Below are 57671 nucleotides of genomic sequence, written 5' to 3'. Positions count from 1 at the left end.
ATTTATTTGCTCTCAGTACACTAGTTGGGAACGGCTTATTTGTGTCAACTAACTCTTTCCAGACATGAATAATATTGCCCTTAACTAATTCTGTATTTAACGAGTGTGAGAAGTAGCTATTGAAAAAATAGCTTTGCCAAGCTTCTATAAATTTCTCCAGTGAAATACTTTCGGTAATATCACGCTTGACAGTTCCCATGCATACAACACCTGATGAATCAATGTTGAAAAAAGGTGCATAATACAGCTTGGTAGTAAGCTTTGGGCGGCTATTTTGCTTTAAAGCAAATAAGGTTAACTGCGTTTTACTTGCCTTCCAAAGAAGTGCTGGAATATTTGCCTTTCCATTAGGTATAGTCAGGCCGTCTACGAAAAATAAAGGTTGCTCCTGGGTAGGAGTATACCAGATTGCAAATCCTTCACGCTGGTTTATATGCAGCACATTCTCCGGGTACAATCCTTCTGCTTGTAGAAAGGCATCTTTCTGTTTTTTTTCGGCAGAATTTGCCAAGGATTTAGCGAGTTTGCTGGCTTCTTTTTGTGATAATGGATGCGCATTAATCGGTTTTCCATCTGGTCCAATATCGCAAGATTCAACGTAATAATCATTTTCGCTGTCGGCATGCTGATAAACAAGTAATGCCTGAACTGGAAGGTATGTTTGCCTAAACAGTTTGGTTACGTTATTCATTTTCGTTCAGTTCGTAGAGATATTGAATAAAATCCTCCAACAATCCGAGTAGCTTTTGCTCAAAATCAAGGGAGTGAGTAACTGATTCCTGGGGCTGGTCAAACAGTTGGACGCTTTTCAACTGCTCAAACTGACCTTCGCTAAAATCAGCATCGAGGGATTGAGAAATCTGCTCATACGTTTCATCGTCATCCGTCCAGAAAAAGGATAAGGATGCACTGTAATGAAAACAAGTGAAGCCAATCTCATCTGGGTTTAAGGCCAGGCCATCTGTTTCCATTATTGATTTCCTAGGGTACTGCTCATATAAAGCCAGAAACTTTGTAGCTATCCGAATCAGCACGCTATCGCTGCCTTTTCGAGAAGTAAAGTTCTTTACACGATTGGCAAAATCCAGTAACGCAAAAGCATGATTAAATCGCTTGTGGCAATATGTAGCTGCATAATCAACCTGTTCAGCTAGTTGAGTAATATACTTATTAAAGGAGTCATCCTCATCTTCATCACCGAAGTCTACAAAATCCCTAAGCATTTCATACTGGTATGCTAGATAGCCATCACCGTTTTTCTTTGTGAAATAAGGAATCTCAACAATGTGGCATAAATAAGCCAGAACGGATTCAATGAGAGCAATTTGGGATCTATGCTTTTTACTGCGTACTAACTTCCAGTAGGGTTTTATAGGGATATAGTAAAGTGTATTACTCCCTAGATCGGTAGTCTGTACTGTTGCTAGTGTAGCTGGATGGTTATCGTCCTGAATAATAACCAGCGTTAGGTCTGGATTTATCTGGCTAAGGTGCCATTGTGCCAAGTCGAACGAAAAGGCGATGTTCAACGGATAAGGTGCTTTGCTTATGATATTATCAATAGGCCATTTGTAAAGTGATGCCAGGTGGGATAAAGACGTAAAAAAGCTTTCTTCCCTAGATTGCTGATCTGCAAACTCCTTTTGATCTGATACACAAATTGGCTGAAACTGATAATTTAAAAAGGCATCATTAGTTGATCGATTGGAACGCTGCGTAATTTCTGTTTCTGCACATCGGCGGCGTCGGCTAACTTGTTGAATTTCCTTACACATCGGCCTATTTCTTTATGAAGGTTTACAACACTATATTCTCTTGTTTCGACTACGCGGGCGCTCTGTCCGCTAGTGAGGAGCGCCCGCTGTTCATTTTGGTTTGTCATCCTTTCGTACCCATGACGCTTTCGAACTTGTATTCTACTTTGTCGCCCTTAATTTCTGGACCGGACACTTTAGCAGTGGTTAGCTCCGGGTAAGTATTGGCGTAGAAATTAAGTACGGCATCGGGGCTCATCTCTGGGCCGGGGTCGGCTAGATGCACGATTTGACCTTTAACTTTAATCTGAAATTCGCGGGGGAGTTCGGTTGTTAGTAGCATGTCTATTCTTCGTCTTCTAGTTCAGGATCATCGTTTATGTCTAAGTCGGCAAAAAGCGGTGCACTCGCAGGAGCAGGACTAGTTTGCTTTTTCGTTTTAGGCTCAGATTCTGGAGCTTTTTGCTCTGGAGCCTTCGCATCTTTGTTGCCTTTATTGTCCTTTGCCATCTTCGATTGCTTTTCCGCATCGGCAGTCTGTTTCAGGTGGTTTTCCATGCTGACCATTAAGCCAGATGTTTTCTGAATTGGTGCTGAAATCCTTTCGATGAATCCGGCATCCATTTCGGCGGGTGAGCCCTTCAGGATGAGAGGGGGTATGCTGTGCCGGGCATTGTCCCCGCATTTCTCATTAGCGAGTAAAACGCTAACCAAGAGCGAGTTTTGGGCGGTTGTGGTGACTACAATCTTTAGATCGCCTTGCAATCCGAGATCGTGGATTTCTTGAAAGAAATTCATTTGAAATTGATTAGGGTGAAAATTATACCCCTCGTCCGGACGGTATATAAAACACACGACATTGCAGGTTCCTACACCTGTGGTTAAGTTGAAAAAAGATATAGTCGCCCGAACGGGGGTAATGCTGGATTCAGAGTGATTACTCTGGATTGTTGGTATTTAGTAGGAGCGGGGCGCTGCCTTCTGTTAATGGCTTGGAAAGGTCGGAAAGGGCAAGTTGTACCAGGTTCGCCTCCGGGTGTTGTCTGAGATACTGAGCCAGTTGCAAGCCTGCCTCTAAACCAAACATTGGCACGATATCCACAACCGGATAGGTACGAGTATCGCCCGGCGTGTTGGATTTCACTTTCTTTACGGTCAATGCAAACGGCAAATAGCTGATACGATCAAATGTCTTGATACATTCATCAAACTTGTCACGCAGGTTCGGAATGCTGGTTTTAACGCCTTTAGTTGTGAATTGCCAGTAGCCAAGAATTGCCACTTTCTTGATGATAAAACGAATCGTCAGCTTGTGGATCCACTGAATATTATTCGCCTTGTGTGGAGGTAAATCTTTTTTGAGATAAGCTTCAATCGCATCCATCAAATCCGCACGTTCGTGGATCGTTTTCTGGACATACCTATCTCTGTTCCAGACTGAGAATGTTTCCCCGTCACCGGACGCATAAAGCTTGCCCTGATGGTCACGGATCTCCAAAAATTCAGAGCAAACTTCATTATAATCGTCTGAGTGAAACAGTATCGGCAGTTCAGTTGGCTTTTCGCCGTAAACGTCTGTTACCTTGCTTGAAAACCGGGAGTTAATCACAAAATAATCAGTTGAGCGAAAGCCATCTTTACCATTTGATAGCGGGTATTTTTCACCTATTGCAATGCGTCCAGCTTCACCCAGTGGCCGTTTCGCTTCCTGTGCCGGTGCGCTCTGGCGGCCGGCAATCGCATCGTGTTTAATTCGCATGTGGATTAGTGTTTTTCGATTGTGTCAATACATTGTTTGACCTGTTCCAGCATATGGGAGTCCTTCACGCGCTCATATTGAGCTTTGAGGAAGTTTAAAAAGTCCAGTACGTCTTTTACGTTACCGATTATGTACCCAGACTCTTTACACTTTTTGCATTTAAAACTCGGAGAGATTCCCTCCGAAGCTGACCCTCCACCTATCCATTTAGGATTCTCGTACCAGCCTCGGCCTTCACATTTTGGGCATTTCATAAATAGAATCCAGTTAGAAATTCAAGGCAACTGCATCCGAAACGTCCAGCAATTGATGACGTTCTGCGATTGGTTGTCCGGGCCGAACAGTACCCGTGAAGCGGTGAATGGTCTTGCCTTTCAGTTCATTGCCATACTCAGCCTGATAAATCGCCAAATAATGATCAATGAGGGCAGGAGTATAGATTGTTTTCGTTTGGTTAGCGAGTTCGTAGGTCGGCTTATCTCGGAAATCCTTTGGTGACCAGGACCAGTTTTCGTCGATTTCCAGATGCGGGAAATTCTCTTCGAAAATGATCTTATTGATTGCAAGCTGCATCTGGGCTGACTTCTGAATACTCCCGCTTTTGAAATCAACGCTTACCAGTATACGTCTACCCTTTACGGTGGCATAAGCAACCAAATCCAGTGTGCCGGCAATCCCTAATTCCTCACTCGCCAACATGCCTTCAATCAGTACGGGCTCAATTACAAAGTCTTCGCAGAACTTGGCGTAACTGGCAACGGCCTTGTTAAGCTTTTTAGTCCAATCACCCAGGCGGCTTTTGGTGCAGGCATAGCCAAGATCAACCAAATATTTCTTTACTATCAAGGTCGTCTTATCGAAATCGTAGCCGGTCAGATGGTAGTCGGCAAAGCAGATGTGCATGAGTGTACCGTAGTCGGCTGCCTCATCGCGTATCTGGTCGGCTTTATCGCCCATTTTCTTAAACCATTCTATCAGGTGGGGGCCGGTCGGTGTGACCTTCTTGATAAAGCTGGTTGTCGAAATAAAGAACGTGGCGACGTTATTTTCGAGATAGTAGTAAAACCGTTCGCCAAGCTGATCAAGCCGTCTGATCAAACGTGGCTGCGTTAATAGTACGTTTTCGTCAGCGAATACGTAAAGCAGGTTATCAATTAATTCCTGCGTAGCTACAGGAGCTTCATTTATAGTCATTGTTGCGAACCTGTTTGGTGTGAACGAACGTCCAGAATATTATCCATCCAGTTAGGAGAGCCATAAGGTAGCCAGCGTCTATGAAGTGTAGATTTTTGGCCAGGCCGTAAATGCATTTGGCTAGAATGACGGTGCCGGTTGTGCCGGTCACGTCGGCGGGAATGTGACGGATGATCGTTTTCATTCGCTAAAGAGCCAGAAACCAGCGAAAATTAGTATCCAGAGAACAGCTACAAAAAAGTACATTACCCAGTCCGCGCCTTTATCGGTCGGTAGATCGTCTTTTAATTCGTCGTAAAAAGATAAATCGTCGAGTTTCTTAGTTTGATTTTCCATGAGGTTGGGAATTTGCGGGTTCGAAAAAGGGACCCGTAGGCCCCTGAGTTTTCTTAGAAGTATCTTCCTGCAATGATCTGGTGTGCCAGTATGCCGGTTTGCAGTGTGTCCTGCGGATGTTTCTCTCTGGCTTCAACTAGGAGGTTTTGAATCATTACCCGGAACTCGTCTTCGCAACCACGCACTGCAACTCGAATTTTATCTCGTATCTGATCGATAACAGCGCGATTCGATGAAGTTAGCAAAACAGTTGCTTCGCTGTAACCCGACTCAGACGTTAAGGCCATCACGCAATAGGTATGCGTGATTTCAATAATCGTAGCCGAATCTGCTTTGCCTGAGTCTATCAGGTCAGCTTCGATCTGAGCAATTTGCAGGAGCGCGTTCATGCGCTGGAACTGGCTGGTTGATTTCGTCGTTTTCATCCTAGTTAAATTTGTTTTGAGTATTGCAGAATGCTGCTGTCAGTTGATAGTAGCATTTTTTATTTGATGCTCAAAGTTAATATTAATATTAACAATGATGCAAGAAAAATGTTAATAATTTTTTTTCGACGAACACAGAATTATTAACCGGCGCTGTATTTCTGACTGGCTAACTGCTCTCTGATCAAGATACGCTTGACAGGACGCTAGGCGAAAGAGAGGCTTGCTTCCATTCTTTGAATACTCAATGACATTATTTTTCATTAGCTCCCAGAGCTTCGTTGAGCTGCAACAGAGAAATTCCATTGCCTGTGGTCTGGATAGCCATTCTGGTTGATTGCAGGATTGCCAGGCCTGCATTTGACTTTCTAATTGTTCCAGGCGCTTAACTAAGCCTTCGTATACGTGCCAAGGCACGGCTTGCATTGGTGTTCCGGTACCGCTCACAGCTTTTCTCGTTCAGGTAAAAATTCGCGTCTCCACTGCTCTAATTCTACAAGTTCCTGCTCCAAGTCAGCAATTTTTTGTTTGCCTAATAAAATCATGGCATCAATGATTCGGTGCTTGGTTGAAGGTTTCTCATTTGATGCACGATTGGCAAATTTGCTAACCGTCTGGTAGGAGGCTCCTGCATGTTTGGCTATTATACCGTACTCTAAAGATTTAGCCAGAAGCAAAAAATTTTTGACGGTTTTTTTCATAAATATCTATACGTTTGCTAAGTTGTTAACATTGTTAATGATAATATTTGCGAATATTAACAATCGAAATGATTTGCGCAAGAAAAGTAAGGTAATTATTAATCAAACCTGCACGCCATGATTACAACCACGTTTAATATTAGTACTCCAGAAATGACCATTAATGAAAAGATTGTAGGACTCCGAGAGAAGTCTGGCCTGAACAAATACAAGTTCAGCCAGCTAGTCAAGGTTGCTGCCTCCACCATGGGTCGCATTGAAGAGGGAAAGCCAGTTTCAGACGACACACTCGAAAAAATTGCCAACAGTTTCGACGGTGTGACATTGGAATGGCTCCGGGATGAATCGCGCAACGATATTCCTGAGATCCGCTTTAGTGACGAACTATTGGAGCGTTCGGGTGATCCGAAAAACGAGGGTGCCTGCCTACGCAGGTTCCTGCTTCGCCACGACATTACCCAGGTGTCACTGGCTGAGGAAATGGGAGTTTCACGCACGCAGGTGCATTATTACAAGAAAACCGAACGATTCCGGCGCGATGTGCGTGATTCGATTCTGGCTGCCATCAAAAAAATCTACCGTCCTGACGTGTCGGAAGAGGAAATCTTTGGTAGTAGGAGTACACCTGAACAGCGCGTTACCGGTGCTGATCTACGTGCCTTGCCGACGGTGACGGCCGCGCTGCGTAAATCAATCACAACTGCCATGCTGCACGATATCCGCGTAAACTTTTCGCCTGTGTTCCGTCCTGAATCAGCTACCTACGTGCTAAAGGATATGTTCACCGACGAGGAATTTGAGCGGGGCTATGCGATTGAAATTACCCACCAGGATCATATGGAGCCGCTTCTTCCGGCTGGTCATAAGGTACTGGGTGTTTTGCTTGATTCTTCGGAATACAATGACGTGACCGATGGCATCATTGCGGTTAAAATCGCCGGTGCTGAGGGAGTGCTGGTGAAAAAGATCGTTCATAACAATCTCCGTACGTCCGGCATTCTTGAACTCTCTTCTTATGACACATCCCGGGGCGGCTCTATGCAGCTACGCCGTCAGGACATCGAAATGCTTTTTAAGATCCGCCGCTCACTGGGTGGAGAATTGTAATTGAATTGATCATCTGCTTACCGTACCCCTTTAATGTCTAACGTTACGCTTAAAATCATACTGAACTCAAAACCCCGCGAAGACGGAGAATTTCTTGTTATGCTACGAATAACCTATTGTCGAAAACATGCCTATGCCGGAACGGACGTTTACGTTCGGGAAAAGCTGTTTAACGATAAGGGGAGTGCTGACAAGTTCAACTGGATTCGTACGGGCCATCCTCAGTCTGGTTTACTCAATTCGCTCATTCGTGCGCGGTTTGAGAAGGCGCAGCGCGTTATTCGGGAGATTCGGGAATCCGAAGCTTATTTTTCCGTCAAGGACATAAAAAACCGGCTCGAAAATAACGCAGGTGATAGTTTCATTCAATTCATTCAAAAGCGGATCGGGGAGTATGTTGCTAATAAGAAGCTAGGAACTGCCGACTGCCACCAGATAGCACTCAACAAACTTTTGGTTTTCATTGCTCCAAAAGACGATCTGTTATTTGGGGAGGTCACTACCGAATTGGTGGACGGCTACAAAGCGTTTATGTTTAACGACGGTTTAAAGGCTTCTACGGTGCGTGAGTACCTTTTGAAGTTGCGGACCAATCTGATTAAATACATTAGCGCCAAGAAGCTGCCAGAGAACAAAAACCCTATGTTGGGTTATGAGCTACCTAAGGAGGCCACGGTGCAGGTTGAACGCCTGACTACCTACGAACTGGAACGCATCATGGAGGTTCAATTGCCGCGCAACCAGGAAGAGCATTTCCGGAACGCTTACATAGCGGAATATTTTCTGCACGGTATGCGGTCGGGTGACCTTATCCAAATGCGCGTTAATCAGCTCCAGCGGGATCATGTAATGCTTGAAGGAAAAGTTAGTGTTCAGTACCGGATTGTTTACGCGATGGACAAAACTGACAAACCGAAAAGCGTTCTGGTGCCAGCTCAGATTCAGCCGATGCTTTTGGCGTATGCCGACGGCAAGAATCCCGATGATTTTTTATTTCCATTTTTGCGAACTCAGGATGCCAGCTTGTCAGAGGTTGAATTGCGCAAGCGCCTAAAGGGGATTGTCTCCTACGGCTCTAAAGTAATTCGCCGGGTAGCTAAAAAGGCAGGTGTAGAAAAATACCTGAAGCTGCACACGTCCCGGCACTCGTTCGCTAACCATCTTTATGAGGTCACTGGCGACATCCGATTAGTACAAATGTCCCTGGGACACTCGACTGTTTCGACAACGGAACGGTATATGTCTCGTTTCTCTCAATCCGTCGTTGATCGTGCGAACACAATTTATGGGAGAATCCGGGTTGCAGATGGCCCTGCTGAAACAATACTGAAACATTTTTCTGAAAAAGACGAAAAAAATCCTTTCGTCGATAACTCGGAGAAGGTCAGTATAGTTGCGGTCTGAAACCCCCGCTTTCGTCACCTTTCGGAATCTGAGTTTAGAAGAAAAATGAAGATTTTATAAAAAAAATAGTTGACAAAGTGGAAAAGATTCACCTATCTTTGTGCACTCAAATCGCTCAACGGCGCTGAGAGAACGGGAGAGATGGGTGAGTGGCTGAAACCAGCAGTTTGCTAAACTGCCGTACTCGCAAGGGTACCGAGGGTTCGAATCCCTCTCTCTCCGCGAAGTCTAAAGAACACTAAGCGTTATTTAGAACTTCGGTAATACACACTCGGGGTGTAGCGCAGTCCGGTTAGCGTACCTGGTTTGGGACCAGGTGGTCGCAGGTTCGAATCCTGCCACCCCGACACTAAAAACCGTCTAAATCGAAAGATTTGGACGGTTTTTCTGTTTTACCCCTATTAGTACCGCAAGCTTTTCGTTTATCTAAACATAAAATAGCGAGGAGCCGCTAAAATTGCTTTCTACAAACGCGCTTATTGTTTCCACTCTGCTTACAAAGTGTTTAAACACTAGCAGTAAATTGAGCCTTACTCAGTAGATAAAGAAGATGTGGGCGAGAAAAGAGGCTTAGGGATTAGTTAATGGCACCCAATATAGATAATCAATAAGTTGGTAGTTGAAGGCTGTTTCTAGCCTTTGCTTAATAATATAATAAACCGAATTGACTGAGGCAGATTTGGAAAAGGGCGGTAATTAGTCTAATTTTGGCACTCTTCTACATAGCTCTGAGAAAATTTTGACTCTCTGTTGCTCTGGATGAATAAATTAAGAGATAAGCAAGTTTAGCTTATACTTCTAAAAATTTCCAGGTCCCGTAGCTCAGTTGGATAGAGCATCTGCCTTCTAAGCAGACGGTCTTTGGTTCGAATCCAAACGGGATCACCTTAAAAATCAATAGCTTGCAACGCCCGTTGTGAGCTATTTTTGTTTTCCGCCAGCGTAAAGTGAAAGGAGCAGCTACTATCCCGCTGACCGCTCTAAAGGTTAATGCTGAAGCTGGCAGCAAAGCGTCTGGTAGCAACAAGCTAACGACTTCTTCCATTATGCTTTACGCTCGAGTTTGTATAAATTCGGCCACTAGCTGAATTTCAAGTCCAACCAGGGCACTTTCGCAGCCGAATCGCTTAGTTATCGACATTAGTTCTGTATGCCTTTTAACTATACACGCTATTACTTATTGCTGTTTTTTTTTAGTCTATTGCAGTCGTTTGCCAATGGACAAAGCCCTTCTTTTCGGCAATTAGAGCAAAAAGTATATCAACTCAACAACGAGTTTAAGTATACAGAATCGCAAGCTTTATTACTCCCAATCTTGCAAAGTGACGCGTTTAGGCCGGATGAAAAATACCAGGCGGCACTCCTGCTTTCACATACCTACAAGCGTGTGTTCGATTATGAATCTACTCTGAAATTCTTGGGCATCGCCCGGCAGTATGCAGAAGCAACCCCAAAAAAAGAGTCTTACATAGCTACCATTCAATCCGAAGCGGCCTTTGCTTTTTTCGATACCCACGACTACAAAAAGGCTGATAGTCTGATGGATAGGCTAGAAAAAAACAACTTTAGATACATAAGCCTGGAAAATAAATCGAAGCTGGTTATGCAGCAGGGCTATTTATTGTTTCTTAATAAAAAGTATGCGGAGGCGGAAGCTACCTACGACAAAGCCATTCAGTGGATGCGGGCATCAACACCTTGCCATCTGCCAATGATTTATGTCAAGAAGATGCAACTTTATGATGCGATGCAGCGATTCGATTTACTGGATAAAGCGTTGACGCAATCAACCCATTACACAGATTCGTGCCGCATAATCAAGTACCATCTGTACGCATATGAAGAGCTGCTGCACATCTACGAGGGACGTAATAACCTGCCTGGCATTGCGCTGGTCCAGAAAAAACTGGATAGCCTTAATAAAGAATATGCGCGCGAAACCAAAATTTCCTCTCTGCACAATCAAAAGGAAGCTATTCTGATCGCCGAAAAAAATCAAAAGCTACAGCAGGAGCAGACCAATAAAAAGTATCTCACCCTCGCGCTGATTAGCCTGTTGGTTGTTGTTGCTGCGTTGCTGGGCTGGCTCTATAGCTTTCGTCGTCGACAGCACCGGATTGAAAAAGAATCCTTGCGGATTTCTTCGGAGTTAGAAGTTCAACGCTCCCAGCAGAAGCCTCTGCTTTCCGCCAAAATTGATTGGGAAAAGGAACCCTGGAATAAGCTTTCAGAGCGGCAGCAGGAAGTATTGGAGTGCCTCGCACTAGGGATGTCTAATAAAATGATTGCTGAGAAATTATTTATTTCCGAAAATACAGTGAAATACCATATCAAAAATATCTACCTACTCTTGGATATAAAAGACCGTAGAGAATTCCTTCTTATGCTCAAAAAATAGCGGACTACCCATCCGGGTAGTCTATTAAGACCTAAAAACTACTCATTCAGGTAGTAAATACGCCTTTCCAACTAGCTAGATTTGCTCTTCGGGATACGCTCTCCGTATGCTACGTTCTACTTGCTTTTCACTTAGTAAATCTACTTAATTTTGTTGCCTTCTAGCCAATCAGTTGACCTGATTGGCTTAGTTGCATCTATCATGGAAGAAAGTAGGCTTATCTCTATAGACCCCTCAATAAACCATGAAAAAAATTGAACTTTCCTATCTGATTGGCGAAGGAAATTATACTTGGTTGCATTACCCAGATGGGCAGAGATACTTAACCTCCAAGACTATAAAGCATTACGAATCCCTTTACCTTCACTTTATTCGGATTCATAAAAAGGTATTGATAAATCCGGCTTACATAAAAGAAATTAGTCTCTTGCCGGGTAGCCAGGCAAAAGCAGTTGTGCTTAAAAACGGACAAAAATTGTCAATTAGTCGTCGTCGCTGGGCCACCATCAGGCCACAGTTACAAAAAGCGGTCTAAGGTGTTTTTAACTGATAAAGTCATATGGTATAAACTAGACTTGTTTTCCCGGACAAGGTCATATAAGAAAACCCACCAGCAGAACCAGCGGGTTTTGCTCCTTATTTTGTAAAGTGAAAGCTTGAGGGCTTTGGCAATAATACATTTTTAAAACGATTAATTCCTAATTAAAAGGCCGCAAGTGCGCCAATGGTCCATTGGTAATTTGGTAAGTTATTGAAAAGTCACGGGCAAAGACATCAAGAATCCTGTGTATAAATCTTGGTTTATCAGCCTTGTAAGGTGGCTATACTGTACTAATTGTCAGACAAGAATAGCGCAAAAAAAAGATCTTCGTATTAATTCCAGGAGGGGGGAAATGAGCCAGTGGGGCAAGGTCAAGCTAGGTGAAGAGTTTCCTATTCATTGGTTCTAATTGGTATGTCCGTTTCGGCAGAATTACTTTACTCCTAACGTTTGGTCAATCAGTTGACGTAGCTCGGCCAGACTGGTTGGTTTGTTATAAATTCGCCAGATTCCTTGCTCTTCCATGCTCTCGGCTGAAAGTGCCTGCACCTGACCCGTGAGCAAGACCACCGGAATTGACGCCAACTGGGGTTGCTTTTTCAACTCTTGGAAGGTTTCCAGACCCGTTTGAAGCGGCATCCAATAATCCAGAAAAATGAGTGTAGGTAATGAATCCGTTGTTTGCAGAGCCGCTAGAAGAGCATCTCCGCTGGGAAAAGAAGTAAACGCTACGCCAGGAAAATGCTCCTGAATAACCGCTTGAAACAGGTAACTATCATCTACATCGTCGTCGGCAAGATAGATTCGATGCTTTTCGAAATTAGGACTGTCCATAACCAATATACGTTAACCATACCAAGTGAAAAGCCAGTATTCAAAAATTGAAGACAGTTTTATCTGCAAAATAACAAAAAATAAAAGGTGTCCTGACTAAATATTTAGTCGGGGCACCTTTTATCGCTTAAACGGGACTTATTCCCTAAAAAGTAAGAAATTTCTTAAGGGCTCCGGTTCTTACTCTTCGATCAAAACATCGTCCTGGGCGTTATTTGCAAAGGCGTTCGTGCTCGTTGCCTCTTCATTTAGTTTGCCGCCGAAACCGACTAGAATACCATAACCGCCGCTCCCGGCAATGCGTGTTCTTTTGACAGTAATGCTGGCTTGGTTGCCGTAAAGAGCCAGATTCGCTTTTTTGCCCGCAATAATCGAATTACTACCTCCGTTGCTAATTTCGGCGTTCTCAAGCTGGTTCTTTGCGCTGGGCGAGTGGCACAAAATACCCGTCCAGTAGGCAGTTGTACCACCAATGCCCGTGAAACGGATCTTTTGGTCGGCAGTTCCCACGGCGTTTAGATAGGCTGATTCGTTGATGATGATCACTACATCGCGGGACGACTCAATTGTAACGCCTGGACTCAGTTTCCAGCCAGTCCGCACGGCGATATCGTTCAAGAGGCGGTAGGGAGTTTTATCAGCAAAACCACCCCAGACAATTTCGTCTTTCTGACCCGTTTCGCCAATGTAAGAGCCATTGATTTCTACGACATTGCGTCCGTTACCACTTGTAAAGACCGATGCGGCGTCTAACTTGGCAACATTTTCCGTAGAAAGAAGAATGCCAGCGTCGGTATTGCCACTGAACGTATTGGCCGAAAACTCCCGCAGAACGGCTTCGTCACTCGCAAACAGACCATAACCATCATGCTGGCCGAAAAGGGAGTTTTTAATGGCCATCTGGCTGCCTTTAAACATAACCATGCCTGCTTTTTTATTGTCCAGCATAATACGGCTACCAGCGTGCAAGACTTCAACATGCTCCATCAGATTGACATTACTTTCCGAATTGAGCATAATTCCCGCCCAGTAACCTTTGCTTTGATTAACACCCACAAAGCGGATCTTTTGGTCGGCAGTTCCTTTCGCAATCAAAAAGCCACGATCGGTGATTGTAAAGGTCACGTCCCGTTCAAAAGCAATCACCACGCCCGGATTGATGGTCAGTTCATGCGAAACGGCGATGCTTTTGGGAACAATATAATCCGGCAGATTTGGGTTTACGATGCGGTCTTCCAGCACGGTTTTGACCGTAATGTCTTTGTTAAGCGTAAGCGGTTGCGCCGCCGAAGCGGTAACCAAGACTTTATCGGTGTTTGCCTTTTCGCCATTAGAAACCGTTAAAGTCAACTCGTATTCGCCAACTTCATCGGGTACGAAGGTCAGGCGGACGGTGTTAGGTACTGTTAGAGCAACGCTACTTTTTGCGGGCTTCTGGGTAATTGCCCACTGGTAAGTCAGGGGTTTTCTCTGACCGTCTTTAGAGGCACCACCGTCGAGGGTGACGGTTTGCCCCACCTGAACGGGTTGGTCAGGCCCAGCGTTAGCCACGAGTGCATCAATCGGATTGATTTCAGGGTTATCTTTTTTACAGCTGGTAACCAGGGTTAGCAATGCCAAAAAGAAAAATACGAATCTTCCCGGATTCACTAAATACCAGGAAAACGAAACTACTGGGTTTCTTGAGGTGCGCATCGATTTGTTGTTTAACGGGTAAATGAAAATAGAATAGGTAGTTGAATGTATAATTTGAGTTAACGACGCAGCCAGAACTGGCCACTGATCGGCACTAACTGGCTCATCTGGTGCAGGCAATTACTAGACAAAAGGAAGCCCGTAAATCTGCCTTTGGCTAGTTTACTGGTTTCCTGCGCTTCAATGTGCACCGCTCCCTGGGCTTGTAAACTGAGATCATGATGCGCGGGGCAGGAGGAATAAACGGCCTGATCGCGGCCATAGGTGATCAGGCTAATTCCCGGAAATAAAGAGGCTTTGTTACCGAACGGAAATATTCCTTGCCGGTTGCCGGAAACAGCGATCGACAAAAAATGATCACTCTTTGCTCCCAGGTTGATGTACCACAACTGATTGGCGCCCTGTCTGGTAAAAGTGCTGGTTTCCGCACTTTTGTACCGGTATGTTTTTTGGGCAAATGTGATGCTGATATACGTTTTATCGGACAGCGAGACAGCAGCATCAGTTTGACTTTCGAGACCCAGGCCAAAAATGAGAAATTGACTAAACATAAGCATAAACGTTATGATGCAAAGTTGGGTCAAAAAGGCTGGGAGTGCCTACGCATAACGGATTAGAACATACCTCAAACGGATTATGAATTTTACAGAACAGGCGCTTAGCAGAGGCGGCCTGATTGGGTATCGACCCTATTATTTAAGCGTAGATTGAGGCTTATCTGTTCTAATTCGACCAGAAAACCGCAATCTACGCTTAAGAAAAACGACCAGTAAAGGCTACCGAATCAGCTTGCCCGACGGTGTTGGTAGTGGGAAGGGGAAAAGCCGGTGTATTTTTTGAAGGCAATCGAAAAATGTTGGGAATGTTCATACCCCAGCCGATCGGATACTTCATCAATGGAAAGCGAGTGGTGACGAAGCAACTGACCGGCATAGTCCATGCGTAGTTTTCGCAGGTAGTTGAAGACGGTTGTGCCAAACAACTGTTTAAATCCTTTCTTCACTTTAAATTCGTTGAGTCCGCAATGGCGGCTTAGCAGGTGCAGTGAGTGCTCGGCGAGAAAATTGGTTTCCAGGTAAGCCTTGAGGTGATAAAGTTTCTCGGCTTCGTTGGCCGACATGGTTTCGGAAGCAGCGTATGGAGTCCGGAACTGGTCGATTTGCAACGCCACCAGCTCCAGCACCCGCGACTGAATCAAGAGACTACGCATGGGTCCGACAGCCCGGCAATTTTGAATATCTTCGATCAGATGACGCATCTGAGGTGTAATGGCCTGCGTACCCTTCACCCCCGAAAAAGGCCGTCCTTGCTCCAGGTTATTAAGTATTGCTTCACTCCAGGGATCGTTATGCCCGATGGAGGACATGAAAAAATTTTTATCCAGCCCAATCAAAAGCATCGACAGGTTCTGCCCGCCCTGGATTCGGTTCTGGTGGCCTGCTTCGGGCGTGTGAATGAGGTTGTGCGTCTGGCTTCGCATGGGCAATTCATGCGAAAGTCCCTTGAACCGGGAATCCAATTCACCGTCCAGCACGAAATTAACACTGATGGCATCGACGGGCGTAGGGTCGAATAAAACAAAATCCTTTTCCGTCTGCCAGCGCATGTCCATCACTTGTAGGTGTGGGAATAGGGTATTTTTCATCTGCACCTGCCCCATTTCAGGATGCCGAAAACAGGCTTCCGCATTAGTTTCAAAAGCGGGCATTACCTGCAAAGAAGGGTCGAAAATGTCACTGGCTTGTAGAACAGGTGCGGTCATCAGCGTATAGGTTAGGCATAGCTCCCCGTGCGGGATACATCAAAAATAACCTGCCGCCGCTCCGATAACGACAGATGTTTGCTGAATTGGTGTATTCGTAACGCTGACTGTTTAATTAGCTGGATGGACTGAGAAATGCTTTTAGGAGATACGATGGATTAGGCGAGCTTTGGGCTTTAGCTTGGTTCAACTTTCAAAGAGGCAGGCGAATGACCAGTTGAGTGCCTTCGCCTTCGGTTGTCTCAACTTCCAGTTGCCCCCCGTGTCCTTTGGTAACAATATCGTAGCTAAGCGACAAGCCTAAACCGGTTCCCTGACCCGTGGGTTTGGTTGTAAAAAAAGGTTGGAATATTTTCTGTTTCGCACCTTCGGGAATGCCCGTGCCATTGTCGGTCACGCGGATCTCAATAAACTGCGCCATTTTTCGGGTAGTGACCGTGACAGTGGGCGTATAGGTAGGATCGGCTTGTCGCTGCTTTTCAAGCACGGCGTAAAATGCATTGTTGTAGAGGTTCAGCAATACCCGGCCTAAATCCTGAGGAACTACTTTCACTGGCTCTAATTCAGAAGCGAAGTCGGTAACTAGCTTGACATTCACATCGGATGACTTAGCCCGCATGCCGTGGTGGGCCAGTTTAAGGTATTCATTCACCAGGGCGTTGAGGTCGGTAAGCTGTTTTTCGCCGCCACTGCTGCGGGAATGTTCCAGCATGTTCTTCACAATACTGTCGGCTCGCTGGCCGTGGTGATTGATCTTTTGCAAGTTCTGCTGGATATCGTCGGCCAATAGTAGGGCCTCGTCAAGCGAGCCGTTGCGCAACTCTTCCTGCATTTCCTCAAAAAGCTCGCGGGTTACGTCCGAAAAGTTATTGACAAAATTTAAGGGATTCTGAATCTCGTGCGCAATACCAGCCGTCAACTCACCCAGAGAAGCTAATTTCTCTTTTTGAACAAGTTGATTCTGAGTAACTTTTAAGCTTTCCAGGGAGCTTTGTAACTGGGCTGTCCGTTCTTTAACCTGTTGCTCCAGGCGTTCATTCTGACTGGCAATGATGCGGTTGCGTTCGATTTCGCGTTCTTTTTCTAACTGCTCTTTTTCGATGGCTTGCTGGGTTACCCGCTTGCGAACCAGGTTGTAGCGGTTGATCAGAGCGCCGGAAAAGAAAAGAATCAGCCAGGCAAAACAGAAGCTTTCGATGTAGCCAAAACCATCCCATAGCGATCTAAACACGGCATGTTCAAAATAGATATTCGTCAGGCGGTCGATTAGGGTAATGGTCCAAAAAACAAAAAGGGGCAGGGTGGCCAGCAAAACAAACCGGGCATCTTCCGAGCCGCGCTTCAGCATTTTCAGGGTTAGGACGATGCATAACGCGTAGACGATTCGAATCAGGAATTCGATGAGTATGACGGATTCATAAATTGGAAAAGTGGGAAAAAGGAAGGCAAAAAACTGGAAGAGATTAACAAGGGTAGTGAGAGCCAAAAAAGCTATAATGCTGTTGTTTAAGCCCTTCAAATTTGGGGCGGGCCGAATGAAATTTCGAATCGACTGAATAAAGAAAATGAAAAAGATGATAAAGAAAAAATTGGCTAGTAAGCGGAATATATAAGGTTGCTCGTCAAAAAAAGCGAGTTGGATAAGAGACGCGTTACGGTCTAAGGTGAAGAAAATCAGGCAAATGCTAAAATATAAATAAACCCGGTCTCTAATAGAAATAAAGATAAAAAGATTGTAGCAGATCGCCAGAAAGAGAATACCGATCATAATCCCGCCGAAGAAATACTCTTTCCATCCATTATCTATCTGAATCTGTTTATAAACAGACTGAATACGATGCGCTTCAGGTTGTAGTTTAGGCAGTAGAAAGCTCAGGGGCTGTTGCCAAAATAGGTTTTCAGAACGTTGGTAGATCGTGGTTTCCTGCCCCGGCAGCAGGGTTACCAACAGTCGATTCCGTTCTTTATTTCCTTTTCGGTCTGGAAGTTGGCTGCCGGGAATAAGTTCGCCGGTGCGCTGGTGCTGCCATTGCTGATGCGCGTCCAGCCAATAGATGTCCAGGTAACTGCTATAAAAATCACAGAGATACAAATTCAGCTCGCGGGGCAAGGTATTCTTGATGCGCATCCGCAGCCAGCATACGTGCGATTTCCGGCTAGGATTGTAATAAGAATCATAGTGAAACGAGGCACTTTGGCGGACTTGCTCAAAAGGCAAATCGCCCTTCACATCTTCCAGAACTTGAAAATGCGTTGTATCGAGCGTTAAGACAGTGGTATCCGTTTTGATCTCGTACAGCGGTGGCCATCCCTGCTGGGCAAATCCATTGATCACAAATCCAACCCAGAAGAGAAAGAAAAGAAGGCGGTTTTTCATAGCTAGCAATGCCGGATTCTGCTAAAGTACGTAGGACACGCAGAAACCTCGTTGAGGCATTGCATAAAAATTCGCTGAAAAAAGCATTATTCCCTGTATATCAGGCTGAACCACTAACAATTGTTGACCCTCAGTGGGATTGACCGGATATATAAACAGCCCCCTTGCTCCGAAACATGCTTCGGAGCAAGGGGGCTGTTTGGCAGTAATAACCCACAGGGTGCTTTATTCTTTTCGGTAAACCAGCGCCCGGGGTGCAGAGCCGTCGGATGGGTTGGTGCGGAACCGGGCATACAGTTGGCCGTCCACGGTATTCAAGCGGAATGAGGTCGCATTTTTATGAACGTTCAAAATATCCGGTTCCTGATAAGACGGGAAATTGCGGCCAAAGGCTTCAAAAGCTTGAAACTGGCAAGGAAGCCAGGTTGTGGCCTGGTTGGGCAATGGCCCCAGGTACGTTCTGACAGTATACTGGACCGCATCTGCCCAAACAATTTCCCACGAATCGGAAAAGAAATTGTTGATTTGAGTCGGAACTTCTGCTTTTGTTGGTTGAATTAGTTTAGCAGAATCAAAAGCGTCAAGATCCCCTTGCTGATAGCCAATAAAAAGCCACTCGCCGGCTAAATCGCGGGGCTGGTAGGTTTGGTTCGCTGGCACAACTGGTGTAGTACGGTGGTCGTTACAGGCTGTCAGCGCGCTCAGACAAAAAAACAACAGGAAAAAATAACGTTTGCAGGACATAGGATTGAATGGGTTAGAGAGGAATGTAAAACGACAGGCTTACTTCATTTCGAAACAGAATGACCGCAAAAACATGATCCCTAAATTTTCCAACAGTTGAAAGTTATACTAAAAATAATGATAAGTGAAAATAGTATAGTTATAAGCAATTAGTCATTTACCAAGTGGTCAATTCTATTTCGCGGCCTTTCCCGGGCGGTTCAGCGATAATAAAAACCATTCGGAATAAAAGTACAAGGGCGATTATTTCTGAATCCGTATCTTGCAAGACATGCTATTCACTTCGTGTCATGCCATCCATCACCCGGTTTTTAACCACCATTGGTCTGCCGCTCACGCTCCGTCAGTTTTGGCTGGCGGCGTTGCTTTTCTGGGGGGTGTTTGAGGGGACTACGTTTCTAGCGCTTCGAATTGGACAGTGGCTGGAAGGGCATCCGGTATCGTTGACGATTACCGATTTCATAAATTTACTAACGTCCTATTCCAGCAGCGTGGCTATTACACCAGTCGTCTTGTACGCCGCGCAACGCTTTCCGCTGACGGGCCATTCCAAGGGGAAATTCATCCGGGTTGTGTTGATCCACGTGCTTATTTTGATGGTCCTGAATGCCCTGATTTGCGCTTTGTTGTATGTGGTTTCGAACTGGTCTTTAGCCTTGGAATTTGGTCGGTCAAGTTTGCCCATTACCAAAGCGTATATTTGGTTTAGCGCCTCCTTGTCGGCTATGCTGGCCGAATACATGCTGCTGGTTGTGGGCTATAACATTCTGCTTTACATCAATCAGTATCGGTCTTTGCAGCAGCAGCACCTTCAGATGCAGGTAAATCACGAACAGTTGAAAGGGCAATTGGCAAACGCACAACTTCAGACGCTGAAAATGCAGTTAAATCCGCACTTTCTGTTCAATACGCTCCACACCATTGTTAGTCTGATCATTCGGAACCAGGCCCGAAAAGCCGCGCTGATGGTCACGACGTTGAGTGATTTGCTTCGGAGTGTATTGGCTCGCCAGCACGCTAATTTCATTCCTTTGCGCGACGAGCTTCTACTGACCAAGCAATACCTGTCTATTCAGGAGATTCGTTTTGAAGACCGGCTGACCGTCGAATACATCATTGATCCTGAGGTTGGAGAATGCCCCGTCCCGCAGTTGATTTTGCAGCCTCTGGTTGAAAACGCCATCACACACGGCATCGCCGACCTGACGACCGGAGCCCTCATACGCATTACAGCCCGGCGGCTGGCCGACCAACTGATCATCGATGTGTTTGACAATGGCGTGGGGCAAAATCAGCTTCAGAATACGTCGGGTACGGGTTTAGGATTAACCAACACCTTGTCTCGGCTAGAGCAGGCTTATGGCCTGAGCGCCCAATTCCGGTTTGAACAGCCACCGGGCGGGAGTACCACGGTAAGTCTGATTATTCCCTGTCATTATTCACTTGACACTTCTTCCTCTGATTATGTCTCTGTATCGCACGCTCATCATTGACGATGAGGTCGCCGCCCGCCAGGTTATCCGGGCGTTACTGGCCACCACGCCTAACGTAAGCATTGTCGATGAAGCCGCCAATGGAACCGAAGCCGTTGCTAAAATTTTGCAATACCGGCCCGATCTGATTTTCCTGGATATTCAGATGCCCCGGCTCGATGGGTTTGGGGTGCTCCGTCAGATATGGGCTGATCACCAGCCTATTGTGGTTTTCACTACCGCCTACGATCAATACGCACTCCAGGCTTTTGAGGTGAACGCCATCGATTATTTGCTGAAGCCGTTTGACGACATTCGCTTCCAACAGGCCATGAGTCGGGCGCTGAGCAGGCTACAGAGCCGCAACCAGCCGAACATTGAGCAGATGATGGCCCAACTGATTCAGGAGCAGTTTCCCGGTCCGAAGCGGGAGTATTTGCAGCGGATTCTGGTCAAAGAAAACGGCCGGATGTTCTTTGTTAACCTGAATGAGGTGAGTTATTTCGACGCCGATAGCAACTACATTACCCTGCACACCAGTACCGGAAATTACATCATCTACGATTCTCTGACTAATCTGGAAACGCGGCTCAATCCCGTAAATTTCACCCGCATTCACCGATCCTACATTGTCAACCTCGCCTTCATCCGCGAGATTGAAACCCACTTTAACGGCGACCACATCGTTAAACTCGAATCGGGAGAAAGTTTAAAATGGACCCGTAGCTACCGCGATAACCTTCGCGCTTTTATCAGTCGCAATGAATAAGCAGCGCCGTTTTTCTTCCAGAACAGAGACAGCAAAAATGCTATATCCAATTCGGCTATATCTTGTTAACTGCTTGAAATTAGTATGTTTGCGGAGGCCGAGCCTAATCAAAAAAGTTTGTGAGCAAAAGCGTTTTTTTCAATTATGGGCTTCGTAAGTAGAGTCCTGCAACCGTCTGGTATTCCGTTAACTACCCGCCAATTCTGGTGGTATGCCTTCTTGTACTGGATTTTTTTTGGCATGATCTGGTATAGCCAGGCCACCATGGTTTGGCTGCTGACGCCCAACGGTCGGATGTATTATACGGAGACCTTATACTGGCTCATTGAATTGCTCTACTGGTGGGGAGCCACGCCTTTGATTATTTATTTCGCCCAGCGTTTTCCGCTCCAAAATTACCGGAAGTCCTATAAATTGATTGGCCACCTGCTGATTCATTTGCTCATTGTATCGGTGTTGTACGCCTTTGAGCTAGTGATCGAATATTCGCTTTTGGGGGCCGCAATGGCCTATGAGCGGGGAGATCAGATTACGCTACGGCGGGTTGTAATGGTCTTTTTCATGAGTTATGGTACTGCCTTTGGCCAATATATGTTGCTGGTCGTTTGTTACAATGTCCTGATCTACGTGTACCGGTTTCAGTCCTTGAAGCAGCAGCATTTAAGCACCGAATTAACCAATGCGCAGCTCAAAGGACAGTTGGCCAATGCGCAACTTCAGACGCTGAAAATGCAGTTAAATCCGCACTTTCTGTTCAATACGCTCCACACCATTGTTAGCCTGATGATTTGCAACCAGACCAAGCGGGCTACCCTAATGGTGGTGACGCTGAGCGATTTGTTGAGAACGGTGCTGGCCCGCCAGGAAGCGAATGCGCTGGAATTGCAGGAAGAGTTGCAGCTAACCAAACAATACCTGGCTATCCAGCAAATTCGCTTCGAGGATCGCTTAAAGATTGAATATGCCATTGAACCCGGCACGGAGCGTTGGCCGGTTCCGCAACTGATCCTGCAACCACTGGTGGAGAACGCTATTACGCACGGCATCGCCAACCTGGCTACCGAAGCGCTGATTCGAATCTCGTCCCGACGCTGCGCTGAGGGCGTAGAAATCGAGGTTTTCGATAACGGTTTGGGGGAGAAAAAAAAGCAAAGTACAAGCGGTACGGGATTGGGTCTGTCTAACACCCTGTTGCGCCTGGAGCAAATGTACGGGCAAACAGCTCACCTCCGTTTTGAACAGCCCCCAGGTGGAACGACTACCGTGAGCGTGCTAATTCCAGATTTAGCCACTTCTGAGCATAAAGCATACTGATCGCTGCTGTTGTAAATTTTTTACAGAACTCGCTGCGTAATTAGTGAAAACGTTTAAAAAGTATTAGAAGCAGACAAAAAGCGTAAAGAAATCGTCCAGACAACTCTCTAAATTTGACATGTTTGGTTTTATAGAAAAACGAAATTGTGAGCAAAATCCCTGCACTGTCTCGGTGCAGGGATTTTTTTGTTACTAGTTGGCTAAGAGGAAATTAAAAATTGTAATAAAAGATTTTTAAATAGTAGAAATCCATTCTTTACTGAATGACGTATATTGGGTTAAGTTAATTATAGTAATTATTTAGAGAGACTTGTTGGTATTACTCAGATAATAGTCTAACTCATTGTATGTAAATTCATTGGCTTATGCGTTGCCTACAATTAAATCCTGATGAAATTCAGCAGTTGAGACAAATCATTCAGTCGCCAGGTGTTAACCAGAACTTAGCTCTTCGTTGCCGATGTGTTTTGTTGCACTCCCATGGCCTGACGGTTACAGAATTAATGGAGCTTTTTCAGGTAAATCGGCGGACGGTTTATAATTGGTTGAACCGATTCAAACAGGGTGGTCTGGACCAACTGGTTGATAAGCCGGGGCGGGGCAAAAAACAGAGCCTGATTCCTGAAACCATTCTTCAAGGCTTGAACCATCGTTCGCAGGAGGTAGGGCTTAAACAGGCCTACCGTGAAATTAGCCTGCACCAGCCGCTTTCGGTCAGCGTTGACACCATTCGGCGGCGCCTTCAGTCGGGTTTGCAAAAGTGATCTCATGAACTCTCTTTCACAGAAAGAGTAGTTGGCCGCGGAAAAGCTCTTTTGTAGAAAGATCAATAAATCATTCATTCAATCTACAGAAAGTAGCTTAAAACAAGGGCCATTTGGTACAAGAGCAAACCATGAAAAAGTATGTAATCACGGCAGCCGCCACGCTATTAATGGCTGCTTTTACAGCTCCAACTGCGCTGAACGTACGCAAGGAGGTTACCGATGCGGGACGTCAGCTGGTGCTGGCCGATCAGGCACGCAAAGGAACGGATCGAATTCCTCATTCCACTAAACCCGACGGATCGGCCAACGACCGCGAAACCAGTTGGTGGACTAGTGGCTTCTTCCCCGGCAATCTCTGGTATGTTTATGAATATACAAAAGATCCTAAATACCGGAAACTAGCCGAAAAGTGGACCGCTCCGCTAGAAAAAGAGCAGTATAACACCCGCACCCACGATTTGGGCTTTATGCTGTATTGCTCGTACGGGAATGGCTACCGGCTTACCAAAAATCCGAAGTACCGCGACATTATGATCCAGGGGGCTAATTCCCTGGCTTCCCGTTTTGATCCGAAAGTAGGGGTAATCAAATCCTGGGATAAATTCGGTACATACAATTATCCGGTCATCATTGACAACATGATGAATCTGGAATTTTTGTTCTGGGCGTCCAAAGCAACGGGTGATCCGTCTTTCCGTAAGATTGCGGTTACCCACGCGGATAACACCATGAAAAACCATTTTCGGGCGGATAATAGCAGCTTCCACGTGGTTTGTTATAACCCCGATGGCAGCGTGGCAGCGCAGAAAACCCACCAGGGTGCCGCCGACGAATCGGCCTGGGCGCGCGGGCAGGCGTGGGGCCTGTATGGCTACACGGTTATGTACCGCGAAACAAAAGACAAACGTTACCTGACCCAGGCGCAGAAAATTGCGGATTATTTCCTGAGCCATTCTAATTTACCGGAAGACAAAATTCCTTATTGGGATTTCAATCGGCCGAACGAAGAACGGGATGCCTCGGCAGGGGCCATTACCGCATCGGCACTACTAGAGCTGAGTCAGTATAGCAAAGCAAAACAAAAAACCTACGTTCAAGCGGCTGAGAAGATGTTGCAGAGTTTGTCGTCTGCGTCCTACAAGGCGAAGCTGGGCGATAATAACCAGTTTGTCCTGCAACACAGCGTTGGACACAAACCCGGCAAATCGGAGATTGACGTGCCGCTAGTGTACGCGGATTATTATTTCATTGAGGGCCTGATGCGCTACGAAAAAGTAAAAGCGGGCAAGCGCCTGTTTATCTAAGCAGAATTAATAAACAAAAAACCCGAGGCTGATGAAGGCTTCGGGTTTTTTGTTTGATCCTTGTATAAATGGTAAGAAAAGGACGTCTTTATAAGACAAAAGCCGGCTCAATACCGGCAATTTAAGACGCTAGAGGTTCAAAGTCCGAGGAAGGTTCTTTAGCAACACTCTATTTACAGATGTACTAAGTGATGTATACTAGAGCAAATTACCTGTAATGGTCCTGATTCCCAAAGTGTTTTTGATTGAACGGTAGCCAAGTTCAATAGGATCATGTAGGAAAAGAGTTTATGCTGGTGCTAATAAGTACATATTTGTTTTCCAGATCGGTTATAATTGTATAACTCTAATTTATAATGTAATATCCTTTAGTTATCAGACACAAAAGAAAAATCAGCAATCTTTGTCTTACCCAAACGGGAAAACAGTACGATTTGTGAAGAAAGGCTGTTTGGGAAGCGGAGGCCGAAAAGCTTATGAGTAGGCATAATTAAACAACACACCATCATGAATACGTTCAATTTAAATCAATTCGGAGTAGAGGAGTTATCGACAGCGGAAATGATTCAAGTACAAGGTGGTACTAGCACAACAACGTCGAATGGATGTGGCACCTGCGGGAGCGGAAACGGAAGCAGTTCCAACTCTAGCTGGAACCGGGGCTTTTTGGGTCTTGAACTGAATTTAAACCTGGACCTGAGTCTAAATTTTGAATCAAACAATCAATATAATTCAAGCTCTAGTTTAGCCTCCTGTTAAGGACTGAGCAAAAATTTCGAGTAGCAGGTGCAGTAGGTTGATTAAGAAAAGCAATTCGCTTCTTGATCAACCTACTGCTTTTTTAGGTTAGGATGGCCTGTGAAAAGCGTTATCGAGACGTATAAACAAAGGGAAAAGCAGCCGATGTAAATTGATTAAGCGTGCTTTCATTCTTGGGAGAGCCGTGATAATGGCTGTACTGAATGGTGTATTGGTGCTTGCCCGGTTGAAAAGCGTAGGCTTTATCCAGGCGCGTTTTGGTGGTAATGCTTTTGCGAGGTTGCAAAAGAACGAAGTCTGCGGCGGTGGGCGTTCGCCTTTTTACCAGAACACCCGTGTAGTCGAGTGGTTTACCTTTTTTCTGAATTTGGAACACGTTATTGAGCAACTTGCCATCAAAGCAAATATCTATTTTATTCAGATAAATGGGTTGGCCCGACTGGTTCGTAAACGTCATGGTTGCCCACATTTCTGTACCAATCTGCTTGGGTGCCAGCTTGATCAGTAAAGGTTTTTTGGCGGTTTGGTGACTCATCAAAACCAGCATAAGTCCTAAAAGGGGGGCAAGCGTTAGCCATTTTTTCACCATGTTGACGTGTGTTTTGCGAATTTGAACAGAGTAATTGGTATTGAATTGTACAGGCAAAACGCACAACAACGGGGCTTGTTGTTTAGAACATATGAAATGTTTAAGCCGCTTTCCGTTCCAGGCGTTTGAATCTATATCCTTAGTAGATGAGTCAGCAGCGAATCAGTAAGCCTAAATGAGGTTGATTTTTAGAGGTTTTAACTGGAAGAAATGCCAGTTAACGTATATGGCTGTAACCGAATAGTTAATTTTTAATCAGCATTTTGTCCTGTCGTCTAAATTTGCTGCGTTAATAGCGAACAAACAGCAAATGCAAGCGATAAGTAAAAAAGGAACAATTGATAGTCAGGGGTTTAAGTTAGGTTATATCATTGAAGGGGAAGGAATGCCTGCTTTAGTCATTGGTAGTTCCGTCTATTATCCCAGAACATTTTTGGGGAATATCCGTGAACACCTAAAGCTTATTTTCATCGATCACCGTGGGTTTGTGCCGCCGCCCCGAGAACTCGCACCTGAAGATTATCAGTTGAATGTGCTGCTGGCCGACGTTGACCGCATCAGAAAGGAATTAGAACTAGAAAATGTGCTGGTGATTGGCCACTCGGGGCATGCGTTTTTGGCATTAGAATATGCTAAAAAATACACTCAGCATGTCTCGCGCGTGGTGATGATTGGCGTTAGCCCCAACTACAGTGCTGCCACGCACCAGGCTACGGCAGCTTTTTTTCAGACCCGGGCTACGCCGGAGCGGAAGCAAGCTTTCGACAAAAACATGGCGCTGTTACCCGCCCAAATTGAGGCAGCTCCCGAACGCCGTTTTGTGGCTTTTTGCGTTGCTGCCGGGCCGCAAAGCTGGTATGACTACCAATTTGACGCCACTGCTTTATGGCGTGGCGTTTATACCAACATGCAAATTATTGATCATGTCTGGGGTGCGATTTTTCGGGATATTGATATTACGGAGGGATTGGCTGATTTTGATAAACCCGTGTTGTTACTCCTTGGCAAATATGACTTCCTGACAGGGCCTCCTACCTTATGGGACTCGGTGCGGGGACGATTTAATGATCTGACTATAAGTGTGTTTGAAGAGAGTTCGCACACGCCTCAGTATGAAGAGCCCGACTTGTTCAACCAAACTTTGCTGCGTTGGCTCGGGGTTCCGACTCATTAAGTAGAAAGAGAAAAACCCTAATTAAGATTTTGATTGGAGAAAATCTTAATTAGGGTAAAGCTGTTTTTTAAATCTATTGAGGCTCAACGGCTTTGGGATCCATGTAGAAAAATTCCCAATGATGGCCGTCCAGGTCCTGGAAGCTTCGGCTATACATAAAGCCTTGATCTATAGGCTCTGCATAGGTTGTTGCTCCGGCTGCAATGGCTTTATCGGCGAGTTCATCGACTTGTTGCCGGTTGTCAGCGGTCAAGGCAATGATGGTTTCCGCAGTGGTGGAAGTATTGTTCAGCTCTTTTTTGGTAAACGATTGAAAAAACGGCTCTACCAAAAGCATAACATAGTTATCGTCGCCAACGACCATGCAAGTGGCCTTTTCATCGGTGAATTGAGGGTTAAACGTAAAGCCGAGTTTCGTAAAAAAGGCTACAGATTGATCTAAATTCTTAACGGGCAGATTGACAAAAATTTTAGTCGCCATATGCTTACTGGGTTTGAGTTAGTAAGACAAAGGTAGGGCTAGTTTGTGCCTTGGGAGGGGGGCTGGTCCGACATTGTATAGGGTATTTGCGACAATTATTGAGGGTGGTTCCGCTGAAAATAGTATCATGCTTATTTAAGCCCTGGAGATATTAGTTAGTAGTAAGTTATAGCCTTGATTAATGGAAGAAATGAACGTCTACGACATAAGGTAGGCTTATTCTACTATGGGAATGTTCACTATATTAGTAATTGATAAGCCTGCTTATTGCAGTTGTCTTAGCAGGCTGAAAAAATACGGGCACAAGCTTCCTCCGAAGCGTGGGTTTATTTCAAATATCTTTGGTACGCCATCTTTTATTTTATAATCGATGCAACACAGCCCCTCAAATCCTATGGCATTCAGTACACGGGTAAATTCGGGCAAGTAGCGCGGTTTTACGATATGTTTGCTTATCTGTCTTTCGGTGCCCTGCACGTAAACCGGGTTAGAGTAGCTGTAACGAATGGTAATGCTTGCAACCACTTTGCCGTTTTTAAAAACGATATGTCCAGCATATTCTTCATGGCCTGCTATAAGTTCCTGTTTAAAATAGTCGGGGCAGTTAAGCATGTGCAACCAGGTAGTTTCATCAACACTGCTTTTTATAATGTGGGTGTTGCTGCTGTACTCACCAGTATTCTTTTTAAGGATGTATGGATAATGCCCACCTTTGCCCGGTAAAAAATGACCCAGCCCGGCTTTGTGCAAGGCTTGTGTAAAAAGGTCTTTTCGGTGGCAGGTTTCTATAGCCTGGTAAGAGGGTAGCGGTATAAGGGTTTGGTTAATTACGTCCCGTTCATTATGGCATACAAGCAAGTCTTCTATGGTTATAGGGATTACCATATCGTAGCGAGCAAAATCAGTATCGGTATCAAAGGTTGCAAATTCCAGCGCTATGTTGGTGCTTTTAAAGTTTTTTTGGGTGAGGCGGTTTCTATACGAGCCTTTATCGGTAAGCAGTATAGTATAGCCCGAAAAACGCTTTTTAGGGAAAAGTATTTTTTCTTTCCGGCAATAAGCTTCGGTAATCACCAGCGATTTTAATTTGGTATACGATTCCCGTTGTAGCAGTTTCTTTAAACGTTGGCTTGATTTGGTAAAATTCGTCATTCAGCTAAAAATTATTAGACATAAGAAGTGCAGGAGAAAATGAAGTAGATTTGGAATAATTGGGTGCTATCCTATCTTTTGCAATCAAAATTTGTGAATTAGCAGACAAATATAACAAGTTGTAGAAAAAATATATGCCTGTTTAATGTAGGCGTACCTCTTGCCTGAGGCTAGATTTGGCCAACATCAAATCGGCGCAGCAGCGCGATGTAGTTATTATTAAGCATACAGGATGATGCTAGATCCAAAAGCAATGGGCCGAGTAGCCGTTGCCTTCTAATAAAGTAAGAGCCGCTTTAGAAAAGGTTTTCGGTCTTGGAAATAGTCAAGCTCGTGGGTAGTAACCTATCAAGTGCAAAGCGATACCGAAAGTTAATTCAGCAGTAAACGTAATCAAGACCATACAGAATAAGGAGCGCTAAAGTAGGCTATATACGTTTATTGCCAGATTCCCAGCTAGAGAAAAATAGCTAGGTATTATTTGATAATTAGCTACTTTAATCTGTTCAATAATTTTTTATCAGACACAATTTGCCCTATATTGTGCAGCGACTCCAAAAGTGAGCTAATTATTTATCTATCTACTAAGAAAAATACTTAACGTATATGGTGAATTATACCATCAATCCCAATGGTATTGCCAGTGAACATTTCCCTGATGAAACCATCATCATCAACCTACCCAAAGGCAATTACTATAGCTTGCGAGGAACGGGTCAAGTAATTTGGAATCAATTGGAACAAGGAGCTGGAACAACGCAGATTCTTGAGGTACTTTTAAATCAATACAGCACAACTGACGAGGTGGCTCGTCCCTCCCTGACCGCCTTTCTAAGCACGCTTTCCCAGGAGGAATTAGTTAAAGAAACCGCTTTCTCGCCAGCAACCGCAACGTCAGATTTGAGTCCAGTGTCTTTCAAAGGAACATTTGTGGCCCCCGCTTTAGAGGTGTACACGGACATGCAGGAACTGTTGATGCTGGACCCAATTCATGAGGCGGATCCAGACAAAGGGTGGCCTTACAAAAGCAACGCCTAGCCGCCGAGTAACCAATGAACGTCTTACTTAAAAGTGAAGTCGCTTCTTTTCTGGAAGCAACTCGGCAGCGCGTGGAAGATGCCAAGGATGTGCAGCGATCTTCCTATTCTTTTGACTGGGCAAATCATCGGGTTGGGGTCGAGCTAGTTGGCATTGAAGATACGGCCTTTTTCACCGATGCAATTGCCCATCGGCTGACGGCGGCGGTTGGCTCACCAGAACTTATGATTTATGTGGTTGATGACAGCCAGGCCCAGGCCATTTTACCAGAGCCTTTCTGGGACCCAGAGGATTTAGATCCGTATGGCCGCTTGCAAGGTCTTGATGAAGGTGAGTTTGCCGAGTACAGTTCATTTAACCAGGTATTTACGGTAATAAACCGGAAAGCGGGTTTATGTGTCATTTGGGTACGTGATGTGGCTAGCCTGCCTGAATGGGAGCGTAGCTTCCCTTTCCGTACTGTGCTTTACCAGTGGTTTAAAAACAGTTCATTCTTATTTGTGCATGCGGGTGCGGTGGGCAACGAAAATGGGGGTGTTCTGCTGACGGGTAAAGGAGGGATGGGAAAATCAACCGCAACCCTATCTTGCCTTGGCAGTGAGCTTCGCTACGCAGGGGATGATTTTGTGATGATTGATACCGAAAATCTGGAAGTCCACAGTTTATACAATGTGGCTAAACTGGAAGCTTCGAACCTGCACCGGTTTCCCCATTTGGTTCCTTTTATTAGCAATAAAGCGTCATTACCACAGGAAAAAGGCCAGGTATTTCTGCATTTCTGCAACCCCGGCAGCTTGATTCTGCATTTTCCGATCAAAGCCATTTTCCTGCCCCGGTTTACCGGCCAGGAGACCACGGCACTTCGTCCGGCTACGAAAGCAGAGGCGCTACGAGCTTTAGCTCCATCCACCATCGGCCTCTTGAAAGCAGAAACCAGTTTATTCGCCCAGATCGCCCGGTTGGTGCACCAATTGCCCTGCTACTGGATTGAAACGGGTACGCAGCTAGAGACAATTCCAGCAACAATTTTTCACTGGCTCAACGAGCATAAAGATGCCTGAACAACTACCTTTCTTAAGTGTTATCATTCCCGTTTACAACGCTGAGCGCCACCTGGCGGCGGCCATCAAAAGTATTCAGGACCAGCAGTACCCAGCCCTAGAGATTCTAGCTATTGATGATGGCTCAAGCGATAAGTCCGCAGAAATACTGCGGTCTTTTCCCGAAGTAACCTACACCTATCAGACCAATCAGGGACCTGCCGCCGCCCGCAACCGGGGGATCCAGCAAGCCAAAGGTGAATTCATCCTTTTTCTAGACGCAGATGACTATTTTCCTGCTGGTAAAATTCAGCAGCAACTAGCTTATTTCGAACGGGATCCTACCCTTGAGGCTGTGGTGGGGAAATCGCAGTTCATTTTTGAAGAAGACGCACAGACGGATGAATTTCGTTTCCCCGATGAAACGCATCAGGTATTTAACGTGCTGGTCGGTTCAGGAATTTATAGAAGATCTGTTTTTGAAAAGATAGGCTTGTTTGATGAAGGGCTACGATTCAGCGAAGACTTCGACTGGTTTAATCGCATTCGTGAGAAAGAAGTAGCGATGCTATTAACGGACGACATTACGCTTTTCTATAGACGACACAACACGAACATGACCCGGGATACCGACAGCATGAGAGTAAACGCCCTACTAATGATCAAACGCTCTTTGGATCGCCGCCGGCAGGAAGGAGAAATGCGTGAGTTGCCAAAATTTTCTGAACTCAAAGCTTAATCCTGTATGAGTAATTCCATCAGCGTGATTTTGCCGGTTTACAACGCCGAGAAATATTTAGAGGAGTCTTTAGAGAGCATTTGGGCGCAGACCCTGCCGCCGCAGGAGGTTATTGCCATCAATGATGGGTCAACGGATAACTCGCTGGAAATCCTGAATAAATTCAGTCATAAGCTCCGGATTGTTTCGCGGGAAAACCGGGGCATCTGCGCCTCCCTTAACCAGGCAATTCAACTGGCCAAGGGCGAGTTAATTACTTTTCTGGATGCCGATGATATGTGGGTAGACGACAAGCTAGAACAGCAGGTTCGCTTGCTCACGCAGCGGCCTGACTTAGAGGCCTGTTTCGGCATGATGCAACAGTTTATCAGCCCTGAGTTGCCAGAAGAGGTACAACAAACCATTTACTGTCCTAACGAAGTCCAGAAAGGAATCGTGAAATTGACACTCATGGTGTGGCGAAAGTCGTTTGATCGGATCGGCTGGTTTGATGAGACGCTAAAAAGGGGTGATTTTATTGATTGGTTTTCCCGGGCGGAAGAAGCGGGCTTAACTTATACCGTGCTGCCTGAGCTTTTTGCTCATCGCCGGTTGCACCGCAATAGCTTATCTAGTCAGCAACAGCACCAAAAAGACTTGCTAAAGGTGGCTAAAGCAGCTTTAGATCGCCGCCGGGCTGCCTGCTAAGCCAGTCGAATTTCTCTATCACTCAATACCAGAATCGTACTCTTCATGTCCACAATCTTTACCAAGTCAGTGATCAAGCCCGAACAGATGCTTCTGTTAAAGGCAGCCTTATTTTCTGGCCCCGAAGCTTTGGAGAACTGGCAGCTTTGGAAAGAAGCCCGGAACCTGAGCCATTTCAACAAGACTAGCGAAACACTACTGCCCAGTATTTTCGATACGCTGGATTATGAGTCCCAGCGGCTTATGCCCCTGGTCTACCGAAATTTGGAGAAAACCAACGATCCGCTTATTCCTGGTCTGCGGGGAATATACCGACATACATGGATACGAAATCAACGTTTTATGCTGAAAGCCCAGCAAGTAATCAAGACGTTGCAGACGGCAGGGATCGACACGATTGCTTTGAAGGGAATTGCCCTATCGCTCAGGTATTATGGAGATATGGGCGTACGGCTTATGAATGATCTGGACGTACTGGTTCCGCCAGACAAGGCTGAGAAAGCCATTCAGTTATTGCAGGAACAGCCGCTTGGCTTTCAGCGCAGTAAATTTGATTATCGTTACCGGCGTATTCTTCACGCAATGCATATGTGGGATGAGGAGCAAACGGACATGGACCTGCATTGGAATCTGATGGTGCAACATGCGTATGCGGACGCAGACGGGCCTTTCTGGGCGGCGCGGCAGCCTGTAACTTTAGCGGATGGCAGTGTGACGAGTGTATTGTCGCCTACGCATCAGCTGTTCCACAATATCGTTCATGGTTTTGGCTGGGCTGGAAAGCCGGCCATACGCTGGGTTGCAGATAGTTATGCCATTTACGCCAAGGCTAAAGCCGCCATCGACTGGCACGAGTTACTGAGTCTGGCTGAACGCTATCGCTTTATCATACCCATTCAGCAAGGGTTGGGTATTTTAGAAAAAGACTTTCATTTGGTGCTTCCGGCTGAGGTTCGTCAGCGCCTGAACCAGATGCAGCTGGATACTTTGGAAAAGGACTATTTTACGCTGCTGCAAAAAAAGCCAACCAACATCATTGGTAAACTTGTTCGACAGGTCCAATTGCCCCGCATGGAATACCGGTCTTTTCAGCTGGAACGGTCGGGTATTCCGAAGAACCGCTGGATGTTGATCCGGCTGGAACGCTTTACGCTTACCATGAGCCGGTGGGCTTTTGAAGTGGCGCAGGCAAAATTAAAAGAATCAGGCCTTGTGACAAGTCGTCGGTAAGTGAGCCTTGGGGTAGCTAATTCGTAAATTCATGAGTGCACAAATATTGCTTGTGTCCACGTTGACATTCGTTATTCATTTGATTTCAACGTTGTCAATAGGGACTCGGGTAGTTGGGATACGGACCTCTCGCTGGGCCGTATCCTTTTCTTTGTTCAATACCTTGGCCTTAGTGACACGGCTAGCTAACACAATTCAGGCCCCTTTACTGGCCAAAACGGTTGAAATGAAGATCAAGGTGGGCCATTTTGAGGATACCGCTGCTGACTTCCGCTGGATCATTGCTTTTACAACGCTAGCAACGTTAGCTGGAATGCTGCTTTTTCCATCTTTTCAGCGTCTGCTGGCCAGAGCTGTGGAAGGATACTACACCTACCGATCCATTCCAAAACTGATACTACGCAGTATGTCACCCGCTATTTTGCGGAAGATACCAGCCCATATGAAATGGCCAGACCGGGCTAACTGGCAGCACATCACTAGAAAGCGGAATATCTCCCTACAGCTCTTTGTATTGAATGCACTGGCTAACGCTGTTCTAACAGTTAGTGTATTATCTACGCTCTATGCTGGATACATTAATCCAGAATTGCGGTCAACGTCCGCTTCCTTATCGGGTATGATTAACGGCGGGGCGGCTATAATTCTGGTTACTTTTGTCGATCCCAGCAATGCCCTGCTCAGTGACGAGGTTGTCGCAGGTCGTTACAGTGAAGGATATTTTCGGCGATATGTCATTTGGATGCTCCTTTCCCGTTTAAGTGGCACCATCATCGCTCAGTTGCTGCTGGTTCCTTTTGCTTACCTGATTGTTTGGGTAGCCGAAAATCTGCGGGTATAATAAGGAAAACCTTTTTTGCTTAGTTGGCTGTTCGATGCTACCTAAGTTATCTCATCCAATACGTGAAATAAACAGAAAAGCCTGCTACTTTGAGTAACAGGCTTGATCTGTAATGAGGATTCTAATGTGCTTTGGTGGAGATGCAGGGAGTCGAACCCTGGTCCAGACAAGGAAACCGTCGCGCTTTCTACATGTTTAGACACTGATTGGATTGTCGGGAATCAGGCTGGCCAGTGTCAAACCTACCATCATCCGTAGACGCTGTTTCTCGTTCCGTTATAGCGTCGTCGACGGAACCAGTGCGGCAAGTCGATGCCTCAGAGTCCGGTCCAGCCACACGAAGGCCCGGGGAGACACACGCTAGTTAATACTCCGATTAAGCAGCGAGGGCGTAGTTAGTTTCGCCAGTTATTGTTTGAAGGTTTGTTATACAGGAAATTCCCTCAACTCCCGACATGCTTACACGCAGCCTCATCAAGCTGTCAATTCCGGTCATCCCCAGATTTGATTGTGTACTTTATTAACGCAAAGATAACACAATTAGTTCTGAATTTAATACGAACCCGTGATTCGACTGACCGCTTCCCAAATTCGTTCCTTAGGCATACAAAGCGAAACCCGGATGTAACGCGAACCCTTGGGACCAAATATAAAGCCGGGCGCAATGAATATGTGCTTGGTATACAACAGGTAATCGACCAACTCTGCCGCCGATTCGGTTTCATCCGGCAATTTAGCCCACAAAAACATACCTTCCTGATCGTTCGTATACGTGCAGTTTAGGGCCGTTAGGAAAGCCTTGGCTGCTTCGAGTCGATCCTGGTAGACGGCGTTTCGTTGGCTGTGCCACTCGTCAGAGTTACCGAGCGCTGCCACCGCAGCATCCATCAATGGCTTAAACATACCCGAATCAACGTTGCTTTTAATGGTCAGAACCGCGTCAATGTAAGGCTTCGCCGCCGCCATCCACCCGAGCCTCCACCCAGCCATGTTGTGCGATTTACTCATCGAATTCATCTCAATAGCCACGTCTTTGGCCCCTTCGACCGACAACAAGCTAATCGGTGGTCGGCGATTTAGAATCAGACTGTAAGGATTATCGTGGCAAAGTAAAATGCGATGCGCTTTGGCAAACTTCACCGCCTGTTCAAACAATTCCCGCGTGGCAGGAGCCCCCGTAGGCATGTGTGGATAATTAAGCCAGAGTATTTTTGTTTTGTCAGACACCAGGCTGTTCATGGCTTCCCAATCGGGTTGCCAGCCTTGTTCTTCCAAAAGCGGATACTCTTTCACAACGGCACCGACCATCTGACTAACAGCGCGGTAGGCCGGATAACCCAGTTCAGGGACCAGTACTTCGTCGCCTGCATTCAGGAAAGCCAGTGAAATGTGCGTGATTCCTTCTTTTGATCCAATAAGGGGTAGAATTTCCGTTTCCGCCTCCAGCGAAACGCCGTAGGTTCGGTTGTAAAAAGTGGCAATCGCTTCCCGCAAGGCCGGCGTGCCCTTATACGACTGATAGCCGTGCGAACTGGGGAGCTGAACCGAGTGGGTTAAGGCCTGGATGGTAGGGTCAGACGGCATCATGTCTGGGTTACCAATGCCGATATTGATGACATCATGACCCGCCGCCGTCAGTTTTCGGACCTCGGCCAGCTTGATAGAGAAGTAATATTCTTGGGTCTGTTGGGCGCGCTGCGCAAGAGGAATAATCACTGCTGTTAAACGAATTACGCGAATGAAAAGAAATACTCAACGAAATGGCAAAAGTACAAATTTCTGTATGTAACCCTACATTTGGTGTCCTATTGCTAATTAAGCACGGGAATCGAGCAGGTATTTCAGCAGCGGAGCCAGGTGCAACGACTGAATCATTTCGCCTTTTTCGATGATCTCTAAGGTCTGTTCCCGCGAAACCAGATGAACCGTGATTTCTTCCGTCACCTCCAATTGTTGCGGTTGCCGCAATTCGACGCCCGTAGCCAGAAAAGAGAATGTTCGGTTGGTGTGCGTGCCGGGGTTAGCCGACGAAACCATCAGTTCTGTCCAGGTGCCGCCACCGAAGCCGGTTTCCTCCAGCAATTCGCGTTTAGCCGCTTCCAGCGCACTTTCGCCCTCGTCGATGACACCGGCGCAAAGCTCGTAATGAACCGCTCCGAGCGCGTGACGATACTGCCGAATCAATACCAGCTGGTGGTCGGTGGTGACGGCCACGACGTTTAGCCAGTCGGGGTATTCCAGCACAAAATACTGCGGTATATAACCGCCGTTGGCCATGCGGACGGCTTCCTTCCGAACCGTAAACCAAGGCAATTCGTGGATGTATTCGGAGGATTCTACCTGCCAGGGCTGAGGGTCGTTTTGCATAGTCTTTTTGGCAAAGGTAAAGCAGTTGGGCCTGTTAATCAGATAATAGTCAATTACTTCTAAATGCTGCTGTTTTTGTATAAATTGATCTATGTTTAATTATAATCCTGTTCGCATATGGAAACATTTTACCAGAAGGTTATTCTGATTACAGGTGCAGCATCGGGAATCGGGCGTGAGCTGGCCTTTCAACTGGCTGGACACGGCGCGACGGTCATTGCGACTGATGTGAATGAAGCAGGTGTGGAGGCGGTGGCTGATGAAGTCCGGCGTCGTGGCGGTAAGGCAGATTATTACCGGTTGAACGTGACGGATTATCACGCAGTACGAATGCTGATCAAGCTCATCAAAAGCGAATATGAGCACCTGGATTATGTATTTTGCAACGCGCACGTCGAACTTGACGGGGAAGTTCGTAACATACCGGTCGAAAATTGGGAACGCCTGTTAAATGTCAACCTGAACGGCGCGATCTATACAGCCACCGAAGCGTATAAAATAATGATGAATCAGGGTTCTGGCCACATTATAACTACTGCTGCTCCGGCGTCTGATGGCTCTGAGCCAGTGGCGTATCAGCTTACGCGCGAGGCGCTGATTTCGTTTAGCCGTGCTTTACAGGATAAAGCCAAAGAAACGGGGGTTCGCGTGTCGGCTTTTTGTCCCAGCTACGAAACGAACCCCGCTTTTGAGCCTTTTTTATCCGTTGAAGTACCGAAAGAAGAGCTGTTTGGCCTCGATCAGTACCAGAAGATTCCGGTGGAAACAGTGGTTGATCAACTGCTCAAAAGCGTAGCGGCCAACCGGGAGTTGATAACGATGCCATTGTATACGAAGCTTATAGCCTGGATGACCCGATTCTCATCGCCATTGATGCGGACAATCGCTATGCCTGATTCCCCGGGATATAAGTCGGTGCGAAAGGTAACAATACAGCCCGATCGGTCCATTTAATAAACCAGAAATAAGAAGGTCACCCTACTAAGGTACTTTAGTAGGGTGACCTTTTTTGCTTAATTTGATCAAATACTAGTAGAAATATAGGGTCAAAAAGCAGAACTATTTATATTAACCCGCTCAATCGATTCGTTCTAGTGACGAGTCAATTCGTTGCACAAGAATCATTAGATCTTAATGAATAACAATACGGCGCTTTATTTTCTAGGCTATTGGGTTATCTGTCTGCTTATTACGTCCTGCAATCGTCCACCGGCGCTCTACCAGCGAATGCCCGTCGAAACGTTTCGGTCAACGCCTGCGCCCGAAGCCAAAAAACTAGTTGTAAGCCCAAAATCCATTGATACAACGCAACTGACTGCCATTCTGCGTGAAGCTCCGCTTGACGAAAATGCACCAACCGAGGAAATATACGCCACGGCAACGTCGGCGCTTCCCGTCGAGACGCGCAATCCGATCCGGCAGCACCTGCGCCACGTGAACAGCCTGTTCGTGAATGAAACTGCCTCCAGCCAACCGGCGCAAATGCAGCCACGGCCCAAGCCTAAACAAAAGAAAACCCTGCGCGAAGTGCTGGGCTTGAAACCCCGTAAAAAGCTCAATTGGTGGCAGCGGATTCACTGGAGCCTGAAAGCTTCCGTCGTTGTGATTTTAGTAGCGGTGTTATTTGCCGTTCTTAATGTCACCATTCTGGCCATTATATTCGGTTTGCTGGGTGCTTTCCTCTTGATTCGGGGGCTGAAAAAGGAATTTAAAGTACGCCGCCCCTGGTTTTAGAAATCCAAAAATTCTGTACAGCCCCGCTTGAAATGTGTACCGTTAGCGGGTAGAACCTAGCTTACCTTTGTCGTGTTACTAAAATAGCCAAAAAGCTATGGAAACACAGACAAAAGAACCGGGGGCTCAAACGGCTTCTGGTCAGAAACATACAAAAAAAACACTGCCCGTTCTGGGGATGAGTTGCGCGGCCTGTGCGACCAGTGTTGAATCGATGCTCCGGGAAACGCCGGGGGTCAACGAAGCGGCGGTCAACTTTGCGGGGCAAACCGTTCTGGTCGATTTTGACCCATCGGTGACTAACCCGCAGGCCATGCAGGGTGTATTGCAGGAGATGGGCTATGATCTGGTCGTTGCCGACGATGAGGCTGAAAGTCGCCAGCAAGCCGAAATTGCCCAGCAGGCGCACGTCCGGAATTTAAAACTACGCACCATTTGGGCTACGGCCTTATCGCTGCCCGTGGTTGTGATCGGCATGTTCTTCATGGACATTCCCTATGCAAACTGGATTATGCTGGCTTTGTCGGCACCCGTTCTGGCAATCGTAGGGCGACCCTTTTTCATGAATGCCTGGAAACAGGCACGGCATGGCAAAGCGAACATGGACACGCTCGTGGCTCTTTCGACGGGAATTGCCTTTCTTTTTAGTCTATTCAACACCTTCTATCCTGATTTTTGGCACCGCCGGGGGCTGCATCCGCACGTTTACTACGAAGCGGCAACGGTAATCATTGCTTTTATCACCCTGGGAAAATACCTGGAAGAGAATGCTAAATCGAACACGTCCACGGCGTTGAAGAAGCTAATGGGCTTACAGCCCAAAACCGTTCGTGTAATCACCGCTGGTCAAGAGCAGGAAACGCCCATCGCTCAGGTTGTACCCGGAATGGTAGTATTGGTTCGTCCTGGTGAGCAAATTGCGGTTGATGGCCACGTCTCGGAAGGCAGTTCGTATGTGGATGAAAGCCTGATTTCGGGCGAACCAGTGCCGGTAGAAAAGAAGGCGAGCGACCGGGTTTTTGCCGGAACAATCAACCAAAAAGGGAGCTTTCAATTCGTTGCTGACCAGGTGGGGTCGCAAACCCTGCTGGCACAAATCATCCGACGCGTGCAGGAAGCGCAGGGCAGTAAGGCTCCGGTGCAGAAGCTGGTGGACAAAATTGCTGGTATTTTCGTGCCGGTTGTGGTTGGGATTGCCTTGCTAAGTCTAGTGGCTTGGCTCGTAGTAGGCGGCGAAAGTGCTTTTACGCATGGTTTGTTGGCCCTGGTAACCGTACTGGTTATTGCTTGTCCCTGTGCTCTTGGACTGGCTACACCAACGGCCATCATGGTCGGAATTGGGAAAGGCGCTGAGGCTAATCTGCTGATTAAGGACGCGGAAAGCCTGGAATTGGGTTATAAAGTCAATGCGGTGATTCTGGATAAAACCGGGACCATTACAGAAGGGAAACCCGCCTTAACCGATCAGGTTTGGCTGGACCAAGCCAGCGAAACGGCTCGGAATAAGCAAATCTTACGCACCCTCGAAGGCCGTTCTGAGCATCCGCTTGCCGAAGCCGTCGTGAACGGAATTCCTGCGGGAGAAAGGGTTACCCTGACGGCTTTTGCCAGCTTGACTGGACGCGGAGTGACCGGAGATGCAGAAGGAATGACTTACTTTGTGGGGAACGAAGCCCTGATTCGAGAGCAGCAGATAAGCTTATCCGCTGAGTTAGCGGAAGTGGCCGGGCGCTGGCGTAACGAAGCGAAAACGGTTGTGTTTTTTGCCAACCAGCAATCGGTACTGGCCGTGCTGGCCATCGCGGACCAAGTCAAAGCGAGTTCGAAACAAGCCATTGCCGCCTTGCAAAAGCAGGGAATTGAGGTTTGGATGCTGACGGGTGACAATAACGAGACCGCCACCGCCGTAGCGCGCCAGGTGGGAATTCAGCACGTTAAAGCGGGGGTATTGCCAGATGAAAAAGCGCAGGTTGTAAAACGCCTACAAGCCGAAGGGAAAGTCGTTGCGATGGTGGGCGATGGAATTAACGATTCGCAGGCGCTGGCGCAGGCCAACGTCAGCATTGCCATGGGAAAAGGCTCCGACATTGCCATTGATGTGGCACACATGACCCTGATTACCTCCGATCTGAACGGCGTGCCGAAGGCGCTCAAACTTTCCCGCAAGACAGTGAAAACGATTCGGCAGAACCTTTTCTGGGCCTTTATTTATAACCTGATCGGGATTCCAGTTGCGGCGGGCGTTCTTTACCCAGCTTTTGGATTCCTGTTAAATCCGATGCTGGCCGGAGCCGCTATGGCGCTTAGTTCGGTGTCAGTAGTAACAAATAGTTTACGATTAAAAGCAGCAAAACTGTAAATCAAACAATCACTATGGAAACATTGAAGTTTAAAACAACCATCAAATGTGGTGCCTGCGTCGCTACAGTAACGCCCCATCTGGACAAAGTAACGGGAATTGACCACTGGGATGTGGATTTGAAGAATCCTGACCGGATTTTGACCGTCGAAACCGACGGAGCGACGAAGGAAGACGTCGTGAAAGCAATAACTGAAGCCGGTTACAAAGCAGAGCAAGTTTAACTAACAAGCAATACGGGCCTAGAGGGAAGAGAATGACTAATGACTCAACCACTTCTAAGCCCGTATTGCTTTTTTATTGGATAAACCGAAACGTGAAGGGATATTTATAATATTCGCCGTTGTTGGCTTTCACGGAAGCGATAATAAATAGAACCAGGCTGACCAAACCTAAAATCACCAGCAGTCCGAAACCGACCAGAATAAAGACCAGTACGAATGAAATAGCGTACAGAATCGCCATTGTGATCTGAAAGTTCAGCGATTCTTTACCGTGAAAATCAACAAAGGCCGATTTGTCTTTCTGAATTTGCCAGACAACCAGAGGACCAATGATATTGCCAAAAGGAATGGCGAACCCAGCCAAAGCACTGAGGTGCGCAAACATGGCCCACATGCGTTCGTCGGATTGGCTGAGGCTCGAATAAGGAGGCGTATGGGGAGGGTTATTATACGGTTGATTTTCCATGATGGGAGGGTTAGTTTGTGCGGAGTAAGTTACGTAATTCATTTATTTTTAAACGAATAAATCCCGCCAAGATCGATGAAATCTTGGCGGGATTTATTAAACGTAAGCGAATCTACCTTGGCTGAAAAGCCGGATTTTAAGGCTTTTGCTCGGTACGAAGGCTCATCTTCCGGCGATGGCCGGGTTTAGAATATCGAGTACAATACGCCACTCGCCACTGGACTCGTTTTTCCAGATGCGAAGGTAACTGCCGGAGGTGTATGCGTCTTTTTCCGACTTATACGTACCATAGACAAATCCCATATCCCCGGAAGAAGAAATCTGAGCGCCTTGAGCGTCAAAACGAAGGGCCGTTTCACCGGCCATCTGTTTTTGAATGGTTTCAGGAGCGACCAGCGGTAGTTGGTTTTGCCGATAAAAACGGGCTCCGCGACTGATAAAAAAGCGGTGAGAAGTGGGTACACCGATGCGGGGTAACTGCCGGTTAAAGGCCTTGTCTACGTTCAGTAAATCGTTGCTTTTAAAATTAGTGCTCTTACTCGTTACTTTGGTCAGGTTGACATCCGCCGGAATGCTCATCGGTGTTGCGTGCGTAATCCCCGCGTCAATCAAAAATTTCACCGTCTGATCATCCTGCTTTTGCCAGACGGTCACGTATTGTCCATAGCCAATGCGTTTCCCGCCCGATTCTGTATAAGTAGGCCCCGTTGTATACCCAAAATCACCCGATTTCGCCACGTCGGCGAAGGCCGGCCCCCAGACAAGCTTGCTGGCCGAATCAGGTTGAGCCTGCCAGTGTAATCGGGCCAGTTTTGATTTTCCATTATCAAAAACGATGGCAGAGTCGGCCATATTGGCCAGAAAGGCCGCTTTCGTCGTGGTATCGAGCGCCATACGGGCAAACTTCCGTTCAATCGCCACCGGGTCAAAAGGAGCGGAAGTGGTTTGCGCCAGAGAAAAAGTTGCGTTTAGTAGCAGGAGCGAGCCTGTGAGTGTAAGGAGTTTCATACAGATTCACGGTTGGTTATAATGTCAAAGCTTAGATCATTTTAAGGGCTTAAAGATTAATCAGTCGGCTACAATTTACCGCTTTATCGGATTAAGAAACGTCTATTATGCGGTCAATTTGTGCTGAAATTAAAGTAAACAGTACCACTTATAAAAGCCTTTTACCTCCTCATTATGCCGATTGGCCAGTAAGAAATTTTGCCCTATCTTGCCCGCATCATCATCAACTACTTACTTTCTGAAAAATGAGGCTTTTTTATGGCTTGCTCTTTGTCTTATATTCCGTCCCTGTTTTCAGTCAATCGTTTACTAAAGAGGAAATTACGCGCTGGAAGAAGCAGGCTAGCGGTATAAAAATCATTCGTGATACCTGGAGTGTGCCGCATATCTACGGGAAAACGGACGCCGATGTGGTCTTTGGCGTCTTGTTTACGCAGTGCGAAGATGATTTTGCCCGCGTCGAGGAAAATTACATCACGTCCATTGGCCGTCTGGCCGAGGTTGAAGGAGAGGGCGCACTATACCACGACCTGCGAGCCCGCCTGTTTATGGACACGACGGAAGCTATTGCCCTGTACCAGAAAAGTCCGGCCTGGATGAAAAAGCTGCTGGATGCCTTTGCTGACGGGACCAATTACTACCTGTACAAGCACCCTCAGGTAAAGACTAAATTGTTGAAACGCTTTCAGCCCTGGATGCCGCTTATGTTCAGCGAAGGCAGTATTGGCGGGAATATCAGCGTCGTGCCGATTGATCGAATCAAGGCGTTTTACGGCGAAAACAGATCAACATCCTGGATCGACGATTTTGACAAAAAAGACCGGGAGCCAGTGGGTTCCAATGGCTTTGCGATAGCGCCGTCCAAAAGTGCCAGCAAAAACGCCTTGCTGCTCATCAATCCGCATACGTCCTTTTATTTTCGGTCGGAAGTCCACATGGTCAGTAAGAAAGGATTGAATGCGTATGGAGCGGTTACGTGGGGTCAATTCTTTATCTATCAGGGCTTTAACGAAAATTGCGGCTGGATGCATACGTCGAGCAGTGCCGACTCAATGGACGAATACCTGGAAACAGTGGAGCAAAAGAACGGAGCATTTTACTACAAATACGGAACGGAATCGCGGCCTGTGCAGACGCAGAAGCTATCGTTGCCCTACAAAGATAAGAATGGGGTGAAGTACAAAGAATTTACCGTTTTTCGAACGCATCACGGTCCGGTTGTTGGCCTGAAAGACGGCAAATGGATCACGGTTCGCATGATGAATGACGGCCTGAATGCGCTGGCTCAGTCTTATTTGCGGACCAAGGCCAACGGCTACGCTGCGTATAAAAAAGTGATGAAGCTCAACGGCAATGCCTCAAATAACACCGTTTTTACCGACCGAAAAGGGAACATTGCCTACTGGCACGGCAACTTCATGCCTAAGCGGGATACCACTTTCGACTGGAGCCAACCGGTAGACGGTAGCAATCCGGCCACCGACTGGAAAGGCCTACATTCCATTGATGCCATTGTTCAGGTACATAACCCAGCCAGCGGCTGGATTCAGAATTGCAATTCAACGCCGTTTACCGTCTCGGGAAGCAGCAGTCCAGCGAAAAATCAATACCCAAGCTACATGGCTCCCGACGCGGAAAATTACCGGGGAATCAACGCCGTTCGGGTGTTAAGTAACAAATCGGTTTTTACACTTGATACGCTGATTGCCGCCGCCAATGATCCATATTTGGCGGGTTTTGAAGATCTGGTGCCTGCTTTAGTCAAGGCTTACGCAACCGTAGCCGCCCAGAATGAGCAACTTAAATCCCTGTCCGAAGCAATCGGTATCTTGAAAGCTTGGGATTTAAATTATGGAACAACGTCGGTAGCGATGACCTTAGCTATTGTCTGGGGCGAAAAAATGCAGCGGTTGGCGCGGCCTCGTATACCGGCTGGGCAACGCATCACGAACCTAAGTTTCACGGATTTTATTATTGAAAAAACGTCACCGCAGGAAAAAATCGCCGTGCTGACCGAAACCCTGGACGAACTGACGCGCGACTTTGGAAGCTGGAACGTAGCCTGGGGCGACGTAAACCGTTACCAGCGGCTGACCGGAAAAATAACTGAAACATTCGACGATTCGAAGCCAAGTATTCCGGTTGCTTTTACGTCTTCGGTCTGGGGTTCGTTGGCGGCTTACGGAGCGCGGCCTTACCCGGGGACGAAAAAACGCTACGGCAATGTCGGCAACAGCTTTGTGGCCGTGGTGGAGTTTGGCGATAGAGTCAAAGCGCGATCCGTTGTGACGGGTGGACAAAGCAGTGATCCAGCCTCGCCGCATTTCACCGATCAGGCGGCTTTGTTTTGCGAGGGGAAGTTTAAAGACGTGCGGTTTTATCCGGAAGAGGTAGCGCAGCATGCCGCCAGAACCTACCATCCGGGCGATAAATAAACAAAAGCGGAGCCGTTTTCAATGGCTCCGCTTTCTGCTCCTATGGGCTAAAGCACCTTAGCCGCAGCCGGTTCTGTTTGCAGCCGGTGCTGGTATAAAAACTCAATCAGGTCGGCAACAAGCCCGGTCCAACCGGTTTGGTGACTAGCACCGAGGCCGCTTCCGTTGTCGCCGTGGAAGTATTCGTAGAACAAATAAAGGTCCTTAAAATGAGGATCATCCTGGAATTTCCGGTAAGCCCCGTGAGCCGGAACATCTCCTGCGTCGTTGCGCCGGAAGATATTAACCAGTCGTTCCGCCAGCAGAACCGTGGCTTCCTTGATGCTCATGATCTGGCCGGAATTCGTTGGGTATTCAATCTCGAAATCGTCGCCGTAGTAGTTGTAAAACTTCAGCAGCGAATCGACAATCATGAAGTTCAGCGGGAACCAGATCGGCCCGCGCCAGTTGGAATTACCACCAAACAAGCTTGTTTCCGACTCGGCGGCTACGTACTTGACGCTGAAAACTTCGCCGTTGACGTTAAACTCATACGGATTTTTTTCGTGGTATTTGGACAACGCCCGAATGCCGTAATCCGACAAAAATTCCGCTTCATCAAACATGCGTTTCAAGAGCATTTTCATCCGATGACCCCGTAGCAAAGACAGCAGGTGCGTGGCCCCTTTACCCGGTTCGTGCCAGCGCGAAACAAGCGAAGCCAGGTCGGGGCGATTGGACAAAACCCATTCGACACGGCGTTTGAAATCGGGTAATTTAGAGAGCAATTTTTCGTCCAGAATTTCGACCGCGAACAGCGGAATCAAGCCCACCATCGAGCGAATTTTCAGGAGCGTATTACGGCCGTCGGGCATGTGTAGGGCATCGTAATAAAACTGGTCTTCTTCGTCCCAAAGGCTGATGTTTTGTCCACCCAGGTTTTTCATGGCACCCGCAATGTGCAGGAAGTGTTCAAAAAATTTCGAGGCCATGTCCTGATACGTCGGACGTTCAATGGAGATTTCGCAGGCAATGCGGAGCATGTTCAGCGTATACATGGCCATCCAGCCCGTACCGTCCGACTGTTCAATGTGGCCACCCATCGGCAGGGGCGCGCTACGGTCGAAGACTCCGATATTATCCAGACCAAGGAAGCCGCCGCCAAAAACGTTATTTCCGTTAATATCTTTCTGATTGACCCACCACGTAAAATTGAGCAGCAGCTTCTGGAAAACTCGTTCCAAAAAGGCCGTATCGCCTTTGCCGTTCATGTCGCGGTCAATTTCGTATACTTTCCAGGTGGCCCAGGCATGAACCGGGGGATTTACGTCGCTGAAATTCCACTCGTAGGCCGGAATCTGTCCGTTCGGGTGCATGTAATATTCGCGAAGGATAACGGCCAGTTGTCGCTTGGCGAAATTAGGGTCCATGCGGGCGAGTGTGAGCGTATGGAAAGCCAGGTCCCAGGCGGCAAACCAGGGGTATTCCCATTTATCCGGCATCGATAAAATATTGGCCGTATACATGTGCCGCCAGGTCGAGTTGCGCTGAAAAGCCCGCCCGTGGAACGGAGTCGGCATCTTCGGATCGCCTTTGATCCACTCGTTGACGTTGTAGTAATAAAACTGCTTATTCCACATCATTCCCGCGTAGGCCTGCCGTTGAATGGCGCGTAGCTCGGCGTCGGGTACGTTGCGTTGCAGGTCGTCGAAAAACTCATCAGCTTCGTTTTTGCGCTGGTCGAATAGCTGATCAAAATCGGCAAATGGCTGGTTCAACTGGGTCAGGTTACTAAACCGCAGCCGGATGGTCAAGGCTTCGCCGGGCTGCACCGTGCGGGTATACCGGGCCGCAGCTTTGGTGCCGATCTGGTTGGGATTCACCTGCTTCCGGTCGTCATCAACAATAAAATTATTGATGCCGTCTTTGCAGTACATCGACTTGTTCGGCGTACCGTAAAGCCGTTGGGCATTGGTTTCATTTTCGCAGAATAGCAGCTCATCGGCGCTATCGCAGTAGAGTTTGAACTTGCCAAGCAGCTTATGGTCCAGCGCGATTTGCGTGTTGGCAATTCCATTCAGCATGGGCTTGTAGGTATATTGCTCGTAGCCCCACGACCAGGTATTGCGGAACCAGATTGTTGGCAAAACGGTCAATGGCGCTGGCTGATCGTGCCGATTGTGGATGGTTAGCTTGATCAGAAGATCATTTTCGTCGGGCTTGGCATATTCGATAAAAATATCGAAATATTGGTTATCGTCGAAAATTCCGGTATCAACTAATTCGTATTCAGGTTGTTGGCGATTGCGCTGGCGTCCCTGCTCGACGAGTTCACTATAAGGGAAAGGAACTTGAGGGTATTTGTAGAGCATTTTCATGTACGAATGCGTCGGCGTACTATCCAGGTAGTAATACGCTTCCTTCACATCCTCGCCATGATTGCCTTCGGGGCCGGTCAAGCCAAAAAGCCGCTCTTTAATAATGCCATCATTATGATTCCAGAAGGCCATTCCCAGACAGATATGGCCCTTGTTGTCCGAAATACCGCCAATGCCATCTTCCCCCCAGCGGTAGGCGCGGGAGCGGGCCATGTCGTGCGTGATATAGCTCCAGGCGTTGCCGTGTACACTGTAATCTTCGCGAACCGTGCCCCAGGAGCGTTCCGACAAATAAGGCCCCCATTTCTTCCAGCCTTTGTTGTCTTTTCGGGCATAAAGTCGCTCCCGTTCGGCGTTGCGTCCCATAGATAATGAGTAGTCCATGCGTTTACGTACAAGTTCTCGTGAATGCACAAAAGTATGTCATCGATTAGTGACAACAAGTGCAAGTAAGACTGTCTTTTACAAGATACTACAATCATTATATAATTTAATCATTAATTAATGGTTTTCGAGCCTATCGCCGCCCAGGCGGTTGCCCAAATCAGGCAAATCGACGTTAACTCAGAGTAGGTTTCAGACTGTACAGAAGTGCTTAACGAATAGGCTTCTTCGGTAAGAATTATCTATTTTTCGTATAGACTCATCGTGCTTCCTACATATTTCGCCGGTATTGGCCGCCTACTTCATACAGTGCCCGCGACAACTGACCCAGCGAGCAAACTTTGGTAGCTTCCATTAGGGCCTCGAAGGTATTTCCATTCTGTAAGACAATGGCTTGAAGGTTCTTTAGGGTAATATTGGCCTCTTCCTGATGCGCTAATTGAAATGCTTTGCGCGACTCAACGGCGTAGTTTTTCTCGCTGGCGGTAGAGCGGATCACTTCTTCTGGAATGACAGTCGGTGAGCCTTTAGGGTCCAGAAAAGTATTGACGCCAATGATGGGTAAAGTGCCGTTGTGTTTTTGCGTTTCGTAAACCATCGATTCGTCCTGAATCTTGCTGCGCTGGTACATTCGTTCCATCGCGCCCAACACGCCGCCGCGCTCGTTCAAGCTGCGAAACTCGGTCAGGACGGCTTGCTCTACCAAATCCGTCAATTCCTCGATAACGAACGAACCTTGTAATGGATTTTCGGCCTTGGCGAGGCCAAATTCCCGATTAATGATCAACTGAATCGCCATGGCCCGGCGCACCGATTCTTCGGTTGGGGTTGTGATGGCTTCGTCATAAGCGTTGGTATGCAGGGAGTTGCAGTTGTCGAGGATGGCAATTAACGCCTGAAGCGTGGTTCGAATATCGTTGAAGGCAATCTCCTGGGCGTGCAAACTGCGCCCCGAAGTCTGAATGTGGTATTTTAGCTTCTGCGAGCGGTCGTTGGCTTTGTATTTATACTTCATCGCTTTCGCCCAGATGCGCCGCGCGACCCGCCCCAGCACCGAATATTCGGGGTCCATGCCATTGGAAAAGAAAAACGACAGGTTCGGTGCAAAATCGTCGATGCGCATGCCGCGCGACAGGTAGTATTCCACAAAGGTAAATCCATTCGACAGCGTCAGGGCCAATTGCGTAATCGGGTTGGCTCCGGCTTCGGCAATGTGGTAGCCAGAAATGGATACAGAGTAAAAATTACGTACCTGGCTATCAATAAAATACTGTTGGATGTCGCCCATCATGCGCAGGGCAAACTCGGTGGAGAAAATGCAGGTATTTTGCGCCTGATCTTCTTTTAAAATATCCGCCTGAACCGTGCCGCGTACCTGCCGGAGCGTATCCGCCTTGATCTGCTCATAGATATTCCTGGGTAGAACTTTATCGCCCGTAGTGCCGAGAAGCAGCAAACCAAGTCCATCGTTGCCATCGGGAAGCATACCCTGATAGGTCGGGCCGCCTTCCTTTTTCAGGGTTTCCGCAGTTCCCTGTTTCCGCAAATAAAGCTCGCATTGCTGATCAATAGCCGCGTTCAGAAAAAAGCCCAGCAACATGGGAGCGGGGCCGTTGATGGTCATGGATACTGACGTGGCCGGGTGGCAGAGGTTAAAGCCGCTGTAGAGCTTTTTGGCGTCATCGAGGGTACAGATGCTTACGCCGGAATTGCCGACTTTGCCGTAAATATCGGGCCGGTAATCGGGGTCTTCGCCATAGAGCGTCACCGAGTCGAAGGCGGTGGAAAGGCGCTTGGCCGGTAACCCTTTTGAGACGTAATGGAAGCGGCGGTTAGTACGCTCGGGTCCGCCTTCACCGGCAAACATCCGGGTAGGGTCTTCGCCTTCGCGCTTGAGTGGAAAGACGCCGGCAGCGTAAGGAAATTCGCCCGGCAGGTTTTCTGTCAACAACCAGCGCAGTAAATCACCCCAGTCTTCGTATCTGGGCAGACTAATTCTGGGAATCCGCGTACCCGAGAGCGAGATAGAGGAAAGGGGCTGGCTAATTATTTTATCCCGAACCCGGTATTCAAACGTATCGCCCGCAAATCGGGCTTTGGTGTCGGGCCAACTTTTTAGCAACTGCCGACAATCGTGGTGCAGACGGCTTTCAAAATCAGCTTGGCATTTCTTTAATTCTTCAGTAAGTGCAGGAGAGGCGGTTTGCTCCAGTAAAGAAATAGTACCCTGGAGTTGATAAAGCTGCCGGGCAATCGCCACTTGTTCGTCAACAAAGGCAGCATATTGATCGCTATTCTCGGCAATTTCCGCCAGGTAGCGAACCCGATCCGGTGGTATGATGGTCGTTGCGGTCTGGGTTGTTTCTAGATTTGTACTGGGTTCATTATTAGTTTTGTTCAAAAAAGAAAGGCCTGTTTTTTGTTCCAGGATATCCATTAGCTGCGTAAACAACGCATTCATCCCGGGATCGTTGAACTGCGAGGCCATGGTGCCAAAAACCGGCAAGGCATCGTCGGAAGTCTCCCAAAGCGTATGATTACGGCGGTATTGCTTCCGAACATCGCGGAGGGCGTCGAGGGAGCCGCGCTTGTCAAACTTGTTGATGGCGATAACATCCGCGAAATCGAGCATATCAATTTTCTCCAATTGCGTGGCGGCTCCGTATTCCGCCGTCATCACATAAAGACTAACATCCGAATGCTCCGTAATTTCCGTATCCGACTGGCCGATGCCCGATGTTTCAATGATAACTAGGTCAAATTGGGCCGCCTGACAGACCGCGATGGCATCCTGAATGTGCTTGCTTAGAGCCAGATTGGATTGCCGGGTGGCCAGCGAACGCATGTATACCCTTCCCAAACTAATGTCTGGATGGATGGCATTCATGCGAATTCGGTCGCCCAGCAAGGCACCGCCCGTTTTGCGTTTGGATGGGTCAACCGAGATGATCGCGATGGTTTTATCGGTGGTATGAAATAAAAATCGACGTACCAATTCGTCAACCAGTGATGATTTCCCTGCGCCCCCCGGTCCGGTAATACCCAGAATCGGGGCCGGATGGTGTAACGCCGCCAACTCGTTTTTAGGGTACTGCCCCGGGTCATTTTCGGCCACCGAAATCAAGCGGCCAATAAGTTGGCTATCTTTCGACTGAGGAAGCTGGTTGAGTTGGCCGTTTAGCTGGCCTAATTGGGTCGGGAAGTCGCAGCGCTGTAGCAAATCATCAATCATGCCCTGCAAACCCATTGCCCGACCATCATCCGGCGAGTAAATCCGCGCCACCCCGTAGGCGTCTAGCTCCGCTATTTCGGCGGGGTGGATGGTGCCGCCGCCGCCGCCAAACACCTTAATGTGAGAAGCGTCGCGCTCGCGCAGCAGATCGATGATGTATTTGAAATATTCCAGATGCCCGCCCTGGTACGAGGTAATGGCAATGCCCTGCACGTCTTCCTGAATCGCACAATCGACGATTTCCGCTACGGATCGATTGTGGCCAAGATGAATCACTTCAGCGCCCGAAGCCTGCATGATTCGGCGCATGATGTTGATCGCGGCGTCGTGACCATCGAACAGGGAGGCAGCTGTGACTAGGCGAATGCGGTTTATGGGTTGGTAGGAGGGAGCGGAAATAGTCACTGAATTTTGCAATTAACGGTGATTTAATTGGAGTAAAGATAAGAATCATCCCGTTCATTGCCTATCAACTAAAGGAGGCAAAACAAAAACGCCCGGCTACGTAGCAGCCGGGCGTCCAATAACATGAATACCGTTCTAAGTGAAAGCTATTTACAAAAATGTAAAGCGTTTATTCATTCGACTTGATCTTGTCAATCAGCATTTGATTAAACGTGCGCTCCGTTTTGTGCAACTCCTGAAGCTGCTGGGCGCTGATCACTTTCAAAAATTTGGCGTTGTATTCCTTTTCCAGATCAACCAATTTTTGCTTTAATTCAACTGACTCTTCAATGCTCTCCATAGCATTTTTGCCAGGCTGGCGAAGCCGACGGGTTACGTCTTTGCGTCGGTCACTGTATTCGTTATAAACGGCCCAGAATTGAGGTGCTTGCTCGGTTGTCAAACTCAACCGATTGGTGATCAGTCCAATCTTGGCGCTTTCAATTTTCTGACGATCCTGATTCTGAGCAACGGCGGGTATTGTTAGCAATAAGCCAACGCACCAAATCGCTACGTGCAGTACCTTTTTCATACTTTATTATTTATTAAACCAATTCGTTTTCGTTATTAAATTGTTTCATTCAGAATGGGCTCGCTCTCCAGTAATTGCTGGATTGATTTGGGCGATACATCCAGGAACTGAAGCAGCGTCGAATCGCCGGGAGCTGCTTTTGTACTAGCCTGAACATCAGTCAAATCAAATTCAGAAATATCCTGCTCACTCAGGTAGTCGGCAATAGCTTTGTTACTAACTTCACTCAGCATATCCGGCCCCAGGGCCTCCTGTTTCTGCGGATACGTAATCCACACCAGAGCCGCCACCAATCCCGCCCCGGCCAGAGCGGTTGCAGAACGTTGCCAGGACCAGCTAATCACTGAACGCTCCTGGGGGCGTTGTGTCGCCTTCGCCTGAATCTGGGAAGGCAGTTTATCGAAATAGTCTTCGGGCACCGTATAAGGCAACTGCCTCAAGGGATGCTCGCGCTCTAACTCTTCAATCCGTATTGATTTCCGTGGTTCCATGATCTATTGTTGCAACGGTTTGACAAGCAGGCAGGTTCCGGGTTTAATCCTTTGTCAGATATTCTTCAATTTTTTTAACTGCCAAATGATAGGACGCCTTCAGGGCGCCCACAGACGTACCGGTAATTTCGGAAATTTCTTCATACTTCATATCATCGAAATATTTCATGTTGAAAACAAGTCGTTGTTTTTCCGGTAACTTCAAAAGAGCCTTCTGTAACTTTAACTGGACTTCATCTCCACCAACGACGCCCGGGTCGGTTTCCAGCTTTTCCATCAGTTCGCCTTCGACGTCACCGATGGGCAGGAAGAAGCGGCGGCGCTTCTTATTCAGGAAGTTAAGGCATTCATTGGTCGCAATTCGGTAAATCCACGTATAGAGCTGAGAATCTCCCCGAAAGTTTTCGAGGCTATTCCAGACTTTAATAAATGTCTCCTGCGTCAGATCATTAGCATCGTCGTGATCGATTACCATTTTTCGGATATGCCAGTATATTTTCTGTTGGTACTTTCGAACCAGTAGGTTAAAGGCATAATTCCGACTTGATGGATCACGGTATTTTTGCAGGAGTTCCTCGTCAGTCATGTTTTGGTAAGGACGATTAGAGCAAGTAACGTGCAAAAATCGCTTTTTTCTAGCTAAGTACTGAGAAACGATGTAATAATTACGTCAATTGACCGCAAATTGTTCATTTATTTTCATTTTCAGCGCAATTGGTGGCACCTGCAATTTCGGTTGCCAGGGTAGACCACTCACAGCGGTCAGGCCTGATTGGCGCCATGAATTAGCTCAGTTGATTTTAGGCAGCCATAGCCCACCTGGAAACGTTTGGTGGAGACTTAGCTGTCCAGTTTGGTAATATTTTCTGAAAAAATAGCATTGAGCAGGAGGGTACAGTAAGGCTACCCAACCGAACAAAAATATATTTGATTTATTTGGAGAATAAGTAGTACCTAATCCTGTCCATCTATTAATCAACCTTTACTCAAACTACGTATGAAAAGACAACTCCTTTTTGCTTTATTTCTGGGATTACTCTGCGTGACAAGCCGTTTGCACGCACAACGAAAAATGGAAATGCTGGGCCGGGGCGTTGTGGCTGTCCGAACTAGTCCTGACCAAGTTTATGTTGGCTGGCGGCTGTTGGCCACCGATCCCGCTAATGTTGCCTTCAACGTATACCGGGGTGCGACCAAACTCAATGCAACTCCCATTACGCAGTCTACGAATTATACCGATCAGACGGTTGTCGAAGGGCAATACAGCGTTCGGCCCGTTGTCAACGGAGTCGAACAGGCTGGGTCCGCACTAGCGAAAGCCTGGGCAACAAATATTCTCCGGATTCCGCTTAAAGTTCCTGCGCCGGGCCCTAATTATACCTATAGCCCTAATGATGCCTCGGTTGGTGACCTGGATGGCGACGGTGAATACGAAATCATTCTAAAATGGGACCCTTCTAACGCACAGGATAATTCGCTGGCGGGGGTGACGGGTAATGTGTACCTAGATGCCTACCGGCTGGATGGTACGTTTCTGTGGCGCATTGACCTGGGACGGAACATCCGCGCGGGGGCGCACTACACCCAATTTATGGTGTATGACCTGGACAGCGATGGAAAAGCCGAAATTGCCTGCAAAACCGCCGACGGTACCATTGATGGCAAAGGAAAAGTAATTGGAAACGCTGACGCCGACTACCGGAATGCCAGTGGATATATTTTAGCGGGGCCGGAATACCTGACGGTGTTTAATGGCCAGACCGGCGCCGAAATTACCACCGTGGGGTATCTGCCGCAGCGCCACCCAACGGCGGGCGACAATCCAACACCTAACCAGATTCGGGAAGTGTGGGGCGACAACTATGGCAACCGCATGGACCGTTTTCTAGCCTGTATTGCGTATCTGGATGGGGTTCATCCCAGTCTGGTTATGACCCGTGGTTACTATACGGGCCAAAGCGGTATTCGGGGACGTACGTACCTGGCGGCCTGGGATTTTAAGAATGGTCAGTTGGCGCATCGCTGGTCGTTTGATACCTACCAGAATCCGGCAAATGACGCCTACAATGGCCAGGGAAATCACAACTTGTCGGTTGGTGACGTGGACGGCGACGGGAAGGATGAAATTATTTATGGTGCCTGCGCTATTGATGACAATGGTCAGGGATTATACACAACAGGCCTCGGCCACGGCGATGCGCTGCATATGTCGGACATGGACCCGGATCGTCCGGGCTTGGAGGTCTACCAGCCGCACGAAACCCCGAGCCTTTACGGACCAAATGCCTTTGACTTGCGGGATGCGCGCACGGGACAACTTATTTTTGGCGGGCCCGGACCGAACAGTGGCGATAATGGCCGAGGCATGGCAGCCGATATCGATCCGCGTCATAAAGGCTACGAAGTATGGTCGTCCAGAGGAGGGCTGTATACCATAAAAGGCGAACAGATCAGTACCTCAAAACCATCCATCAATTTTGGCCTTTGGTGGGATGGCGACCTGAGCCGTGAACTCCTCGACGGAACGTCCATCGACAAATGGAACTACAACACCAGCCGATCCGAACGCCTCGTGACGGGCACCACTTTTGGGGCCGAGCGGAATAATACCACCAAAGCCAATCCCTGCCTGAGTGCCGATTTGTTTGGCGACTGGAGGGAAGAAGTGATCTGGCGGAATGCGAACAATTCAGAGCTTATTATTACGACCACGACGATTCCAACGGCTGAAAATACCCCGCGCATTTATTCATTAATGCAGGATCCACAGTATCGCCTGAGCGTGGCGTGGCAGAATGTGGCCTACAATCAACCGCCGCATCCAGGTTTTTATCTGGGTACCGATATGGCTGCTCCACCGGTCCGCAATGCCGAAACGATAACTCGTCCGTTGCAGCTCGAACCACCAACCTACGATTGCGCGACGGGAAAAATCATTTTCCGGTACAGCGGTGGGAACGGAACCCTGGTGGAATTTCTGGGCGACGGCATGCGGAGCTTTACGTCAGAAGCTGAATACTACATTGCGCCCGGAAGCACTAAGACCTATGGACTGGTGCTGCGCCAAAAAGTAGGGAATCGCTACGTTACTTACAAAGGACAAATCCAGATTCCGGCTTGTAACCAAAATGCGCGGGTAGCCAGCTCCAAGGCGGAACTGTCGGCTGGGCTGACGGCGGTGGTTTATCCAAACCCGGTTAGTGAAGAATTTAGCGTAACCATTGGTGGTGTGCAGGGCCAGGCTGTCCGAATGCAGTTAACCGATATCAATGGCTTACCGATTGTGGTTAAGACAATCGAAGCAAAGACAAATCAGCACACGGAGCAGGTGAAACTAGGCCAGCGTCCGTCAGGAATTTATCTCTTGCGGGTAAGTACAGCCAAAGAAGTGAAAACGCTGAAGCTGATTAAGCCCTAGTAAAAACGAACCGTTGAATCGCAGCCTTGTACCTGGCATACTACGCTTAGGTACAAGGCTGTTTTTTTTGTAGCTACTCCAAAAACCTACTTCAATTTTTCATTTTTCAAAACGTCTGTCTACTAGTTTCTTCACAGTAGAAAGGCATAGTTTGCAACATTTTTTAGAGAAAATATCATTGAGACCAGAAGAGTACAGTAAGGTTAGGCCATGAGGTAGGTTTAATTTTAGAATAGAATTGAGAAAATCTATTCACTTAACGGTATAAATCGTGGTCAACTTTCTACGAACGGCAGGGACTGCCTTGCTGAGTGCTTTTGTTGTGCACACTCAGGCGGTTAGTCAGAATCAGAGCCTATTAGCGCTGGGGACAGCGCGTCCGCAGACGAGCCTTCGGGTGTCAGCACAAGAAATAACAGTTACCGGAACCGTAAAAGGCGACAATGGCGAAGCCCTCCCCGGGGTAAGTATCGTCTTGAAAGGCACAACAACCGGTACGACAAGCGACGTCAACGGACGTTATCGAATCAGTATTCCAGACGGGAATGGAACGCTGGTTTTTTCGTTCATCGGTTATACAACGCAGGAATTACCGGTTAATAACCGTTCGGCATTGGATGTGCAACTAGAAACCGATACCAAATCGCTGAACGAAGTTGTGGTGGTTGGATATGGTGCCGTCAAAAGAAGCGATGTAACGGGTTCATTGGCTTCAGTAAGTTCAAAGCAAATAGAACAGGTGCCGGTGCAGAGCTTGAGCCAGGCACTACAGGGCCGCGCCGCTGGGGTCGATGTAGCGACCAGCAGCTTCCGGCCGGGTGACAACCCAACCATTCGGATTCGCGGAAACCGGTCTTTGCAGGCATCCAACGATCCTCTGTATGTAGTCGATGGAATTCCAGCCGGTCCGGGAACGAGCATTGCCGATTTCAACCCACTCGATGTTGAATCGGTTGAGGTGCTGAAAGATGCCTCGGCAGCGGCTATCTATGGTTCACGGGGTGCCAACGGCGTTATTCTGGTAACAACCAAACGCGGTAAAGCGGGCTCCGTTAATTTTAACTACGACGGATACGTTGGTTTTGAAGGACCACTAACCAAACTCGAAAACTTTAACGCGTCGGAACTGGCCGAGGTGCGTCGGGAAGGGTACCGGGCCGTTAATGCCTACAGTACGCTCTATCCCAACCCCGTTGACGATAGAACGCTTTTCGGTGCTGATCCTTTTGGACTTCAGTCAATTGATATGGGCTACGAGTGGGATAATTATGCCCAGCGTATTCCTAAATACCGCCCTACAACGGCTGAGGAGAAAGCTCTGTACGGCGTCGATCAAGTTCCGATCTACAACGCTGCCAACGTGCGCAATACTGATTGGGCTGACATTGCGCTTCGCACCGGCATTACGCAAAGCCACCAGCTGAGCGTTAGCGGTGGAAGCGAAAAACTACGGGCTTTGTTTTCGGGAGGTTATTTCTCTCAAAAAGGGATTCAGGAAAGTCAGGATTTCAACCGGTACAATGCCCGCCTGAACCTGGATTACAAAATCAACAATTACGTTAGCGTGGGCGCTTCTACTAACCTGACTTATTCCGTACAGAATCTGGGAGTTGATATGTATTCCAAGGCGCTGGGGCAGTTACCTTTCGCCATTCCTTATGACACAACGGGTAACTATATTTTCTTGCCCGGTGGAGATATTGGTATCATTAACCCGATTCTGGACCCCGGTCTGGTTACCAGCGAAAGACGCGCCACTCGTTTCTTCGGAAGTTTTTACCTGGAAGCACAACCCATCAAAGGCCTACGGTATCGCCTGAATTTTGGTCCTGA

The 57671-nt window shown here is 47.4% G+C and carries 51 protein-coding genes, 3 tRNA genes and 1 other RNA gene (2 of these 55 cut by a window edge); 26 read left to right on the top strand and 29 right to left on the bottom strand.

From position 1 onward, the window contains the following. The 10 genes from L0Y31_RS19590 to L0Y31_RS19545 all read right to left on the bottom strand — a co-directional run. Positions 1–691 carry the 5' portion of a PRTRC system protein B gene (locus tag L0Y31_RS19590; protein ID WP_234734775.1) on the bottom strand. 26 nt of this gene lie to the left of the window's left edge, so only the first 691 of its 717 coding nucleotides appear in the window; it begins with the start codon at positions 689–691; its stop codon lies off the left edge, out of view. Next, positions 684–1775, bottom strand: a complete 1092-nt coding sequence (locus L0Y31_RS19585) for a hypothetical protein (protein ID WP_234734774.1) — start codon at positions 1773–1775, stop codon at positions 684–686. Before L0Y31_RS19585 ends, L0Y31_RS19590 begins: the two co-directional genes overlap by 8 nt. A 103-nt stretch (positions 1776–1878) precedes the next feature. Then, the gene (locus tag L0Y31_RS19580) at positions 1879–2097 is read right to left on the bottom strand and encodes a PRTRC system protein C (RefSeq protein ID WP_234734773.1); all 219 of its coding nucleotides are present in this window, start codon (positions 2095–2097) and stop codon (positions 1879–1881) included. 2 nt (positions 2098–2099) lie between these two features. After that, entirely contained in the window at positions 2100–2552 is a 453-nt protein-coding gene (locus L0Y31_RS19575; RefSeq protein WP_234734772.1) for a PRTRC system protein E, read from the bottom strand. Positions 2553–2691: 139 nt separating this feature from the next. Next, complete coding sequence (locus tag L0Y31_RS19570) at positions 2692–3513, bottom strand: recombination directionality factor (protein WP_234734771.1); 822 nt, start codon at positions 3511–3513, stop codon at positions 2692–2694. Between the two features lie 267 nt (positions 3514–3780). After that, the gene (locus L0Y31_RS19565) at positions 3781–4707 is read right to left on the bottom strand and encodes a hypothetical protein (RefSeq protein ID WP_234734770.1); all 927 of its coding nucleotides are present in this window, start codon (positions 4705–4707) and stop codon (positions 3781–3783) included. Next, positions 4694–4891, bottom strand: coding sequence for a hypothetical protein (locus L0Y31_RS19560; protein ID WP_234734769.1), 198 nt, complete (start codon positions 4889–4891; stop codon positions 4694–4696). Before L0Y31_RS19560 ends, L0Y31_RS19565 begins: the two co-directional genes overlap by 14 nt. Next, entirely contained in the window at positions 4888–5043 is a 156-nt protein-coding gene (locus L0Y31_RS19555; protein ID WP_234734768.1) for a hypothetical protein, read from the bottom strand. The genes L0Y31_RS19560 and L0Y31_RS19555 overlap by 4 nt, the downstream gene beginning before the upstream one ends. Positions 5044–5096: 53 nt before the next feature. Continuing rightward, entirely contained in the window at positions 5097–5468 is a 372-nt protein-coding gene (locus L0Y31_RS19550) for a hypothetical protein (RefSeq protein ID WP_234734767.1), read from the bottom strand. A 443-nt stretch (positions 5469–5911) separates the two neighbouring features. Beyond that, positions 5912–6169: a LacI family DNA-binding transcriptional regulator gene (locus tag L0Y31_RS19545; RefSeq protein WP_234734766.1), complete on the bottom strand. Its 258-nt coding sequence runs from the start codon at positions 6167–6169 to the stop codon at positions 5912–5914. Between the two features lie 117 nt (positions 6170–6286). Here L0Y31_RS19545 and L0Y31_RS19540 point away from each other — a divergent pair, with 117 nt between their 5' ends. The 7 genes from L0Y31_RS19540 (at position 6287) to L0Y31_RS19510 (ending at position 11613) form a co-directional block, all read left to right on the top strand. Beyond that, positions 6287–7276 carry a helix-turn-helix transcriptional regulator gene (locus L0Y31_RS19540; RefSeq protein WP_310587118.1) on the top strand — a complete coding sequence of 330 codons (990 nt, stop codon included), beginning with the start codon at positions 6287–6289 and terminating at the stop codon, positions 7274–7276. Positions 7277–7309: 33 nt separating this feature from the next. Continuing rightward, a complete protein-coding gene (locus tag L0Y31_RS19535) occupies positions 7310–8680 on the top strand; it encodes a site-specific integrase (protein ID WP_255772895.1) in 1371 nt (456 codons plus the stop codon). Between the two features lie 135 nt (positions 8681–8815). After that, a tRNA-Ser gene (locus L0Y31_RS19530) sits at positions 8816–8902 on the top strand. Between the two features lie 50 nt (positions 8903–8952). Beyond that, positions 8953–9027, top strand: a tRNA-Pro gene (locus L0Y31_RS19525). 464 nt (positions 9028–9491) lie between these two features. Beyond that, positions 9492–9565, top strand: a tRNA-Arg gene (locus tag L0Y31_RS19520). Between the two features lie 265 nt (positions 9566–9830). After that, positions 9831–11078 (top strand): helix-turn-helix transcriptional regulator, encoded by a 1248-nt coding sequence (locus L0Y31_RS19515; protein ID WP_234734763.1) that lies wholly within the window; start codon positions 9831–9833, stop codon positions 11076–11078. A gap of 244 nt (positions 11079–11322) precedes the next feature. Further along, on the top strand, positions 11323–11613 hold the full coding sequence (locus tag L0Y31_RS19510) for a LytR/AlgR family response regulator transcription factor (protein WP_234734762.1): 291 nt from the start codon (positions 11323–11325) through the stop codon (positions 11611–11613). Between the two features lie 438 nt (positions 11614–12051). On the opposite strand, the gene L0Y31_RS19505 is transcribed toward L0Y31_RS19510, so the two are convergent. The 6 genes from L0Y31_RS19505 to L0Y31_RS19480 form a co-directional block, all read right to left on the bottom strand. Next, positions 12052–12453 carry a response regulator gene (locus L0Y31_RS19505; RefSeq protein ID WP_234734761.1) on the bottom strand — a complete coding sequence of 134 codons (402 nt, stop codon included), beginning with the start codon at positions 12451–12453 and terminating at the stop codon, positions 12052–12054. A 180-nt stretch (positions 12454–12633) separates the two neighbouring features. Then, positions 12634–14148 carry a PKD domain-containing protein gene (locus L0Y31_RS19500; RefSeq protein WP_234734760.1) on the bottom strand — a complete coding sequence of 505 codons (1515 nt, stop codon included), beginning with the start codon at positions 14146–14148 and terminating at the stop codon, positions 12634–12636. 59 nt (positions 14149–14207) lie between these two features. After that, entirely contained in the window at positions 14208–14699 is a 492-nt protein-coding gene (locus L0Y31_RS19495) for a hypothetical protein (protein ID WP_234734759.1), read from the bottom strand. A 233-nt stretch (positions 14700–14932) separates the two neighbouring features. Beyond that, complete coding sequence (locus L0Y31_RS19490) at positions 14933–15910, bottom strand: helix-turn-helix transcriptional regulator (protein ID WP_234734758.1); 978 nt, start codon at positions 15908–15910, stop codon at positions 14933–14935. Positions 15911–16103: 193 nt separating this feature from the next. Next, positions 16104–18287: a sensor histidine kinase gene (locus L0Y31_RS19485; protein WP_234734757.1), complete on the bottom strand. Its 2184-nt coding sequence runs from the start codon at positions 18285–18287 to the stop codon at positions 16104–16106. Positions 18288–18512: 225 nt separating this feature from the next. Further along, entirely contained in the window at positions 18513–19031 is a 519-nt protein-coding gene (locus L0Y31_RS19480) for a hypothetical protein (RefSeq protein WP_234734756.1), read from the bottom strand. Positions 19032–19321: 290 nt separating this feature from the next. Between L0Y31_RS19480 and L0Y31_RS19475 the strand changes: the two genes are divergently transcribed. From L0Y31_RS19475 to L0Y31_RS19455, 5 genes are all read left to right on the top strand, one after another. Beyond that, entirely contained in the window at positions 19322–20524 is a 1203-nt protein-coding gene (locus L0Y31_RS19475; RefSeq protein WP_234734755.1) for a sensor histidine kinase, read from the top strand. Next, positions 20496–21272, top strand: coding sequence for a LytR/AlgR family response regulator transcription factor (locus L0Y31_RS19470; protein ID WP_234734754.1), 777 nt, complete (start codon positions 20496–20498; stop codon positions 21270–21272). Before L0Y31_RS19475 ends, L0Y31_RS19470 begins: the two co-directional genes overlap by 29 nt. A gap of 144 nt (positions 21273–21416) precedes the next feature. Then, a complete protein-coding gene (locus L0Y31_RS19465) occupies positions 21417–22586 on the top strand; it encodes a sensor histidine kinase (RefSeq protein ID WP_234734753.1) in 1170 nt (389 codons plus the stop codon). Between the two features lie 365 nt (positions 22587–22951). Continuing rightward, positions 22952–23350, top strand: coding sequence for a helix-turn-helix domain-containing protein (locus L0Y31_RS19460; RefSeq protein WP_234734752.1), 399 nt, complete (start codon positions 22952–22954; stop codon positions 23348–23350). A 131-nt stretch (positions 23351–23481) separates the two neighbouring features. Next, positions 23482–24657, top strand: coding sequence for a glycoside hydrolase family 88 protein (locus tag L0Y31_RS19455; protein ID WP_234734751.1), 1176 nt, complete (start codon positions 23482–23484; stop codon positions 24655–24657). Positions 24658–25525: 868 nt separating this feature from the next. Here L0Y31_RS19455 and L0Y31_RS19450 read toward each other — a convergent pair. Then, a complete protein-coding gene (locus tag L0Y31_RS19450; RefSeq protein ID WP_234734750.1) occupies positions 25526–26005 on the bottom strand; it encodes a hypothetical protein in 480 nt (159 codons plus the stop codon). Positions 26006–26315: 310 nt separating this feature from the next. On the opposite strand from L0Y31_RS19450, the gene L0Y31_RS19445 reads away from it, so the two are divergent. Beyond that, entirely contained in the window at positions 26316–27179 is an 864-nt protein-coding gene (locus L0Y31_RS19445) for an alpha/beta fold hydrolase (protein WP_234734749.1), read from the top strand. A 73-nt stretch (positions 27180–27252) separates the two neighbouring features. On the opposite strand, the gene L0Y31_RS19440 is transcribed toward L0Y31_RS19445, so the two are convergent. Together L0Y31_RS19440 and L0Y31_RS19435 are read right to left on the bottom strand one after the other, a co-directional pair. Then, on the bottom strand, positions 27253–27660 hold the full coding sequence (locus L0Y31_RS19440) for a VOC family protein (protein ID WP_234734748.1): 408 nt from the start codon (positions 27658–27660) through the stop codon (positions 27253–27255). Between the two features lie 264 nt (positions 27661–27924). Continuing rightward, complete coding sequence (locus L0Y31_RS19435; protein ID WP_234734747.1) at positions 27925–28812, bottom strand: ATP-grasp domain-containing protein; 888 nt, start codon at positions 28810–28812, stop codon at positions 27925–27927. A 606-nt stretch (positions 28813–29418) separates the two neighbouring features. On the opposite strand from L0Y31_RS19435, the gene L0Y31_RS19430 reads away from it, so the two are divergent. The 6 genes from L0Y31_RS19430 to L0Y31_RS19405 are packed head-to-tail and all read left to right on the top strand — an operon-like array spanning position 29419 to position 34387. Then, positions 29419–29850, top strand: coding sequence for a PqqD family protein (locus L0Y31_RS19430; protein ID WP_234734746.1), 432 nt, complete (start codon positions 29419–29421; stop codon positions 29848–29850). A 14-nt stretch (positions 29851–29864) separates the two neighbouring features. Next, a complete protein-coding gene (locus tag L0Y31_RS19425) occupies positions 29865–30911 on the top strand; it encodes a phosphoenolpyruvate carboxykinase (ATP) (RefSeq protein ID WP_234734745.1) in 1047 nt (348 codons plus the stop codon). Continuing rightward, on the top strand, positions 30904–31629 hold the full coding sequence (locus L0Y31_RS19420) for a glycosyltransferase family 2 protein (RefSeq protein WP_234734744.1): 726 nt from the start codon (positions 30904–30906) through the stop codon (positions 31627–31629). Before L0Y31_RS19425 ends, L0Y31_RS19420 begins: the two co-directional genes overlap by 8 nt. Before the next feature lie 6 nt (positions 31630–31635). Then, positions 31636–32316 (top strand): glycosyltransferase family A protein, encoded by a 681-nt coding sequence (locus L0Y31_RS19415; protein WP_234734743.1) that lies wholly within the window; start codon positions 31636–31638, stop codon positions 32314–32316. 45 nt (positions 32317–32361) lie between these two features. Beyond that, positions 32362–33546: a nucleotidyltransferase domain-containing protein gene (locus tag L0Y31_RS19410; protein ID WP_234734742.1), complete on the top strand. Its 1185-nt coding sequence runs from the start codon at positions 32362–32364 to the stop codon at positions 33544–33546. A 31-nt stretch (positions 33547–33577) separates the two neighbouring features. Continuing rightward, on the top strand, positions 33578–34387 hold the full coding sequence (locus tag L0Y31_RS19405) for a lipid II flippase Amj family protein (protein WP_234734741.1): 810 nt from the start codon (positions 33578–33580) through the stop codon (positions 34385–34387). Between the two features lie 132 nt (positions 34388–34519). Here the strand turns inward: L0Y31_RS19405 and ssrA are convergent. From ssrA to L0Y31_RS19390, 3 genes are all read right to left on the bottom strand, one after another. Continuing rightward, positions 34520–34887, bottom strand: a transfer-messenger RNA (tmRNA) gene (ssrA, locus tag L0Y31_RS19400). A 52-nt stretch (positions 34888–34939) separates the two neighbouring features. Then, positions 34940–36103 (bottom strand): pyridoxal phosphate-dependent aminotransferase, encoded by a 1164-nt coding sequence (locus L0Y31_RS19395; protein WP_234734740.1) that lies wholly within the window; start codon positions 36101–36103, stop codon positions 34940–34942. 99 nt (positions 36104–36202) lie between these two features. Further along, positions 36203–36754 (bottom strand): NUDIX hydrolase, encoded by a 552-nt coding sequence (locus tag L0Y31_RS19390; RefSeq protein ID WP_234734739.1) that lies wholly within the window; start codon positions 36752–36754, stop codon positions 36203–36205. 117 nt (positions 36755–36871) lie between these two features. Here L0Y31_RS19390 and L0Y31_RS19385 point away from each other — a divergent pair, with 117 nt between their 5' ends. From L0Y31_RS19385 to L0Y31_RS19370, 4 genes are all read left to right on the top strand, one after another. Next, positions 36872–37708 carry an SDR family NAD(P)-dependent oxidoreductase gene (locus tag L0Y31_RS19385; RefSeq protein ID WP_234734738.1) on the top strand — a complete coding sequence of 279 codons (837 nt, stop codon included), beginning with the start codon at positions 36872–36874 and terminating at the stop codon, positions 37706–37708. A gap of 180 nt (positions 37709–37888) precedes the next feature. Further along, on the top strand, positions 37889–38488 hold the full coding sequence (locus tag L0Y31_RS19380; protein WP_234734737.1) for a hypothetical protein: 600 nt from the start codon (positions 37889–37891) through the stop codon (positions 38486–38488). A 97-nt stretch (positions 38489–38585) separates the two neighbouring features. Further along, the gene (locus L0Y31_RS19375; RefSeq protein WP_234734736.1) at positions 38586–40847 is read left to right on the top strand and encodes a heavy metal translocating P-type ATPase; all 2262 of its coding nucleotides are present in this window, start codon (positions 38586–38588) and stop codon (positions 40845–40847) included. A gap of 14 nt (positions 40848–40861) precedes the next feature. Continuing rightward, entirely contained in the window at positions 40862–41071 is a 210-nt protein-coding gene (locus tag L0Y31_RS19370; RefSeq protein ID WP_234734735.1) for a heavy-metal-associated domain-containing protein, read from the top strand. A gap of 73 nt (positions 41072–41144) precedes the next feature. Here the strand turns inward: L0Y31_RS19370 and L0Y31_RS19365 are convergent, their stop codons facing one another. Next, positions 41145–41537 carry a DUF4870 domain-containing protein gene (locus L0Y31_RS19365; RefSeq protein ID WP_234734734.1) on the bottom strand — a complete coding sequence of 131 codons (393 nt, stop codon included), beginning with the start codon at positions 41535–41537 and terminating at the stop codon, positions 41145–41147. A 162-nt stretch (positions 41538–41699) separates the two neighbouring features. Beyond that, complete coding sequence (locus L0Y31_RS19360) at positions 41700–42545, bottom strand: Cif family virulence factor (protein ID WP_234734733.1); 846 nt, start codon at positions 42543–42545, stop codon at positions 41700–41702. Between the two features lie 245 nt (positions 42546–42790). Between L0Y31_RS19360 and L0Y31_RS19355 the strand changes: the two genes are divergently transcribed. Further along, positions 42791–44980 carry a penicillin acylase family protein gene (locus L0Y31_RS19355; RefSeq protein WP_234734732.1) on the top strand — a complete coding sequence of 730 codons (2190 nt, stop codon included), beginning with the start codon at positions 42791–42793 and terminating at the stop codon, positions 44978–44980. Between the two features lie 47 nt (positions 44981–45027). On the opposite strand, the gene L0Y31_RS19350 is transcribed toward L0Y31_RS19355, so the two are convergent. The 5 genes from L0Y31_RS19350 to L0Y31_RS19330 all read right to left on the bottom strand — a co-directional run bounded on the left by L0Y31_RS19350 (position 45028) and on the right by L0Y31_RS19330 (position 53006). Then, positions 45028–47703, bottom strand: a complete 2676-nt coding sequence (locus L0Y31_RS19350; protein ID WP_234737209.1) for an MGH1-like glycoside hydrolase domain-containing protein — start codon at positions 47701–47703, stop codon at positions 45028–45030. A 289-nt stretch (positions 47704–47992) separates the two neighbouring features. Then, positions 47993–51358, bottom strand: a complete 3366-nt coding sequence (locus L0Y31_RS19345; RefSeq protein ID WP_234734731.1) for a methylmalonyl-CoA mutase family protein — start codon at positions 51356–51358, stop codon at positions 47993–47995. 169 nt (positions 51359–51527) lie between these two features. Further along, positions 51528–51929: a hypothetical protein gene (locus L0Y31_RS19340; RefSeq protein WP_234734730.1), complete on the bottom strand. Its 402-nt coding sequence runs from the start codon at positions 51927–51929 to the stop codon at positions 51528–51530. A gap of 35 nt (positions 51930–51964) precedes the next feature. Next, the gene (locus tag L0Y31_RS19335; protein WP_234734729.1) at positions 51965–52420 is read right to left on the bottom strand and encodes a hypothetical protein; all 456 of its coding nucleotides are present in this window, start codon (positions 52418–52420) and stop codon (positions 51965–51967) included. Positions 52421–52463: 43 nt separating this feature from the next. Then, complete coding sequence (locus L0Y31_RS19330) at positions 52464–53006, bottom strand: RNA polymerase sigma factor (RefSeq protein ID WP_234734728.1); 543 nt, start codon at positions 53004–53006, stop codon at positions 52464–52466. A 411-nt stretch (positions 53007–53417) separates the two neighbouring features. Between L0Y31_RS19330 and L0Y31_RS19325 the strand changes: the two genes are divergently transcribed. Then, positions 53418–55838 carry a rhamnogalacturonan lyase family protein gene (locus L0Y31_RS19325; protein ID WP_305067603.1) on the top strand — a complete coding sequence of 807 codons (2421 nt, stop codon included), beginning with the start codon at positions 53418–53420 and terminating at the stop codon, positions 55836–55838. A gap of 271 nt (positions 55839–56109) precedes the next feature. Further along, positions 56110–57671 carry the 5' end (the start) of a SusC/RagA family TonB-linked outer membrane protein gene (locus L0Y31_RS19315; protein WP_234734727.1) on the top strand. Its footprint extends 1618 nt past the window's final position, so only the first 1562 of its 3180 coding nucleotides appear in the window; the start codon lies at positions 56110–56112; its stop codon lies beyond the right edge, outside the window.

Origin of the sequence: Tellurirhabdus bombi, from assembly GCF_021484805.1 — a bacterium.
GTDB classification, from domain to species: domain Bacteria; phylum Bacteroidota; class Bacteroidia; order Cytophagales; family Spirosomataceae; genus Tellurirhabdus; species Tellurirhabdus bombi.
Note: the sequence above shows the minus strand (reverse complement) of the source record. Positions and strands in the feature narration are given on the sequence as shown.

Coding starts and splice junctions, on each gene's coding strand:
- L0Y31_RS19585 (WP_234734774.1), bottom strand. CDS start 1,775: ATGTGTAAGGAAATTCAACAAGTTAGCCGACGCCGCCGATGTGCAGAA.
- L0Y31_RS19580 (WP_234734773.1), bottom strand. CDS start 2,097: ATGCTACTAACAACCGAACTCCCCCGCGAATTTCAGATTAAAGTTAAA.
- L0Y31_RS19575 (WP_234734772.1), bottom strand. CDS start 2,552: ATGAATTTCTTTCAAGAAATCCACGATCTCGGATTGCAAGGCGATCTA.
- L0Y31_RS19570 (WP_234734771.1), bottom strand. CDS start 3,513: ATGCGAATTAAACACGATGCGATTGCCGGCCGCCAGAGCGCACCGGCA.
- L0Y31_RS19565 (WP_234734770.1), bottom strand. CDS start 4,707: ATGACTATAAATGAAGCTCCTGTAGCTACGCAGGAATTAATTGATAAC.
- L0Y31_RS19560 (WP_234734769.1), bottom strand. CDS start 4,891: ATGAAAACGATCATCCGTCACATTCCCGCCGACGTGACCGGCACAACC.
- L0Y31_RS19555 (WP_234734768.1), bottom strand. CDS start 5,043: ATGGAAAATCAAACTAAGAAACTCGACGATTTATCTTTTTACGACGAA.
- L0Y31_RS19550 (WP_234734767.1), bottom strand. CDS start 5,468: ATGAAAACGACGAAATCAACCAGCCAGTTCCAGCGCATGAACGCGCTC.
- L0Y31_RS19545 (WP_234734766.1), bottom strand. CDS start 6,169: ATGAAAAAAACCGTCAAAAATTTTTTGCTTCTGGCTAAATCTTTAGAG.
- L0Y31_RS19540 (WP_310587118.1), top strand. CDS start 6,287: ATGATTACAACCACGTTTAATATTAGTACTCCAGAAATGACCATTAAT.
- L0Y31_RS19535 (WP_255772895.1), top strand. CDS start 7,310: ATGTCTAACGTTACGCTTAAAATCATACTGAACTCAAAACCCCGCGAA.
- L0Y31_RS19515 (WP_234734763.1), top strand. CDS start 9,831: ATGCCTTTTAACTATACACGCTATTACTTATTGCTGTTTTTTTTTAGT.
- L0Y31_RS19510 (WP_234734762.1), top strand. CDS start 11,323: ATGAAAAAAATTGAACTTTCCTATCTGATTGGCGAAGGAAATTATACT.
- L0Y31_RS19505 (WP_234734761.1), bottom strand. CDS start 12,453: ATGGACAGTCCTAATTTCGAAAAGCATCGAATCTATCTTGCCGACGAC.
- L0Y31_RS19500 (WP_234734760.1), bottom strand. CDS start 14,148: ATGCGCACCTCAAGAAACCCAGTAGTTTCGTTTTCCTGGTATTTAGTG.
- L0Y31_RS19495 (WP_234734759.1), bottom strand. CDS start 14,699: ATGTTTAGTCAATTTCTCATTTTTGGCCTGGGTCTCGAAAGTCAAACT.
- L0Y31_RS19490 (WP_234734758.1), bottom strand. CDS start 15,910: ATGACCGCACCTGTTCTACAAGCCAGTGACATTTTCGACCCTTCTTTG.
- L0Y31_RS19485 (WP_234734757.1), bottom strand. CDS start 18,287: ATGAAAAACCGCCTTCTTTTCTTTCTCTTCTGGGTTGGATTTGTGATC.
- L0Y31_RS19480 (WP_234734756.1), bottom strand. CDS start 19,031: ATGTCCTGCAAACGTTATTTTTTCCTGTTGTTTTTTTGTCTGAGCGCG.
- L0Y31_RS19475 (WP_234734755.1), top strand. CDS start 19,322: ATGCCATCCATCACCCGGTTTTTAACCACCATTGGTCTGCCGCTCACG.
- L0Y31_RS19470 (WP_234734754.1), top strand. CDS start 20,496: ATGTCTCTGTATCGCACGCTCATCATTGACGATGAGGTCGCCGCCCGC.
- L0Y31_RS19465 (WP_234734753.1), top strand. CDS start 21,417: ATGGGCTTCGTAAGTAGAGTCCTGCAACCGTCTGGTATTCCGTTAACT.
- L0Y31_RS19460 (WP_234734752.1), top strand. CDS start 22,952: ATGCGTTGCCTACAATTAAATCCTGATGAAATTCAGCAGTTGAGACAA.
- L0Y31_RS19455 (WP_234734751.1), top strand. CDS start 23,482: ATGAAAAAGTATGTAATCACGGCAGCCGCCACGCTATTAATGGCTGCT.
- L0Y31_RS19450 (WP_234734750.1), bottom strand. CDS start 26,005: ATGGTGAAAAAATGGCTAACGCTTGCCCCCCTTTTAGGACTTATGCTG.
- L0Y31_RS19445 (WP_234734749.1), top strand. CDS start 26,316: ATGCAAGCGATAAGTAAAAAAGGAACAATTGATAGTCAGGGGTTTAAG.
- L0Y31_RS19440 (WP_234734748.1), bottom strand. CDS start 27,660: ATGGCGACTAAAATTTTTGTCAATCTGCCCGTTAAGAATTTAGATCAA.
- L0Y31_RS19435 (WP_234734747.1), bottom strand. CDS start 28,812: ATGACGAATTTTACCAAATCAAGCCAACGTTTAAAGAAACTGCTACAA.
- L0Y31_RS19430 (WP_234734746.1), top strand. CDS start 29,419: ATGGTGAATTATACCATCAATCCCAATGGTATTGCCAGTGAACATTTC.
- L0Y31_RS19425 (WP_234734745.1), top strand. CDS start 29,865: ATGAACGTCTTACTTAAAAGTGAAGTCGCTTCTTTTCTGGAAGCAACT.
- L0Y31_RS19420 (WP_234734744.1), top strand. CDS start 30,904: ATGCCTGAACAACTACCTTTCTTAAGTGTTATCATTCCCGTTTACAAC.
- L0Y31_RS19415 (WP_234734743.1), top strand. CDS start 31,636: ATGAGTAATTCCATCAGCGTGATTTTGCCGGTTTACAACGCCGAGAAA.
- L0Y31_RS19410 (WP_234734742.1), top strand. CDS start 32,362: ATGTCCACAATCTTTACCAAGTCAGTGATCAAGCCCGAACAGATGCTT.
- L0Y31_RS19405 (WP_234734741.1), top strand. CDS start 33,578: ATGAGTGCACAAATATTGCTTGTGTCCACGTTGACATTCGTTATTCAT.
- L0Y31_RS19390 (WP_234734739.1), bottom strand. CDS start 36,754: ATGCAAAACGACCCTCAGCCCTGGCAGGTAGAATCCTCCGAATACATC.
- L0Y31_RS19385 (WP_234734738.1), top strand. CDS start 36,872: ATGGAAACATTTTACCAGAAGGTTATTCTGATTACAGGTGCAGCATCG.
- L0Y31_RS19380 (WP_234734737.1), top strand. CDS start 37,889: ATGAATAACAATACGGCGCTTTATTTTCTAGGCTATTGGGTTATCTGT.
- L0Y31_RS19375 (WP_234734736.1), top strand. CDS start 38,586: ATGGAAACACAGACAAAAGAACCGGGGGCTCAAACGGCTTCTGGTCAG.
- L0Y31_RS19370 (WP_234734735.1), top strand. CDS start 40,862: ATGGAAACATTGAAGTTTAAAACAACCATCAAATGTGGTGCCTGCGTC.
- L0Y31_RS19365 (WP_234734734.1), bottom strand. CDS start 41,537: ATGGAAAATCAACCGTATAATAACCCTCCCCATACGCCTCCTTATTCG.
- L0Y31_RS19360 (WP_234734733.1), bottom strand. CDS start 42,545: ATGAAACTCCTTACACTCACAGGCTCGCTCCTGCTACTAAACGCAACT.
- L0Y31_RS19355 (WP_234734732.1), top strand. CDS start 42,791: ATGAGGCTTTTTTATGGCTTGCTCTTTGTCTTATATTCCGTCCCTGTT.
- L0Y31_RS19350 (WP_234737209.1), bottom strand. CDS start 47,703: ATGGGACGCAACGCCGAACGGGAGCGACTTTATGCCCGAAAAGACAAC.
- L0Y31_RS19340 (WP_234734730.1), bottom strand. CDS start 51,929: ATGAAAAAGGTACTGCACGTAGCGATTTGGTGCGTTGGCTTATTGCTA.
- L0Y31_RS19335 (WP_234734729.1), bottom strand. CDS start 52,420: ATGGAACCACGGAAATCAATACGGATTGAAGAGTTAGAGCGCGAGCAT.
- L0Y31_RS19330 (WP_234734728.1), bottom strand. CDS start 53,006: ATGACTGACGAGGAACTCCTGCAAAAATACCGTGATCCATCAAGTCGG.
- L0Y31_RS19325 (WP_305067603.1), top strand. CDS start 53,418: ATGAAAAGACAACTCCTTTTTGCTTTATTTCTGGGATTACTCTGCGTG.